This is a genomic window from Nocardia sp. bgisy134 (genome assembly GCF_965341865.1).
GTDB lineage: Bacteria > Actinomycetota > Actinomycetes > Mycobacteriales > Mycobacteriaceae > Nocardia.
Genome location: NZ_CBDQZP010000015.1, coordinates 113,897 through 169,300 on the forward strand (window position 1 = coordinate 113,897; position 55,404 = coordinate 169,300).

General features: G+C 68.0%; 60 protein-coding genes (2 of these 60 only partly in view). 33 read left to right on the top strand and 27 right to left on the bottom strand.

Annotated features, from left to right (window positions below):
• The 5 genes in view from ACRWNM_RS25075 to ACRWNM_RS25095 are tightly spaced (at most 31 nt apart) and all read right to left on the bottom strand, a layout consistent with a single transcriptional unit that may run on beyond the window.
• Positions 1–44, bottom strand: partial view of a phosphotransferase family protein gene (locus ACRWNM_RS25075; RefSeq protein WP_431970534.1) — the 5' portion only. Its footprint begins 994 nt before the window's first position; 44 of the gene's 1,038 nt are visible here — the first part of the coding sequence; its start codon is at positions 42–44; its stop codon lies beyond the left edge, outside the window.
• Positions 44–496: a MaoC family dehydratase gene (locus tag ACRWNM_RS25080; RefSeq protein ID WP_431970535.1), complete on the bottom strand. Its 453-nt coding sequence runs from the start codon at positions 494–496 to the stop codon at positions 44–46. The genes ACRWNM_RS25075 and ACRWNM_RS25080 overlap by 1 nt, the downstream gene beginning before the upstream one ends.
• A 19-nt stretch (positions 497–515) precedes the next feature.
• Positions 516–1,277: a 3-oxoacyl-ACP reductase FabG gene (gene fabG, locus ACRWNM_RS25085; protein ID WP_431970536.1), complete on the bottom strand. Its 762-nt coding sequence runs from the start codon at positions 1,275–1,277 to the stop codon at positions 516–518.
• 31 nt (positions 1,278–1,308) lie between these two features.
• Positions 1,309–2,292 carry an NADPH:quinone oxidoreductase family protein gene (locus tag ACRWNM_RS25090; RefSeq protein ID WP_431970631.1) on the bottom strand — a complete coding sequence of 328 codons (984 nt, stop codon included), beginning with the start codon at positions 2,290–2,292 and terminating at the stop codon, positions 1,309–1,311.
• Between the two features lie 10 nt (positions 2,293–2,302).
• Positions 2,303–3,055, bottom strand: a complete 753-nt coding sequence (locus ACRWNM_RS25095) for an SDR family oxidoreductase (RefSeq protein ID WP_431970537.1) — start codon at positions 3,053–3,055, stop codon at positions 2,303–2,305.
• A 408-nt stretch (positions 3,056–3,463) separates the two neighbouring features.
• On the opposite strand from ACRWNM_RS25095, the gene ACRWNM_RS25100 reads away from it, so the two are divergent.
• Entirely contained in the window at positions 3,464–4,225 is a 762-nt protein-coding gene (locus tag ACRWNM_RS25100) for a crotonase/enoyl-CoA hydratase family protein (protein WP_431970538.1), read from the top strand.
• A gap of 7 nt (positions 4,226–4,232) precedes the next feature.
• Here ACRWNM_RS25100 and ACRWNM_RS25105 read toward each other — a convergent pair whose 3' ends face one another.
• The 8 genes from ACRWNM_RS25105 to ACRWNM_RS25140 form a co-directional block, all read right to left on the bottom strand.
• On the bottom strand, positions 4,233–4,913 hold the full coding sequence (locus ACRWNM_RS25105; protein ID WP_431970539.1) for a TetR/AcrR family transcriptional regulator: 681 nt from the start codon (positions 4,911–4,913) through the stop codon (positions 4,233–4,235).
• A 150-nt stretch (positions 4,914–5,063) separates the two neighbouring features.
• On the bottom strand, positions 5,064–5,882 hold the full coding sequence (locus ACRWNM_RS25110; RefSeq protein ID WP_431970540.1) for an SDR family oxidoreductase: 819 nt from the start codon (positions 5,880–5,882) through the stop codon (positions 5,064–5,066).
• A 182-nt stretch (positions 5,883–6,064) separates the two neighbouring features.
• Positions 6,065–6,703, bottom strand: a complete 639-nt coding sequence (locus tag ACRWNM_RS25115; RefSeq protein WP_431970541.1) for a TetR/AcrR family transcriptional regulator — start codon at positions 6,701–6,703, stop codon at positions 6,065–6,067.
• Positions 6,704–6,817: 114 nt separating this feature from the next.
• Entirely contained in the window at positions 6,818–7,711 is an 894-nt protein-coding gene (locus ACRWNM_RS25120; protein WP_431970542.1) for an ABC transporter permease, read from the bottom strand.
• Complete coding sequence (locus ACRWNM_RS25125) at positions 7,708–8,634, bottom strand: ABC transporter permease (RefSeq protein WP_431970543.1); 927 nt, start codon at positions 8,632–8,634, stop codon at positions 7,708–7,710. The genes ACRWNM_RS25120 and ACRWNM_RS25125 overlap by 4 nt, the downstream gene beginning before the upstream one ends.
• Positions 8,635–8,681: 47 nt before the next feature.
• On the bottom strand, positions 8,682–10,214 hold the full coding sequence (locus tag ACRWNM_RS25130; protein ID WP_431970544.1) for an ABC transporter substrate-binding protein: 1,533 nt from the start codon (positions 10,212–10,214) through the stop codon (positions 8,682–8,684).
• Positions 10,211–11,200, bottom strand: a complete 990-nt coding sequence (locus ACRWNM_RS25135; protein ID WP_431970545.1) for an oligopeptide/dipeptide ABC transporter ATP-binding protein — start codon at positions 11,198–11,200, stop codon at positions 10,211–10,213. The genes ACRWNM_RS25130 and ACRWNM_RS25135 overlap by 4 nt, the downstream gene beginning before the upstream one ends.
• Positions 11,200–12,159 (bottom strand): ABC transporter ATP-binding protein, encoded by a 960-nt coding sequence (locus tag ACRWNM_RS25140; protein ID WP_431970546.1) that lies wholly within the window; start codon positions 12,157–12,159, stop codon positions 11,200–11,202. Before ACRWNM_RS25140 ends, ACRWNM_RS25135 begins: the two co-directional genes overlap by 1 nt.
• 312 nt (positions 12,160–12,471) lie before the next feature.
• Here ACRWNM_RS25140 and ACRWNM_RS25145 point away from each other — a divergent pair, with 312 nt between their 5' ends.
• Positions 12,472–13,983, top strand: a complete 1,512-nt coding sequence (locus ACRWNM_RS25145) for an AMP-binding protein (protein WP_431970547.1) — start codon at positions 12,472–12,474, stop codon at positions 13,981–13,983.
• Complete coding sequence (locus ACRWNM_RS25150; protein ID WP_431970548.1) at positions 13,980–14,939, top strand: phosphotriesterase family protein; 960 nt, start codon at positions 13,980–13,982, stop codon at positions 14,937–14,939. Before ACRWNM_RS25145 ends, ACRWNM_RS25150 begins: the two co-directional genes overlap by 4 nt.
• A 24-nt stretch (positions 14,940–14,963) precedes the next feature.
• Here ACRWNM_RS25150 and ACRWNM_RS25155 read toward each other — a convergent pair whose 3' ends face one another.
• Positions 14,964–16,196 (bottom strand): NAD(P)/FAD-dependent oxidoreductase, encoded by a 1,233-nt coding sequence (locus ACRWNM_RS25155; protein ID WP_431970549.1) that lies wholly within the window; start codon positions 16,194–16,196, stop codon positions 14,964–14,966.
• Positions 16,197–16,450: 254 nt separating this feature from the next.
• On the bottom strand, positions 16,451–16,984 hold the full coding sequence (locus tag ACRWNM_RS25160; protein ID WP_431970550.1) for a DUF4334 domain-containing protein: 534 nt from the start codon (positions 16,982–16,984) through the stop codon (positions 16,451–16,453).
• Positions 16,985–17,075: 91 nt separating this feature from the next.
• On the opposite strand from ACRWNM_RS25160, the gene ACRWNM_RS25165 reads away from it, so the two are divergent.
• Entirely contained in the window at positions 17,076–18,086 is a 1,011-nt protein-coding gene (locus ACRWNM_RS25165; RefSeq protein ID WP_431970551.1) for an AraC family transcriptional regulator, read from the top strand.
• A 212-nt stretch (positions 18,087–18,298) separates the two neighbouring features.
• On the opposite strand, the gene ACRWNM_RS25170 is transcribed toward ACRWNM_RS25165, so the two are convergent.
• From ACRWNM_RS25170 to ACRWNM_RS25180, 3 genes are all read right to left on the bottom strand, one after another.
• Entirely contained in the window at positions 18,299–18,550 is a 252-nt protein-coding gene (locus ACRWNM_RS25170; RefSeq protein ID WP_431970552.1) for a hypothetical protein, read from the bottom strand.
• A 548-nt stretch (positions 18,551–19,098) separates the two neighbouring features.
• On the bottom strand, positions 19,099–19,575 hold the full coding sequence (locus ACRWNM_RS25175; protein WP_431970553.1) for a nuclear transport factor 2 family protein: 477 nt from the start codon (positions 19,573–19,575) through the stop codon (positions 19,099–19,101).
• Entirely contained in the window at positions 19,575–20,408 is an 834-nt protein-coding gene (locus ACRWNM_RS25180) for a TIGR03619 family F420-dependent LLM class oxidoreductase (protein ID WP_431970554.1), read from the bottom strand. Before ACRWNM_RS25180 ends, ACRWNM_RS25175 begins: the two co-directional genes overlap by 1 nt.
• Before the next feature lie 66 nt (positions 20,409–20,474).
• Here ACRWNM_RS25180 and ACRWNM_RS25185 point away from each other — a divergent pair, with 66 nt between their 5' ends.
• Both ACRWNM_RS25185 and ACRWNM_RS25190 read left to right on the top strand, forming a co-directional pair.
• Positions 20,475–21,284, top strand: a complete 810-nt coding sequence (locus tag ACRWNM_RS25185; RefSeq protein ID WP_431970555.1) for an SDR family NAD(P)-dependent oxidoreductase — start codon at positions 20,475–20,477, stop codon at positions 21,282–21,284.
• A 7-nt stretch (positions 21,285–21,291) separates the two neighbouring features.
• Complete coding sequence (locus tag ACRWNM_RS25190) at positions 21,292–21,918, top strand: TetR family transcriptional regulator (protein ID WP_431970556.1); 627 nt, start codon at positions 21,292–21,294, stop codon at positions 21,916–21,918.
• A gap of 41 nt (positions 21,919–21,959) precedes the next feature.
• Here the strand turns inward: ACRWNM_RS25190 and ACRWNM_RS25195 are convergent, their stop codons facing one another.
• From ACRWNM_RS25195 to ACRWNM_RS25205, 3 genes are all read right to left on the bottom strand, one after another.
• Positions 21,960–22,541: a YdcF family protein gene (locus ACRWNM_RS25195; protein WP_431970557.1), complete on the bottom strand. Its 582-nt coding sequence runs from the start codon at positions 22,539–22,541 to the stop codon at positions 21,960–21,962.
• Positions 22,542–22,789: 248 nt separating this feature from the next.
• Positions 22,790–23,128 (bottom strand): histone-like nucleoid-structuring protein Lsr2, encoded by a 339-nt coding sequence (locus ACRWNM_RS25200; protein ID WP_431970558.1) that lies wholly within the window; start codon positions 23,126–23,128, stop codon positions 22,790–22,792.
• 258 nt (positions 23,129–23,386) lie between these two features.
• Positions 23,387–24,190: an IclR family transcriptional regulator gene (locus ACRWNM_RS25205; RefSeq protein WP_431970559.1), complete on the bottom strand. Its 804-nt coding sequence runs from the start codon at positions 24,188–24,190 to the stop codon at positions 23,387–23,389.
• 207 nt (positions 24,191–24,397) lie between these two features.
• Between ACRWNM_RS25205 and ACRWNM_RS25210 the strand changes: the two genes are divergently transcribed.
• From ACRWNM_RS25210 to ACRWNM_RS25250, 9 genes are all read left to right on the top strand, one after another.
• Positions 24,398–24,868, top strand: a complete 471-nt coding sequence (locus tag ACRWNM_RS25210) for a hypothetical protein (protein ID WP_431970560.1) — start codon at positions 24,398–24,400, stop codon at positions 24,866–24,868.
• 7 nt (positions 24,869–24,875) lie between these two features.
• Positions 24,876–25,379 (top strand): hypothetical protein, encoded by a 504-nt coding sequence (locus ACRWNM_RS25215; protein WP_431970561.1) that lies wholly within the window; start codon positions 24,876–24,878, stop codon positions 25,377–25,379.
• A gap of 32 nt (positions 25,380–25,411) precedes the next feature.
• Positions 25,412–26,293 (top strand): alpha/beta fold hydrolase, encoded by an 882-nt coding sequence (locus ACRWNM_RS25220; protein WP_431970562.1) that lies wholly within the window; start codon positions 25,412–25,414, stop codon positions 26,291–26,293.
• Positions 26,280–27,164, top strand: a complete 885-nt coding sequence (locus ACRWNM_RS25225; protein ID WP_431970563.1) for an acetoacetate decarboxylase — start codon at positions 26,280–26,282, stop codon at positions 27,162–27,164. Before ACRWNM_RS25220 ends, ACRWNM_RS25225 begins: the two co-directional genes overlap by 14 nt.
• Before the next feature lie 94 nt (positions 27,165–27,258).
• On the top strand, positions 27,259–27,774 hold the full coding sequence (locus ACRWNM_RS25230) for an SRPBCC family protein (RefSeq protein ID WP_431970564.1): 516 nt from the start codon (positions 27,259–27,261) through the stop codon (positions 27,772–27,774).
• The gene (locus ACRWNM_RS25235; RefSeq protein WP_431970565.1) at positions 27,774–28,808 is read left to right on the top strand and encodes an LLM class flavin-dependent oxidoreductase; all 1,035 of its coding nucleotides are present in this window, start codon (positions 27,774–27,776) and stop codon (positions 28,806–28,808) included. The genes ACRWNM_RS25230 and ACRWNM_RS25235 overlap by 1 nt, the downstream gene beginning before the upstream one ends.
• Before the next feature lie 118 nt (positions 28,809–28,926).
• Positions 28,927–29,910 carry a GlxA family transcriptional regulator gene (locus ACRWNM_RS25240; RefSeq protein WP_431970566.1) on the top strand — a complete coding sequence of 328 codons (984 nt, stop codon included), beginning with the start codon at positions 28,927–28,929 and terminating at the stop codon, positions 29,908–29,910.
• 56 nt (positions 29,911–29,966) lie between these two features.
• Positions 29,967–30,578, top strand: a complete 612-nt coding sequence (locus tag ACRWNM_RS25245) for an isochorismatase family protein (RefSeq protein WP_431970567.1) — start codon at positions 29,967–29,969, stop codon at positions 30,576–30,578.
• A gap of 53 nt (positions 30,579–30,631) precedes the next feature.
• Positions 30,632–31,276: a hypothetical protein gene (locus ACRWNM_RS25250; protein WP_431970568.1), complete on the top strand. Its 645-nt coding sequence runs from the start codon at positions 30,632–30,634 to the stop codon at positions 31,274–31,276.
• Between the two features lie 108 nt (positions 31,277–31,384).
• On the opposite strand, the gene ACRWNM_RS25255 is transcribed toward ACRWNM_RS25250, so the two are convergent.
• Positions 31,385–31,951, bottom strand: coding sequence for a TetR/AcrR family transcriptional regulator (locus ACRWNM_RS25255; RefSeq protein WP_431970569.1), 567 nt, complete (start codon positions 31,949–31,951; stop codon positions 31,385–31,387).
• Between the two features lie 81 nt (positions 31,952–32,032).
• Between ACRWNM_RS25255 and ACRWNM_RS25260 the strand changes: the two genes are divergently transcribed.
• Positions 32,033–32,491, top strand: a complete 459-nt coding sequence (locus ACRWNM_RS25260) for a DUF6463 family protein (RefSeq protein WP_431970570.1) — start codon at positions 32,033–32,035, stop codon at positions 32,489–32,491.
• Positions 32,488–32,895, top strand: coding sequence for a hypothetical protein (locus tag ACRWNM_RS25265; protein ID WP_431970571.1), 408 nt, complete (start codon positions 32,488–32,490; stop codon positions 32,893–32,895). The genes ACRWNM_RS25260 and ACRWNM_RS25265 overlap by 4 nt, the downstream gene beginning before the upstream one ends.
• On the opposite strand, the gene ACRWNM_RS25270 is transcribed toward ACRWNM_RS25265, so the two are convergent.
• Positions 32,847–34,223 (bottom strand): PLP-dependent aminotransferase family protein, encoded by a 1,377-nt coding sequence (locus ACRWNM_RS25270; RefSeq protein WP_431970572.1) that lies wholly within the window; start codon positions 34,221–34,223, stop codon positions 32,847–32,849. The genes ACRWNM_RS25265 and ACRWNM_RS25270 overlap by 49 nt on opposite strands.
• Before the next feature lie 105 nt (positions 34,224–34,328).
• Between ACRWNM_RS25270 and ACRWNM_RS25275 the strand changes: the two genes are divergently transcribed.
• The 14 genes from ACRWNM_RS25275 to ACRWNM_RS25340 all read left to right on the top strand — a co-directional run bounded on the left by ACRWNM_RS25275 (position 34,329) and on the right by ACRWNM_RS25340 (position 49,452).
• Positions 34,329–35,177 carry a nitrilase-related carbon-nitrogen hydrolase gene (locus tag ACRWNM_RS25275; protein WP_431970573.1) on the top strand — a complete coding sequence of 283 codons (849 nt, stop codon included), beginning with the start codon at positions 34,329–34,331 and terminating at the stop codon, positions 35,175–35,177.
• A gap of 13 nt (positions 35,178–35,190) precedes the next feature.
• Positions 35,191–36,612, top strand: a complete 1,422-nt coding sequence (hydA, locus tag ACRWNM_RS25280; RefSeq protein ID WP_431970574.1) for a dihydropyrimidinase — start codon at positions 35,191–35,193, stop codon at positions 36,610–36,612.
• Positions 36,613–36,621: 9 nt separating this feature from the next.
• A complete protein-coding gene (locus ACRWNM_RS25285; RefSeq protein WP_431970575.1) occupies positions 36,622–37,647 on the top strand; it encodes a TIGR03842 family LLM class F420-dependent oxidoreductase in 1,026 nt (341 codons plus the stop codon).
• Positions 37,644–38,972 carry an aspartate aminotransferase family protein gene (locus ACRWNM_RS25290; protein WP_431970576.1) on the top strand — a complete coding sequence of 443 codons (1,329 nt, stop codon included), beginning with the start codon at positions 37,644–37,646 and terminating at the stop codon, positions 38,970–38,972. The genes ACRWNM_RS25285 and ACRWNM_RS25290 overlap by 4 nt, the downstream gene beginning before the upstream one ends.
• On the top strand, positions 38,969–40,477 hold the full coding sequence (locus tag ACRWNM_RS25295; RefSeq protein WP_431970577.1) for a CoA-acylating methylmalonate-semialdehyde dehydrogenase: 1,509 nt from the start codon (positions 38,969–38,971) through the stop codon (positions 40,475–40,477). The genes ACRWNM_RS25290 and ACRWNM_RS25295 overlap by 4 nt, the downstream gene beginning before the upstream one ends.
• 27 nt (positions 40,478–40,504) lie before the next feature.
• Positions 40,505–41,968 (top strand): NCS1 family nucleobase:cation symporter-1, encoded by a 1,464-nt coding sequence (locus ACRWNM_RS25300; RefSeq protein ID WP_431970578.1) that lies wholly within the window; start codon positions 40,505–40,507, stop codon positions 41,966–41,968.
• 352 nt (positions 41,969–42,320) lie between these two features.
• On the top strand, positions 42,321–42,833 hold the full coding sequence (locus ACRWNM_RS25305; RefSeq protein ID WP_431970579.1) for a GNAT family N-acetyltransferase: 513 nt from the start codon (positions 42,321–42,323) through the stop codon (positions 42,831–42,833).
• Between the two features lie 156 nt (positions 42,834–42,989).
• Positions 42,990–43,952 carry an alpha/beta hydrolase gene (locus ACRWNM_RS25310; RefSeq protein WP_431970580.1) on the top strand — a complete coding sequence of 321 codons (963 nt, stop codon included), beginning with the start codon at positions 42,990–42,992 and terminating at the stop codon, positions 43,950–43,952.
• Positions 43,953–44,100: 148 nt separating this feature from the next.
• Positions 44,101–45,192, top strand: coding sequence for an alpha/beta hydrolase (locus tag ACRWNM_RS25315; protein ID WP_431970581.1), 1,092 nt, complete (start codon positions 44,101–44,103; stop codon positions 45,190–45,192).
• A gap of 164 nt (positions 45,193–45,356) precedes the next feature.
• Entirely contained in the window at positions 45,357–46,007 is a 651-nt protein-coding gene (locus ACRWNM_RS25320; RefSeq protein ID WP_431970632.1) for an ABC transporter permease, read from the top strand.
• A complete protein-coding gene (locus tag ACRWNM_RS25325; RefSeq protein ID WP_431970582.1) occupies positions 46,000–47,184 on the top strand; it encodes an ABC transporter ATP-binding protein in 1,185 nt (394 codons plus the stop codon). The genes ACRWNM_RS25320 and ACRWNM_RS25325 overlap by 8 nt, the downstream gene beginning before the upstream one ends.
• Positions 47,181–47,963: an ABC transporter permease gene (locus ACRWNM_RS25330; protein WP_431970583.1), complete on the top strand. Its 783-nt coding sequence runs from the start codon at positions 47,181–47,183 to the stop codon at positions 47,961–47,963. The genes ACRWNM_RS25325 and ACRWNM_RS25330 overlap by 4 nt, the downstream gene beginning before the upstream one ends.
• Positions 47,960–48,937 (top strand): glycine betaine ABC transporter substrate-binding protein, encoded by a 978-nt coding sequence (locus tag ACRWNM_RS25335; RefSeq protein ID WP_431970584.1) that lies wholly within the window; start codon positions 47,960–47,962, stop codon positions 48,935–48,937. The genes ACRWNM_RS25330 and ACRWNM_RS25335 overlap by 4 nt, the downstream gene beginning before the upstream one ends.
• Before the next feature lie 119 nt (positions 48,938–49,056).
• Positions 49,057–49,452: an antibiotic biosynthesis monooxygenase family protein gene (locus ACRWNM_RS25340; protein ID WP_431970585.1), complete on the top strand. Its 396-nt coding sequence runs from the start codon at positions 49,057–49,059 to the stop codon at positions 49,450–49,452.
• Positions 49,453–49,510: 58 nt separating this feature from the next.
• On the opposite strand, the gene ACRWNM_RS25345 is transcribed toward ACRWNM_RS25340, so the two are convergent.
• Together ACRWNM_RS25345 and ACRWNM_RS25350 are read right to left on the bottom strand one after the other, a co-directional pair.
• Entirely contained in the window at positions 49,511–50,065 is a 555-nt protein-coding gene (locus tag ACRWNM_RS25345; protein WP_431970633.1) for a cytochrome b, read from the bottom strand.
• Positions 50,066–50,070: 5 nt separating this feature from the next.
• Positions 50,071–51,375: a catalase family peroxidase gene (locus ACRWNM_RS25350; RefSeq protein ID WP_431970586.1), complete on the bottom strand. Its 1,305-nt coding sequence runs from the start codon at positions 51,373–51,375 to the stop codon at positions 50,071–50,073.
• Between the two features lie 121 nt (positions 51,376–51,496).
• Here ACRWNM_RS25350 and ACRWNM_RS25355 point away from each other — a divergent pair, with 121 nt between their 5' ends.
• The gene (locus tag ACRWNM_RS25355) at positions 51,497–51,988 is read left to right on the top strand and encodes a MarR family winged helix-turn-helix transcriptional regulator (RefSeq protein WP_431970587.1); all 492 of its coding nucleotides are present in this window, start codon (positions 51,497–51,499) and stop codon (positions 51,986–51,988) included.
• A gap of 95 nt (positions 51,989–52,083) precedes the next feature.
• Here ACRWNM_RS25355 and ACRWNM_RS25360 read toward each other — a convergent pair whose 3' ends face one another.
• Positions 52,084–52,650: a DUF6968 family protein gene (locus ACRWNM_RS25360; RefSeq protein ID WP_431970588.1), complete on the bottom strand. Its 567-nt coding sequence runs from the start codon at positions 52,648–52,650 to the stop codon at positions 52,084–52,086.
• A 146-nt stretch (positions 52,651–52,796) separates the two neighbouring features.
• On the opposite strand from ACRWNM_RS25360, the gene ACRWNM_RS25365 reads away from it, so the two are divergent.
• Complete coding sequence (locus ACRWNM_RS25365; protein WP_431970589.1) at positions 52,797–53,057, top strand: hypothetical protein; 261 nt, start codon at positions 52,797–52,799, stop codon at positions 53,055–53,057.
• 1,311 nt (positions 53,058–54,368) lie between these two features.
• Here the strand turns inward: ACRWNM_RS25365 and ACRWNM_RS25370 are convergent.
• Positions 54,369–55,404 carry the 3' portion of an alkane 1-monooxygenase gene (locus ACRWNM_RS25370; protein ID WP_431970590.1) on the bottom strand. Its footprint extends 176 nt past the window's final position, so the window shows 1,036 of its 1,212 coding nt (coding positions 177–1,212); its start codon lies off the right edge, out of view — the gene reads right to left on this strand; it ends in the stop codon at positions 54,369–54,371.

Consider the following 55,404-nt stretch of genomic DNA (forward strand, 5'->3'; position numbering starts at 1 on the left):
TCCATGTCCAAGCCGGGCAGATCCTTGCCGTGACCATCGCTCATCAAGGCACCAGCACCGAGACGGTCTCGGCGACACACGCGGGCTTGGCGGCGCCTTCGATGTCGACGGTGACGCGGCTGACAGCCTGGAATCCCAGGGTGGCCTGCGTGAGCGAGAGCAACTCGACGCCCGCGCGCAGCCGGGATCCCACCGGCACCGGGGCCGGGAACCTGACCTTGTTGGCGCCGTAATTGACGCCCATCGACAAGCCGTCCACGCGATAGATCCGCTGGGTCAGCATCGGAATCAGTGAGAGCGTGAGGAATCCGTGGGCGATGGTCGTCCCGAACGGTCCCGTCGCCGCCTTCACCGGATCCACGTGAATCCACTGGTGATCACCCGTCGCCTCGGCGAAAAGGTTGATCTGCTCCTGGGTCACGGTGTGCCAGTCGCTGTATCCGAGGTGAGTTCCGATGGCCTTCTCCAGCTCGGCCAAGCCCTGGAATACCTTCATCGGTCGATGTCCTTCCGTCCTAGTCCCGAGGTCCGCCGGCCACGTAAATGACCTGGCCGGACACGAATCCCGCGCCCTCGCTCACCAGGAACGACACGGTGTGCGCGATGTCATCGGGCGTTCCCGCGCGAGCGACGGGGATCTGTGCAATCACCACCTTCTTGAATTCCTCGAAGGACACGCCCATTCGTTCGGCCGTGGCCGCGGTCATGTCCGTCTCGATGAATCCTGGCGCAACGGCGTTGGCGGTGACGCCGAACTTGCCGAGTTCGAGTGCGAGCGTCTTGCTGAAGCCCTGGATACCGGCCTTGGCCGCGGCGTAGTTGGCCTGGCCGCGGTTGCCGAGCGCCGACGTGCTGGAGAGGCTGACGATGCGCCCCCAGCCCTGGTCGATCATGTAGCGCTGCACCGCGCGGGTGCACAGGAACGCGCCGCGCAGGTGCACGCCCATGACGGCGTCCCAATCGTCGACGGTCATCTTGAACAGCAGGTTGTCGCGAAGGATGCCCGCATTGTTGACGAGCACCGTCGGGGGACCGAGTTCGGCGACGACGCGGTCCACGGCCGCCGTCACCGCGGCTTCGTCGGCCACGTCCGCGCCGATGGCCAGTGCGCGGCCGCCCGCGGCTTCGATCTCGTCGGCCACGGGCTTGGCCGCAGCCTCGTCCAGATCGAGCACGGCTACGGCCATGCCGTCCGCGGCGAGCCGTCGTGCGACGCCCGCGCCGATGCCGCGCGCCGCGCCGGTGACGACCGCGATCCGCGGCGTCTGGTTGCTCATGGTGTTCTCCTCTGTGGTGTGTGTTCGGCGGTTACGGCGCGTAGACCACTCGACCGACGGTCTTGCCGTCGGCGAGGCGTTGCACGCCCTCGGCGATGCCGTCCAACGTCAGCCGTTCGCTGACCAGTGGCCTGATCGCGCCCTCCGCGGCGAGCCGGGTCAGCGTGCGATGGCATTCGGCGACCGCGGCCGGTTCGTAGGCGTTGTACAGACCCCAGTGCAGGCCGACGACCGAATAGTTCTTGACCAGCGCGTGATTCAGTGCGGCCGTTTGGATTTCCCCGCCGGCGAAGCCAACGACCAGAATCCGGCCTTCGAAGGCGATGCATTTCGTCGATCGCGCGTAGACATCGCCGCCGACCGGGTCGTAGACGACGTCGGCGCCCCGATTGTTCGTCACCTTCTTGACGACCTCGACGAAATCCTCCGTCCGGCGATCGATCACCACATCGGCGCCGAGCTTCGCGGCATATGCCGCCTTCTCGGGACCGCCGACGACTCCGATCACCTTGGCGCCCGCGGCCTTTCCGAGCTGGATGGCGGCACTGCCGACGCCACCGGCCGCGGCGTGCACGAGCAGGGTCTCCCCGGCCTTCAGACCGGCGCGGCGATGCAATCCGAACCATCCGGTCTGGTATCCGATGTACAGCGCGGCCGCCTCGGCGTCGTCGAGCGCGGGCGGCGCGGGGAACGTCTGCGCGGCGTCCATCAGGGCGAATTCCGCGAATCCGCCGTGCGGCAGGGCGGTTCCGCCGATCACGCGATCGCCGAGCGCGATCCCGGCGACGTCGGACCCCACGGCCACCACCAAGCCGCACACCTCCACGCCCGGCGTGAACGGCAGCGGCGGGCGCACCTGGTACAGGCCGCGACACATCAGCACGTCAGGGAAGTTCGCCGCGGCGCCGGTGACGCGGACAAGGACCTGACGTGGACCGGGCTCGGGGCGCTCCACGGTGTCGAGCCGCAGCACCGTGCCCGGCTCGCCGAGTTCGTGGACGCGCCACGCCTTCATCGCCGTCACGTCAGACACCGCCGGTGAGGGTGACGCCGCCGTCGACGACGAGCAGCTGTCCGGTGAGCCACGCGGCGTCCTCGGAGAGCAGGAAGGCGACGACGCTGCCGATGTCCTCGGGCACGCCGAGCCGCTTGAGCGGGTAGGCCGCGGCGACCTCGTCCTCGCGGCCCTCGTACAGGGCGCTGGCGAACTTGGTCTTCACGACGGCCGGGGCGACGGCGTTGACCCGCAGGTTCGGGCCGAGTTCGACGGCGAGTTCCTGGGTGATGTGGGTCAGCATCGCCTTGCTGGAGCCGTAGAAACCGATGCCCGGCGCGGGCTTCAGCCCGGCGACCGAGGAGACGTTCACGATCGCGCCGCCGTGCTCCTTCATCCACGCCTGGTACGCCTGCTGGACCCACGAGAGCGCGGCCAGGCAGTTGACCTCGACGATCTTGCGGGCAGCCTCCAGCGGCAGCTCCACCATCGGGCCGAAGACCGGGTTGATTCCGGTGTTGTTGACGAGCAGGTCCGCGCTGCCGAAGGCTTCGATCGCCCGCTCGATGGTCTCGGCCTGGTGGGCGACGTCGTCGGAGCGCCCGGCGACGGCCAGCGCCCGATCCGGACCGCCCAGCGTCTCGACGGCCTCGTCGAGCGACTTCTCGTTGCGGGCGGTGATGACGACCTTCGCGCCCTCGTCGACCAGACGCTGGGCGATGCCGAGGCCGATGCCACGGCTGGCGCCGGTGACGATGGCGGTCTTTCCTTCGAACCTGTTCACGGGTCGGGTCGATCCTTTCGGTTGTTGCCTGCGGTCACGACAGTCGTTCGAGCACCATGGCCGTGCCCCCGGCCACCGCCGACGCACATCGTTTCCAGGCCGATCTGCTTGTCGTGGAATTGCAGTGAGGTGCCGAGCGTGCAGGAACTAACTAAGCGCTTACTTTCCTCCCGCCACCTTGCGGGACGGGTGCCGCCGCGTCAATACCGAGCACCCCGGAAATCGTCTGTGACTTGCCTCACGAAGAACTCGAAAGACCAGGTCATGCCATGGATACCGACACGATGTTGAACTCGAATTCAGATTTCGCTAGCGTCACGGCGACACGGCCGACCGCGCGGGCGCCGAGCATCACGCGGCCGAGCCGCACCCGCGGCGGCCACGAGAAGCCCCCGAGAGGAGTCCGCGGTGAGCGTCGTTCTGACCGAATTCGCCGACGGCATTGCCACCATCACGATCAACCGCCCCGAGGCGCGCAACGCGGTGAACCGCGCGGTCGCCCACGCGCTGGCGGACGCGATCGACGAATTCGAATCCCGGCCCGACCTCGCGGTCGGAATCCTCACCGGCGCCGGGGGCACGTTCAGCGCCGGAATGGACCTGAAGGCATTCGCCGACGGCGAGCATCCGGTCCTGCCCGAGCGCGGATTCGGCGGCCTCACCGAGCGACCGCCGACGAAACCGCTCATCGCCGCCGTGGAGGGCTGGGCCCTCGCGGGCGGCTTCGAGCTCGCGCTCGCGTGCGACCTCATCGTCGCCGCCACCGACGCGAAGTTCGGCCTGCCGGAAGTGAAACGCGGCCTGATCGCGGCGGGTGGCGGCGTCCTGCGGCTGCCGAAGACACTCCCCTACCAGCTGGCGATGGAGATCGCCCTGACCGGTGACACCCTCGGCGCGGTCCGCGCGCATCAGTTCGGTCTTGTCAACGCGATCACCGAACCCGGACAAGCCCTCCGGACGGCCGAGGCACTGGCCGCACGCATCGCCGAGAACGGACCCCTTGCCATTCGCGGAACGAAACAGGTTCTCTCCCAAGCCATTCGATACACCGATACGGACGCGTTCCACGCCCAGCTCGAGATCGTCCGCACCGTCAACACCTCGGCGGACGCGCTGGAAGGAGCACGCGCGTTCGCCGAGAAGCGCCCGCCCGTGTGGCGCGGCGCCTGATCCGCGCTCAGGCCGCCGCAGGCCCGATACGCACCGCGTTCACCCACAGTCGCGTGGCGGTGCGCACCAACTCGTCGATGCTTGCCTCTTCACCGAGGACGAACGCGTAGTACGCCATTCGCCCCACCATGCCCGACAGCGCTCGGGCCGCTTGGTGCGGATCGAGCTCGGGATCGGCCAGCCCGCGCTCCTGCAGCTCCGCGATCGAGCGAGCGTTGCGCTCCCAGAAGGCGCGACTGCGCCGCCGACGGGCCTCGCGGAACTTCGGATCGATGGAGGCCACCTGATCGAGGATGGCCATCAGCTTCGCGTTGCGTTTGTACGTCTCGAAGTAGGCCCGATTGCTCGCCTCGATGACCGCCGCGGGTGACGCCTCGTCCGGATCGAGCCGGGGCATGCCAGGGTGCAGCATCTCGCCCTGGGCGAGGTCGAGCACCGCTTGCAGGACCTCCTCCTTGCCCGCGAAATAGGTGTAGAAGGAGCCCGTCGAGCACTTCGCTTCCGCGGCGATATCGGACAACCTGGCCTCGAGATAGCCGTCGCGTTCGAATACCGTCCGAGCCGCGGCGACCAGCGCCGCGCGCGTTCGCGCACCCCGCGCCGTGATCGGCAGCTCGCGCAGGACCGATGTGTCGGCAAGCGATGGGATGCCCTCCGCCGCGATGTCACCCCGCGTCGTTTTCGGCATCACTACCCCTCGCTCTCGCCTCTCGATTCGCCCTGCATCCAGGTCGAACGCTAATCGAACATGAGTTCATCATCAAGTTTCCCCGCGCACGCGGCCCGAACCCCCGCTCGCACCGAGGTTCAGGCCACGTTCACCGTTCGACGACGCGATTCACTCCGCCGTCTGCAACAGCGCGGCCTGGTAGCGGCGCATGCCACCCAGCCACCTGTCGTAGTCCGCCCCTTTGCCGCGGTACATCTGGAGCACCTCGGGATGCGGCAAGATCAGGAAACGCTCCTCGTCGACGGCGTCCAGTACCACCGTCGCGACCGCCTCCGGGCTCAACACCGCCCCGGCGGTGGTGACCGCCCTGGTCGCCGCCGCACCGAGCACGTCTCCCGACTCGGCTCCCGCGCGCAGCAGCTTCGTCTCGACGCCCATCGGGCACAGGCAGCTCACCCGAATTCCGTTGTCGCCGTAGGTGACCGACAACCACTCGGCGAACCCGACGGCCGCGTGCTTGGTGACCGCGTACGAGGCCGAACCGATCTGGGTCAGCAATCCCGCCGCGGAGGCGGTGCTGACGAAGTATCCCTCGCCCCGTTCGAGCCAGCCGGGGACCAGCAGCCGGGCGGCCCGCACGTGGGCGTTGACATTCACATCGATCGCGGTGTCCCAGCCCGCGTCGTCGCCGAGACCGACCGGTCCGCTGACGCCCGCGTTCGCGAAGTACAGGTCGACCGGACCGAACTCGTCCTCCGCGCGCGCGATCAACCCGCTGATCTGCGCCGCGTCGGACACGTCCGCCCCGACAGCCACCGCCGAGCCGGGGGCGTCTTCCGGAATGGACCGAACGAGAGACTCGGCCGCGTCGGCGTCCAGATCGGCGACCACCACTCGCGCACCCTCGTGCACCAAGAGCCGCGCGATCGCGCCGCCGATCCCGCCGCCGCCTCCAGTGACAATCGCGGTTCTTCCAGCGACCTTCACGAACATCTCCTTCCGAGATTCCCCTGGCGCGAGCGATCCCCCGGTCGGCCACGCCGGGCCGAGCATCCAACAAACTTGAATCCTACGTCAATTTCAAGTTTGGACAAGGGGGGCCGCCGATTGGGAAAAGAGCAGGCACACGGCCCGGCTATCCCAGGGAAACAGGGTTCGGAGAGTGCGAATCAGTCCGATTCGAGCTGCAGAGCGTTCACCCACAGCTGTGTGAGGGTGGTGACGAGTTTCTCGAACGGGATGCGATGACCCTGGACGAAGACCGTATAGGCCATCCGGCTGACCATCACCGACAAAGCGTGCGCGGTGATCATGGGATCGAGGTCCGCGCTGGCCCGGCCGGATTCCTGCAGCTCGCTGATCATCTTCGCGTTGCGTGCCGCGAAAGCCTTCCCTCGTTCGATGCGCAGCCTGCGGAAGTCCTCGTTGATCAAGGAGACCTCTTCGAACACGGCCATCAGGCGCGCGTTGCGCTTGTAGGAGCGCAGGTACTCCCGGTTGGCCGCCTCGATGAGGTCGCGCGGGTCGGTGACGCCGGTGCGCTCGCGAACGTGCGGGTGCAGCATCTCTTCCTGCACCTGCTCGACGACCGCCGCGAAGATCTCTTCCTTGCTGTCGAAATAGGTGTAGAACGACCCCGAGGCCGTCCCGGCGGCTTTCGAGATCTCGGAGATCTTGGCGTCGAGGTACCCGTCGCGCTCGAATACCTCCCGTGCCGCGGTGATCAACGCGGTGCGCGTCCGTTCGCCGCGCTTGGTGCGCGGGACGCCTTTCCGAGGCTCGGCCTCGCTCACAACGGGCTCGGACACCAACGCTGGCCACTCACTGTCGGTCGATGGGACGGTTGACGTGTTCACCGTATCACCGCCCCGGCAGCGTCGGACGCACCTCCGTCCTGCGCGCGAAGTGCGCCCGTACCAGGGCTATTCGGCTTCTCGCCGGGACTGTTCGGCCGCACGGGCCGAGCCGAGCTCGGAAAAGCGATCTCGAACTTCGTCGCCGATCCGATACGTGGCCATGACCGCGACCGCGATCAGCGCGCCCGGTGCGAGCACCTGATTCGGGGCGCCGAGTATGTGCTGGTAGGCGTTGTTCAAATCGCCGCCCCAGCTCGGCGTCGGCGGCTGGATGCCGAGGCCGATGAACGACAACGCGGCTTCGATGGCGAAGGCGAGTCCGGAGAACAGCGTGGCCTGCACTATCACCGGTCCCGCCGCGTTGGGCAGGACGTGCCGCAGCAGCGTGACGTGCGTCGGACAGCCGGCCAGCTGCGCGCCGAGCACGTACTCCGAACGCCTGATCTGCGCCACTCCCCCTGCGGTAAGCCGTGCGATGACGGGAGCGAACACGACGCCGACCGAGCACATGGCCGTCACCAGATCCGGTCCCAGCACACCGGTGATGGCCACAGCCAGCACCAGCGCCGGGAACGCCAGGAATGCATCCGCCGCGCGCAGCAACAACATTCGCAACCAGGCCGGACCGTATCCGGCGCCGAGCCCCCATGGCAGCCCGACCGCGAGCCCGACGCCGACCGCGATGGCCACCGCGACGAAGGAGGACCGTCCGCCCCAGATCAACCTGCTCAGCACATCCCGGCCGTAGCTGTCCGTCCCGAGCAGATGCGCACCGCTCGGGCCTGCGAACCTGTTCGTCAGATCTTGGTCGGTCGGGCTGTACGGCGTCACCAGCGGCGCCAGCACCGCGAGCACGATCAGGATGCCGAGAATCGCGAGGGCGAGCCAGAACCCGGTGCGGGACCGCCGCCGGGCGTCACCGGTCGAGCGAGTTCCGCCGGCCAGTGTCACGGTGCTCATGCGTTCGCCTCCGCTCGGAGCCGGGGATCGAGGAATCCGGTGGCCGCGTCGACCACCACGTTGATGCCGAGCACGATCACGACGTAGGTCAGCACGATGCCTTGCAGCATCGGATAGTCGCGGGTGTCGATGGCGGTGACCAGTGCGCCGCTCATGCCGGGCAGCACGAAGATCTGCTCGAGCACAACGGTGGCGCCGAGCAAGCCGATCGCGAGCAGCCCGTACACCGTCACGACGGTCGTCGACACGTTACGTAGCGCGTAACGCCACACGATCGTGCGCTCACGCAGTCCCATGGCCCGCGCGGCGCGCACGTATTCGCTGGACAGCGCGTCGATCATCGCGGCACGCACCTGACGCACCACGATCGCGCTCGCGCCCGCCGCCAGTGCCGCCGCGGGGAGGACCAGGTGGCGCAGATTCGCCACCGGGTCCTTGCCGAAAGGTACATAACCCAAGGCGGGAAACAACCCGAGGCCGACGGCGAACACGTCGATCAAGACGATGGCCAGGAAGAATTCCGGTATCGCGAGCCCGATTCCGGACGCCGCGCGAACGACCCCGTCGGACCGGCGGCCTGCCCGATACGCGGTCCAGACACCGAGCGGCACCGCGACCACGGCCGACAGCGCCAACGCGAGCCCGACGAGTTCCGCGCTGACCGGCAAGCGGTGCAGCACCTGATCGGTGACGGGCGCGTTGTTGACCAGGGAGGTCCCGAGGTCGCCTCGGATCACCCCGCTCAACCACCGGAGGTACTGCTCGGGCAGCGGTTTGTCGAGACCGAGCCGCTGCTCGATGACCGCGGGATCGACATCGGTGCTGCTCACTCCGATCAGCGCCTCGGCGGGCCCGCCCGGCACGAGATGGATCAGGCCGAAGGTCATCACCGTCGTCAGAAACGCGGTGAGCAGGATCGACACCGATCGCCCGAGTATCGGCCCGACCGGCCGACGAGGACGGATCCGCTTCATGACACGGCCAGGTACGCGAGTTCGGGCGATCCGCTGAGCGAGGGAACCACTCCCTGCACGCGCTGCGTGTAGGCGATCACCGCGGGACCGTGGTAGAGCGGGATGAATTCGGCTTGTTCGACGATGATCCGGTTGATCTTCTTGACGACCTCGAGCTGTTCGCCGTCGGTGTAGGTGTTGTTGAGCTGTGCGATGAGCTGGTCGAGTTGCGGATTCGGCGCGGCGTTCTGCCGGTAGTAGGAGGTCGGACCCAGCAGGGCGCTGTAGTTGAGCGGCGCCGACGCCTGCGAAGGCCATCCGACACTGAAGACGTCCGCGCCGTTGTGCGCTACGAACTGCGAAATAGCCTGCGGACCGGGAACGTTGGTGAATTCGACGTCGATGCCGACCGCTTTCCACTGCTCCGCGACCAGCAGTGCGTTGGTGGAGAACGGCGGCGCGGCGGCGGCGATGCCTCGCACGTGCACGCCGTTCGGGTAGCCGGCCTCGGCGAGCAACCGCCGCGCCTTGTCCGGATCGTAGGGCCAGGCGTTGTCGCTGGCGGAATCATGGAAGGTCGCCCCCGGCGGGTAGACCGACCAGGCGGGAGTGCCCGCGTCGCTGTTCAGCGCGGCCGTGGCGATGGCCTTGCGGTCCAACGCGTACTCCATCGCCAACCGTACCTTCGGGTTGTCGACCGGGTGGTTCTTGGTGTTGATCACCACCGCGGTGAAGCCGAGTTGCCGATGCCGTTCCACAGTGATGCCCGGCAGGCGCTCGAGCGCGGGCGCCGCGGATTCGCCGATCCCGAAGGCGAAATCCGCTGTCCCTGAGGTCAAGGCGTTCGTCAGTGCCGTGTCGCTGGTGATGATCGCGATATCAATGCCCGCCGCTCGCGGTGCGGGGTCGCTCACCGGCTGGTATCCGGCGAACCTCGTGAAGGAGTATTCGCTGTTGGGCACCGCGCGCGCGAGCTGGTAGGGCCCGGCGCCGACCGGATGGTTACCGAATTCGTCACCGTACTGTCGCAGCGCGGCGGGCGAGACGACGAAACCCAGACGGGTGCTGAGGTAGCCGGGCAGCCCAGAAGTCGGGCTGCTCAACTTGATCGATACGGTGTCCGCGCCCTGGACGTCGATGCTCTTGATCGACGGAACGGACACCAGACCGGTGCCGAGACAATGCTGCATGCTGGCCTTCACCGCTTCCGCGTCCACGGGTGTGCCGTCGTGGAAAGTCAGGCCCGATCGGAGTTTCATCGTGAAGGTGAGTTTGTCGGCTCCGGCGAACTCCCACGAGGTGGCGATCCCCGGTTGCGGTGCGAGAGTTTGCGGGTCGGTATCGATGAGCGGGGCGTACAGCAGCTTGAGATAGGTCAGGTCGTACCCCGAATTGCCCCGGCAGGGGTCGAACGAACTGGGCGTCTGCCGCGTGGCGACCTTGATGGTCGCGTTCGGGTCCGGCGCGGACGCGGAGGGGTCGGCGCCGCAGGCGCCGAGCACGAGAGTGAGTGCGGCCGCCGCCCCGGCGGCGATCAGTTTCCGGTTCATCGCGATTCTTCTTTCCGGTCCGCGGCGGGACCAAGCGCGGATTGCCACGCCTCGATGGCTTGCTGGCGAAAATGGCATGCTGCCGAATGGTTTTCGGTGTCGTCGGTCAGTGCGGGGGTGGTCGCGGCGCAGCGATCGGTGGCCAGTTGGCACCGCGTACGGAATCGGCAGCCCGACGGTGGGTTACGCCGATCGGGAATCTCGCCGCGCAGCAGCAGCCCGCGCCTGTCCTTGCGCACACGAGTCGGATGGGGCACGGCCGCGAGTAGTGCCTGGGTGTAGGGATGCCGTGGCGATTCGAGCACGGACGCGGTCGGTCCCAGCTCCACCAGCTTGCCCATGTACATGACGCCGACTCGATCGGCGATGCGCGCCACCGAACCCAGGTCGTGTGAGATGAACACGTAGGTCAGCCCGTGCTCGTCGCGCAGTTCGGCCAGCAGCGCGAGCACTTCGGACTGCAGGGACACGTCCAACGACGCGACCGGTTCGTCGCACAGGATCAACTCCGCGCGCGACGCCACCGCCCGGGCGATGGTCACGCGCTGCCGTTGACCGCCGGACAGCTGCGCGGGCTTGCGGTCGGCCAGCTCGTCGCCGAGGCCGACCCGGCGCAGCAGCTCGACCGCGGCCGGGCGCGCCGATCGCGGTATCCGCAACCGGCGCGGCGCCATCGGCTCGGCGACACACTGCCAGACCGCCATCCGGGGGTCGAGCGCCGACCGCGGATCTTGAAAGATCACATGGGATGTCCCCGCGGTGCGGTCGTGCGCGCCCGGGACGCGGTCGATCGATCCCGCGGCCGGCGTGACGAGTCCGGCGAGAGCGTGGGCCAGGGAGGTCTTTCCCGAGCCGGATTCGCCGATGACGGCGAACGTTTCGCCGCGGTACAGAGAAAAGCTCACGGTGTCGACCGCGCGCAACCGGTCGGCGCCGCCGCCGTAGTCGACGACCAGATCGCGGACGTTCATCAGGATCTCGGTCATCAGGCCGCCAACCCGGCCAGTTCGAGGTCGCCGGCGCGCAGGCAGCGCGTCGCCGACCGAGCGTCGCCGATCAGATCCGGATGTGTCGTCCGGCAGGCATCGATGGCGTACTGGCACCGGGTTCGATAGAAGCACCCGTTCCCGTCGCGCGTGGACTCGTGTGCCGGCCGCACGACCGTCGGCGCGGTCTCGCGACTCGATGCCTGGAGCAACGCCTGTGCGTAAGGGTGGGCCGGACGACGCAGCAACTCGTCGCGGACGGCGATATCGACGACTTCTCCCGAGTACATGGTCACGACGCGATCGCAGAGCTCGGTGATCACGCCGATGTCGTGGCTGATCAGCAGCACGGCCAAGTCCTCGTCCACGGTGAGCCCCCGGAGCAGCTCGAGGATCTGCGCCTGGATGGTGACGTCGAGTGCGGTCGTCGGTTCATCGGCGATCAGTAGTTTCGGTCTGCACGCCAATGCCATCGCGATCATGACCCGCTGGCACATGCCACCCGACAGTTCGTGGGGATAGGAGCGAATCAGGCGCCCCGAGTCGGCCAAGCCGACCTTTTCGAGCAGCTCCGCGGTCCGTGCGCCGATCTGGGCCGATGTCATCTTCTCGTGCGCCCGAAGCACATTCGCGATCTGACGTCCGACCGTCATGACCGGATTGAGCGACGACCGCGGCTCCTGGAAGATCATGCTGACTTCGCGTCCGCGCAGGGCGCGCAACCTGTCGGGCGTCGCCGTCAGGAGATCCTCGCCGCAGAAGTCGATGCGGCCCGTCACCCGGGCATCGGGCGGGTGTAGCCCGAGGACGCCGAGTCCCGTCAGCGTCTTCCCGCTGCCGCTCTCCCCCACGAGCCCGACGACTTCGCCAACGGCCACTTCGAACCCGACGTCGCGAAGCAGGCCGCCCACCGCGGGCAACGACAGCGACAGTTCTTCCACCCTCAGCAAGGCGGCCATATTCTTCTCCCGATCTTCCTGTCGGCCAGGATGTTCCGGCGGCGATCGATGTGCCGATCGTCACCGGGTCCGCGGGGCGGGATCAGCCGAGAGGACGGTTCGGTGTGACGATCAACACATCCGCTGGGCGGACTCTAATTGAATCTGGCGTCAAGTTCAATAGCGGTTTCACCGAAGTTTGGCGGGCGCGACAACCCACGCTTCGCCGAATCGACACGATTGAAGTTGACGCCGGATTCATATATCGTGCGACCGTACGTGACCCCCGTCACACGCCTGTCCCTGTCCGGTCTCAACCTGTCTGGATGTGCCATGACCAATGTCGCCGACCGTTTCTGGCAGCACGCCTCCGAGCGCCCCGACGCCATCGCGCTGCGCATCGGGGACGAGCGCATCACCTATCTCGACCTCGCACATCGCAGCGCCGCCTTCGGTGGCCTTCTCACCGATTCCGGTGTGGCAGCGGGCGACCGCGTGCTGCTCGTCGCGCCGACCGTCCCGGAGTTCGTCGTCGCCTACCTCGGGGCCCATCTCGTGGGGGCCGTCGCCATTCCGGTGAACACCATGGCCACCGCGCCCGAAATCGGCTATGTGCTGGACGATTCCGGCGCCCGCCTCGCCATCGCCTGGCACGCGGCGCAGGCCGCAGCGCGGCAGGCGGCGGCCGAGCGCGACATTCCGCTGCTCGTGCTCGAACCCGGCGCGTACACCGAGCCGACGCGGGTGGTCGCCGAACCGGTCCGGCGCAACCCCGACGACACCGCGATCCTGCTGTACACCTCGGGCACCACGGGCAAGCCGAAAGGCGTCGAGCTCACCGTCTCGAATCTGATCGAGACCGCGCGGATCTTCATCGGCCAGCTGCAGCTCACACCGGAGGAACGGTTCGGCACCGGATTGCCGCTGTTCCACGTATACGGCCAAGCGGTGTGCCTGATCACGGCGCTGCACGCGGGATGCTCGTTCTCGATGGTGTCACCGTTCCAGCCGCAGGCGATGATCGAGATGATCAGAGACCACCGCCTCACCGTGGTCTCCGGCGTGCCGACGATGTGGAACGCCATGCTGCACACCGCCGGTGACTACGGCCCGGACGACTTCGCCAGCCTGCGACTGGCCGCCTCCGGCGGGGCGTCGCTTCCCGCCGAGGTCATCCGCGCCTTCTCGGATCGGTTCGGCTGCACCATTCTGGAGGGTTACGGACTCACCGAATCCAGTGGCGCCGCGACCTACAACGCGCTGGATCGTGAGCGGCGGGTCGGATCGGTGGGGGTCGCGTTGCCGGGGACCTCGATCGAAGTTCGCGATCCGGAGGGCGACGTCCTGCCCGCGGACGCCGTCGGCGAGCTCTTCCTCCGCGGACCCAGCGTCATGAAGGGGTATTGGAACCGCCCCGATGCCACCGCCGCCGAACTGTCCGGAGGATGGCTGAAGACCGGCGACCTGGGACGCGTCGATGCCGACGGTTACGTCTATATCGTCGACCGCGCCAAGGACCTCATCATTCGCGGTGGATACAACGTCTATCCGCGGGAAGTCGAAGAGGTGCTCTACGAGCATCCGGACATCGTGGAAGTGGCGGTCATCGGCATTCCGGACGACCACTACGGCGAGGAGGTGGGTGCTGTCGTGGCCGCCGCGCCCGGGGCGCGTCTCGATCCGCAAGAGCTGCGGGCCTGGGCGAAGGAACGCCTGTCCGCCTACAAGGTCCCGCACCGCTTCGCCTTCGTCGACCAGCTGCCCAAGGGCGCCACCGGCAAGATCCTCAAACGCGCGCTCGACCCCACCGTGTTCACCGCCGCGACGGACAAGGTCGCCGGATGACACAAGTACCCACCGTGACCGGAACGATCGACTCGAGCGAGCTCGGCCGCGTGCTCGTCCACGAGCACGTCTTCGTGCTCGGCACGGAGTTCCAGCAGAACTACGGCGACTGGGACGAGGACGCGCGCATCGACGACGCCGTCCGCCAGTTGGAGGAGCTCCATTCGCTCGGCATCGACACCATCCTCGACCCGACGGTGCTCGGGCTCGGCCGCTACATTCCGCGCATCCAGCGGATCGCGGCCCGGACGCGATTGCAGATCGTCGTCGCCACGGGCGTGTACACGTACAACGACGTACCCTTCCAATTCCATTACAGCGGACCGGGTTTGACATTCGACCAACCGGAGCCGATGGTCGACCTGTTCGTCCGGGATCTGACGGAAGGCATCGCGGACACCGGCGTCCGCGCCGGATTCCTCAAGTGCGCCATCGAAGAACCCGGTCTGACTCCCGGCGTGGAACGGGTGATGCGCGCGGTAGGGCAGGCCGCGGTGCGCACCGGGGCTCCCGTGACCGTGCATACCAACCCGCACACCCGATCCGGTCTCGTTGCGCAACAGGTGCTCGCCGAGGAGGGCGTGGATCTGAGCCGCGTGGTGATCGGGCACTCCGGTGACTCCACCGATCTCGAGTACCTGTCCGAATTGGCCGACGCCGGTTCGTTGCTCGGCATGGACCGCTTCGGCGTCGATGTCCTGCTCCCCTTCGAGGACCGGGTGAACACGATCGCGGCGCTGGTGCGCCGCGGCTACCGCGACAAGATCGCCATCGCGCACGACGCGGCCTGCTTCATCGACTGGTTCCCGCACGAGGCCAAGACCCAGATGGCACCCAAGTGGAACTACCGCCACATCAGCGAGGACGTCATCCCCGCGCTGCTGGCGAAGGGACTCACCGACGACGACATCGACGCGATCCTGGTCCGCAATCCGCGTCGCTACTTCGAGAAATGAGTCCTCGGGTACCGGATGCCTGCGTCAGCGGAACCGGTCGGCGCGAAACGGTGTGAGCACCGGCGGACAGGCGCCGTCGAGGATGTAGCCGGTCAGCGCTTCGGCGGCGGGCGAGGCCAGGGTCATGCCGAGCATGGACAGTCCCGTGAGGAGGTAGGTGTCGGGGTGGCCGGGCAGGCGGTCGATGATCGGCAGCCCGTCGGGTGTCAACGGTCGCCGCCCGCTCCAAAGGCGCTGCCGATCGGTCCAATCGATGCCGTCGAGCATGACCGCCGCGTTGCGCGCGATCGGCGCCAGACGCTCGGCGCTCAGCCGCGCCGAAGCGCCGAAGTCCATGCCCGATGCGATGCGCAGGCGGCCACCGATCGGCGAACACGCGATGTGCGCGTCGAGCAGCAGGATGGACCGCCGCACCGCGGTGGCGACGGGAACATCGAAGCTGTAGCCGCGCCCGCCGATCAGCGGGAATCGCTTGCCGATCAGCGCGGTGCTCGCACCGGTCGCGACGATCACCACATCGGCGTAGCGGCGGCCGTCGCGCATCTCGACTCCGGCCCGTGGGCCGGGCTCGGCCAACCCGGCGACGAGGCTGTCTTCCTCGATGCGCACTCCCTGTGTTCGCAGGTAGGCGGCCAGCGCGGTGAGGAAGGCGCCCGGGTCGATCTGCACGTGATCGCGCAGTTCCACGCCGGAGCGCACCTGCGCCGACAGCGCGGGTTCCAGCGCGCGCAGCGCGTGGGCGTCCAATACGGTCCGGGATATCGCGAATCCGGCGGTGCGGAACGGTTCGAGGGTGTGGGTGAACGCCTCGACGGTGCGGATATCGCGCGCCACGGCCAGCAAACCGGCGTCGCTGCGGGTGAATTCGACGCCGTCGGCGGCGAGCTGATCCAGCAGCGGGAAACAGCGGGTGCCGAGCTCGGCCAACGCCAGGGTGCCGTCACGGTAGCGGCGGGCGGTGGAGTGCCGCGCGAAAGACACCAGCCATGGCATGAGGCGCGGGTAGTCCCGCAACGCGACATGAGTGGCCGAATCGGCAGAGCGTATGTGCCGCAACCCATCCCGCAGCAGTCCTGGTTCGGGCAGCGGTCCGGTCTGGACGGGGTCGACCCAACCGGCGTTGCCGTGTGAAGCACCGGCGCCGACGTGCTCGGCTTCCACGACGGTGACGTCGACGCCGCGCCGCGCCAGGTGATAGGCGGCGCTGAGCCCGGCGATCCCGGCGCCAACGACCAGTGCGGTGCGCGGCGTGTTCACGCGCGCTCCGGTTCCCCGGCGGCGCGCCCGCCACGCGATCGGTGGCCGTCCGGCGAGAGGTCGAGAGGCAAGGGCTTTCCTTCCAATAGACCGGACAGCAGGGTGCGATCAGCGGTACAGCGGTCGGCTTCCAGCATCATCGCACCGGCGCGGACCGGACCTGGTCGAACATGCCGGGCAGATCGCGATCGCCGAAGCCCGCATCCATCGCCGGCCGAACGTTGCGATGGTGATTTCTCGAGCCGAACGCCCGGTCAGTCTCGGGACAGGATGAAGAAGTACGGCTCCGGGCGGTCGCGGAAGTCCATGAGGCCCAGTACGGTGTCGTCGTCGACGCGCCGGAAGACGTCGATGATCGGGAGATGGTCGTAGATCATTGCCGCCGTCACGACGCCTCGATGCTCGATTTCACGCAAGCGCGCCCGGTACTTCCTGGTGCGCACCGCGGGCTTCACGGCGCCGAGCAGCCTCCGGCCTCGGCCGACGACCGAAGCGGACACCCGGTGGGCGACGCCGAGCGGCACCAGCTTCGGGTCGACGGCGAAGATCTCGCCGGAAGCATCGACGAACAGGAGCGGGTGGACGCGCTCGACGCCGTCGAATTGCTTGCCGTACCACCCCGACGCTTCCAGGAGGCCGTCCATGCGGTGGCCCGTCGCCAGTTCCCTGCCGTGCCATCGGCCGGTGAGGTCGGTGGCACGCACCGGGGGAAGTCCGTCGAACAGCGCCAATGCCGCCTCTCGGGTGCACGCGGGTTCGAAGGCGGCGAGTTGGTCGGTGGTTGTCATGTGCTCTCACGCTAGAAGGCCGGACGTGTCCATGCCATGAGGTCGACGGCCAGAACTTGACTTTTCCGGCCACGCTCTCGACAGTTGGCAGATGACCACCCGGCTCAACATGCCGCGCTCGATCGCCAGCGCGGCGATTCTGGTCGAACTCGCCATGGAGCACGGCATGCCCGTCGAGCAGTGCCTGGACGGCACGGGCATCGCCCCGGCCGCGCTGCCCGATCCGGAATCGGAAATCCTTGCGCGCCAAGAGCTTCGACTGGTTCACAACCTGGTCACCGCGATCGGGCACGTTCCCGCGCTCGGTTTGGAGGCGGGCCGCCGCTACCCCCTGTTCGTCCACGGCATCTGGGCCTTCGCGGTGATCAGCAGCCCCACGGTGCGGCATGCCTGGCGGATCGGCGTCGACCACATCGATATCGGCTATTCCTTCGCCCGCTGGCGCTTCGAGGTGCACGCTGGCGACGGGGTCGCCACCATCGACGACTCCGCCGTCCCCGCCGGGGTGCGCACATTCCTGCTCGAACGCGACATCGCCGAGATGGCCGCGATCGCCAAGGAGGTGTTCGGCGGTACCGTGACGCCCACCCGCGTCGAGCTGGCCTGTCCCCCACCGCCGTACGCCGACCAGTTCGGCGCACTGCTCGGCATGGAGCCGGAATTCGACGCTCCGGTGACGAAGGTCGTCATGGCCCAGGATCTACTCGATCTGCCCCTCCCTCAGGCGAACCCGTACACCGCCGCCTTCGCCGAGCGGCAAGCCGCCGAGATCATGCAGCAGCGCCGCAAGCGGCAGGGACTCGCGGCCCAGGTCCGGGAGGCCTTGCTCACCCTCGGTGTCGCCTCGGGCCTGGACGAGGTCGCCGCCGAACTGCGCATGAGCACCCGCACGCTGCGGCGCCGACTCACCGACGAAGGCACCTCCTACCGTGAACTCGTCGCCGAGACCCGCCAGATGCTGGCCGAGGAGCTGTTGTCCATCGGCGCCACCGTCGAAGACGTCGCCGGCCGCCTCGGCTACTCCGACGCCTCCAGCTTCACCCACGCCTTCACCCGTTGGACGGGCGTCACACCCGGTCGCTTCGCCCGCGCAGCCCGCTGACGCCCTGACGATTACGCTGCGTCCCGTGGTGTTGCCCGCCGCCCATACGTCAGCGGCCCAATTGATTCTCGATGACGGGGGTTCGGGCGGTAGCTCCCGCCGCGATCATCACGGCGGGAGCGTAACGGCTGACCACGCAGGTCAACGCGCTCAACGGGCGCGGCTGTTTTCGATGATCATGGACAGCAACCAGCGTCCGGGCCGGAGAACGCTCACGCGAGGGCCTTCTCCGGCAAGCCCCAGCAGGGGTAGTCGCGGGCGGCGTCGACGAGGCCGACGCTTTGCGGTGTGCGGCAGACGACGTGTGGTTTGTGTCGGTAGTCCACGACCAGATGTAGATTCGCCGCTTTTTCGCCCGTGAATGTCTGATGGCATTGGGAGCAGTGGCACACGTTGTGCGCGCTCAAGGGCCACCAGCACTCGCACCCTCGGCATTTCACCGTCTCCGCCGATTTCGTCTTCATGATCACTCACCCACTCGCGCTGCCGCGCCGCGGTCCGCCATCACCTTGGCCGTACCCGCGTCGTGCTGCGTCACACCCTTCGTCTTCGATCGCCGAGCGGGGTCTCCGGCAGCGCTGTCGACCACGGGAGTCGATCCTGTCCTGACGTCGTCATTCCATGCCCGGCTCGGCGACCCCGACGGTAGCGTACGCGTCGAACTCGGTGTTCGCCGGATTGTGTTGCCCGGTCCCCGATCTGATGGGCCGACCTGCGAACCGATGCGTCCGACAGCGATTCGCCGCGTCAGCGAATATCGGACGGATGCTCGCACGTGACAGAACTGCGCCCATCGGCGCCGGGGAGTTGTGCAGATTCCGTTGTGCGCGGCCTTCGCCACGTTCGTGCTCTACGCGCAGGTTCGCCTTGGATTGGGAGACACCGGATTCGGGACCGTCCTCTCCGCCCACGCCGGGTCCATGGTCAGCGCGACGTCGGCGGCTCCTTGTCGCCCGCTACGGGTTCGGCGGTGCGAGTGGAACTGCCGCATCGCCGAATCGACCTGGGCCGCTCATCGGTTCAACGCGAGCAGCTCACGGCTCTCGGGAGTGCCGTCGAGGGCACGCGTGACGCGACGCAGGATCTTCCATCCGTCGGCGGTGCGGGTCAGCTCGAATCGGTTGGCTCCGGCGCGGGCGACGACGAAGCGGCCGTCGCGGTGCACGACCAGTAGCGACTCGCACACCGCCGTGGCGCGGTCGCCCTCGATGACGGTCGCCACCGGGCCGAGGAAATGGGTGCAGCCCCGCTCGACGAGTCCGCGGTGTTCGGCGGAGCAGACCATCGCGTGCACCTCGTCGCGGCCGTTCATGGACCAGCTTTCGACGTCGTAGGTTCCGTCTTCGGTCCACAACTCCGCCGCCGCGTCGGCGTCGGCGGCGTCGACCGCGGGACCGTAGCGGGCGACGAGTTTGCCGATCGCCAGTTCGTCTTCGACTCGTCGGAGGCGTCGCTCCCATTCCGCCGGGACAGTGGGCACGGGTGTCATCAGTGGTCGATCCTTTCGGTGAGGGCGCGCAACGCTTCCAGTTGCTCGCAGTAGTTCGCGGCGGACGTCGCCTGGACGGTGCAGGTCACGGCGGTCGCTCCGGCGTCGCGAAGGCGCTGGAGCGTCCGCCCGGCAGCGCGGGGATCGCTCAGCGGGTCGAGCGGGCGGCCGGTGCCGAGCACGACGTCGAATCCCGCGGGTAACTCGACGCGACCGAGCATGGTCTCGATGCGCTCGGAGCTCAGGCCGAACGGCATCCAGCCGTCGCCCAGTTCGACCGCGCGGCGCAACGACCGCGGCGTCCGGCCGCCGACCCAGAGCGGTACGTGATCCCTTGTCGCCGACGGCGACACGACCATGCCCGACACCTCGGGACGGCCCCAGACCGAACGCAATTCGCGCATCCGCGCGTCGGTGACCGCGCCTCGGTCCTCCCACGGCGCTCCCAGGAGTTCGAACTCTTCACGCAACGAACCGACACCCACGCCGAGCACGACGCGCCCGCCGCTGAGCCGGTCGAGGGTGCCGTACCGCTTCGCGATCTCCAGCGGGCGGTGATACGGCAGGACGAGGACCGAGGTGACCAGGCGGATCCTGCGTGAGCGTGCGGCCAGAAACGACAACGTGGCCAACGGATCCCAGTAGGTGCCGCCGCGCGTCGCCGCGGCGTCGATCGGCACGGCCACGTGCTCGGAGCAGGTGATGTAGTCGAAACCGAGCTCGTCCGCGCAGGACGCCACCCGACCGAGTTCGTCCGGACCCGCCACGGCCTCCCAGGCCGCGGCCGTTCCCGGGACCGCGGTGACCACTGGAGCCGACAAGCCGATGCGCATGGCAGCAGTTATACGCTACAGTCCACTCCGATTACTAGAATGAATTCTAATTGTGGAGGTCATTCCGTGGACGACTCGCTCGCTCGATACGGGCCGTGGGCCCTGATCGCCGGGGGTTCCGAGGGTGTCGGCGCCTCGTTCGCGCACCACCTCGCCGCCGCGGGCATCAACCTCGTTCTCGTCGCCCGGCGCGCCGATCCGCTGCGCGAGACGGCCGAGGCCTGCCGGGCTTCGGGTGTCGAAGTTCGGACACTCGCCGTCGACCTCGCGGACCGTGGTGCGGCCGCACTCGTCGCGGGCGCGGTCGACGACCTCGACATCGGCTTGCTCGTGTACAACGCGGGCGCCAACACCCACAGCGCGCGGTTCCTCGACGGCGACCTGGCCGCATTCGACCGGGTCATCGACCTGAACGTGACCACCCCGCTCGGGCTGGTGCACCGCTTGACGCCCGGCATGGTGGCGCGGGGGCGTGGCGGAGTGATCCTGGTCGGCTCGATGGCAGGCTATCTCGGCTCGAGTCAGCACACCGTGTACGGCGGCGTCAAAGCATTCGGCCGCATCTTCGCCGAGGGCTTGTGGCTGGAACTTCGCGAGCACGGCGTCGACGTCCTCGAGCTCGTCCTCGGCGTCACCCGCACACCGGCGATGCGGCGAGCCGGGCTGAATTTCGACGTGCCCGGACTGCCGGTCGCCGAGCCCGATCAGGTCGCCGTCGAGGGCTTGCGGGCGCTGCCGCACGGACCGGTGCACATCGTCAGCGGCAACGAGCGCCTGGTCACCGCGCGCAACGACGCCGACCGCGCGCGGGCCGTGCTCGGCGCTCACCGGGCCATGCAACGGCTCATCGGCGCCACGGCCGACGATGGATCATGATCGTCCGGTGCCCCGTACCCACGACATGCGCAAGCTCGCCGAGCCACGCACCCCGAGCCAGCGTGAGCGGTGCCACCGAATGCTGCGCGCCGCAGCCGAACTCGGCGCCCGCCACGGGCTGGAGCAGGTCCAGATCAGCGATATCGCCGCCCGCGCAGGCGTCGCCGTAGGGACGCTGTACCGCTACTTCCCCTCCAAGCACCACCTCTACGCCGCGCTACTCGCCGACCGAGTCGAGCGAATGCCGATCCCCGGGAGCTCGGCCACCACCGCGACCACCGCCGTGGCCGAGGCCATGGGAACCGCCGTGCGGCGCATGCTCACCAGCGTCCCGCTGGCCCGCGCCATGATCGTCTCGATCAACGTGGTGCGCAACGAATACGGGCTCAACCCGCCGTTCGCGATCGACCAGCGCATCCTCGACATCGCCGCCCTGCAACGCGCCACGGCCGAGGACCGGCGGCTGGCCCGACTCGTCGAACAGGCCGTCTACGGAGTTCTCACCTGGGCCACCGCCGGGGAGATCACCCCGGAGCAGGCCGTCGACGACGTCCAACGCGCCTGCGAACTCCTGCTCGCGCCGTGGCAACGGCGGGCCCGCACAATCGACGGCGTCGGAGGCGGTGACCAGTAGCTCAGCGTGACAGTCGGCGGCGGGCCGGACGACGCCGCGCGTCACGGACGGTCGCGAACGGCTTTCAGCAGACCGTAGAGGGCGAAGAGAGGTTTCAGCGGCATCCAGTCGCCGAACCGGTACTCCGCTCCCCTGACCAGGCGGGACGCCAGGTGGGGCGACTGCTGCGCGAGATAGTGCCGAGCCTTCGCGGCATGGGACGGCAACGAGACGATCTTGATCCGATCGACGTCGTTCAGGTACGGAATCGCGAAAGCGACATTCTCCCAAGTGGTCCGGCTCAGATCCTCCAGGACGAGCTCACCGCGGTACCCACGGGTCCGCGTGGCGTACTCGGCCATCAGCGACGCCTCGGTGCGTGGCCCCGCGCACGCGCCCCCGCACAGCACGAGCCGACTCTCGACCGCCGCCGGGTCGATGGATCGCAGGCCCGCACGAACGCGCCACCGGTTCATGGCGTTGGCGCGCGCGCCCGGGTTGCGATACCCGAGGACCACGACGGCTTCGGAGGTGCCGGGCACGGACCCGACGAGCCTGCGGGAAGCACGCCAGTTCGCCCACTCGCCCCACAGCATCAGCAGCGCGAGACCGGCGGTGGTCGTCAGCCAGGTCCGTTTCCCCACGACTTCCAGCCAAGCACACGCGTCAAGAGAGATCAGCGCTCTCGCTCAGGATGCGCCAACCAGCGCCATCCGCGCCCGCGTGGTTCAGGTTGCGAATTCCCAGTTCAGAGCCTTGTGCGTCCGGAATGACGCGCTGACCGCGTCTCGGAAGGCCACCGAGGTGGCTGGAGCACCGTGCTGGAACCTGAGCCAAGGGCCGACCGGACCGCCGGCCCCCGCCCGACCGCACACCCTTCGGGACTCGCCGGTTACGAAGCGGCCTTCTCGTACGCCGCAACGAGATCGGACGGCACCCGTCCGCGACTGGGCACCGCGAGACCGTTCGCCCGCGCCCACTGACGAACCACGCCCGCCTCGGGTCCGCGCGTATTCGTCGGCACGATGGTGGCGCTGCGCCGACGTCCCACTTTGCCGACTTGACGACCGAACGGAATCCACTCGCCGAACACTTCCCGCAAGCGAGCCGCGTTCTCCTCGGACAAGTCGATCTCGTAGCCGACTCCATCGACAGCGAACGTCACCGTTTCCACCGCGGGTGAACGTCCGTCGAAATCATCGATCACTGTGACAACCACTCTGCGTGCCATCGACATCCACTCCCAACTCATCGAATCGACCGACCGACCCCTGCAGAACCGGAGAGCGACGCGATCCAGACAGCTCGAAACCATCTCTGTTCTGGGACTCTCCGTCCAGACGCAGGATGGTACGCGCGTTCGGTCCGAACGCGGAATCGATGTCCGCTCCGGAACTTCCGAGGTCCTCTGCCGGACACAGCAGTCGGCACACTCCGTTCGACGCGGGGGCGAGCGACGTTCCCGGAAACAGGCGGCGCCGCAGGCGATCTACGCGATGAAGCCGGTCATCTCCCGCGCCGCGGCGAGCAACGGTCCTCGTAGTGCGCGGACTCGGTCGGGAGGGAGCCGGTCGTTCACGGCGGAGATGGTGACCGCCATGTAGGGCTGGCGCGTCCGGGACGGTACCGGCGCCGCCATCCCCGTCACTCCGGGTAGCACGGTGTCGGTGTCGAAGCACCACCCGTGTTCCCGGACGCCGGCGATCTGCCTCCGCACCGAGGAGAGGCGCGCGGAGAAGTTCGACACGTCGAATCCCAGTCTCTCGCGGCGGGGTTCGTTGGCGCGCAACTGCGCTTCGACCTCGTCGGGGGCGTGCCAGGCCAGCAGCGCGATCCCGGCATAGGTGACGCCGAGCGGCACCGTCTCGCCCACTTCGACGACTCGGGCGCGAATCGGGTACGAACCTTCGGCGCGAATCAGGTAGTGCAGTCCACCCAGCTGGCGAATGGCGATGTAGACCGTGTCGCCGGTGCTGTCGGCTAGTCGCTGCGCGCATCGTTCGATGCCGCCGTAGTCGCCGATGGGCGACGGGGCGCTCAGCCCGAGCGCGTAGAGGGCGGGGCCCAGGCTGTATTTCTTCGCACGCTGCTCGACGTATCCGATCTCGATCAGTTCCTGCAGAAGCCTGTGCACGGTGGGTCGCGACAGGCCGGTCGCCTGGGTCACGTCGATCAAACGGGCTCCCCACGATCCGTGGAGTGCGACCGCCTCCAGGATCGTCGCGACCCGGTTCAGCACGCTCGTCCGCGACGTGTCGCCGCCGGACTCCTCCGATTCCTCGCTCTGCACCACGCTATGACCTTAGCAAAAGTCCATTCAACGGACTATTTTCACAAATATGCCCTATGCCATAAACCAGTGGTTGACAGATTGGTCAATTCCGTTTGATGATGTCTTCGGCGCGAATACGGGCCGCCGTCACCGGTCTGACCGCGCACAAACTGGACTTCAGAAAGTCCATTCAATGAACTTTTCGCCCAATACCGAGGAGGAACGCCGGTGGGCACACCCGTATCCGACGGCTCGTACGACGACCGCGCCACCCGCACGATCAAGGTGTTCATCGCGCTGAGCTTCTTCGGAGAATTCAACTTCCTCCTCCTCGGCCTGATCCTGTTTCCCGATCACGGCACGCTGGTGTGGCGGGTGGTCTGGACGCTCGGCCTGTGCGGCATCGGCATGGGGGCGGCGGTCGGCGGACTCACCTACCTCGTCACCGCCGGGCGACGCCCCGGCAGTCCCGCGGGGTTCGCGCTCACCGCGGCATGCGGCGCGCTGGCATTGAGCGTGTGTCAGACCCTGTGCTGGTCGCTGGATCACAATGTCGGACTGAACTATTGGGGATCGATCGACATGCCCGAACTGTTCCTGGTGAAGGGCTACGCCTCGGCGCTGGCGGGTGGATTGCTCGGCGGCTACCTGCTCAATTCCCGGCGCGGCGCGCGGCTGCTCGACTTCGCGAGAGTCTGAGTCCGCGATGACGGGCGCCGCCACCGGCGATTTCCGAATCACGGTCTCCGCGGCCGTCATTGCCGCCGCACTGACGCTGATCGCTTGGCACGGTGCGCTTCTGGGAATGGCCCAGGGCGCCGCGGTGAAAGCGTTGGCGGCGGTGTGGTTCATGCTCGGGTGGGGTTTCGCACCCGGAGCGCTCACCGCGGTGATCGCGAGATCGGCGCTCGGACGCCTCCCCCGGGTGTGGGCCATTTCGGCGATCACCGCCGTGAGCCTGCTGCTCACGACCGGCGTGTGCTACGTCGTCTACGCCTACCTCACCGATCCCGCGTTCATGGACGCCGCCATGGGCGCACCGGCGAACAACGGGTCGGGCGCGGACCACGCGGCTCACCACTCGGGTCCCGTGGCCACGTCCTATCCCCCTCCTCGGTTCGAGGTCGTGTCGACCCCGACCTTGTGCGCCGTCGCTCTGTCTCTCGCGGGGCTCTTCACCTCGGGGCAACGTCAGACCCCGGTCCCCTAGACCGAAATCTCCAGTTCGAAAGGAAGCTGTCCATGCCGCTGCTGCACGCCAATGGCGTATCGCTGGCCTATATCGATACCGGAACTCCACCGGGCCTGCCCGATGCCCCGACGATCCTGTTCGGTCACGGATTGTTGTTCGGGGGCTGGATGTTTCGGCCGCAGATCGATGTCCTGCGGCACCGATACCGGTGCGTCACCGTGGATTGGCGCGGCCAAGGCGAAACCCCCGCCACGGCGGGCGGGTACGACATGGACACGCTCTGCGACGATGTCGAAGCGTTGATTCGGGAACTGGATCTCGCGCCGGTGCACTTCGTCGGTCTGTCGATGGGCGGGTTCGTCGGTCTGCGGCTCGCCGCACGCCGGGGTGAGCTCTTGCGATCGCTGACGGTTCTGGACACCACCGCGGACGGTGAGCCGCGTGATGTCGCACGGAAGTACACGCTGTTCGCGTGGATCTACCAGCTCCTCGGCGCCGCACCGTTGAAGCAGCAGGTGCTGCCGACCTTGTTCGGTCCGGATTTCCTCAACTCCCGGCGCAGCGAACCCGTTGTCTACGAATGGAATGCCCGCCTGTCCTGTTCCGGCAGAACCGGAATAAGGAAAGCCATTCTGGCGGTCGCCGACCACGCCCCGATGGGGGACGAACTCGCCGAGATCGTGGCGCCGACCCTGGTGATCGTCGGCGCCGACGACACCGCCACCCCCCGCCTCGACGCCGAGCGCCTCGTCGCTCGGATCGATGGATCCGCTTTGCAGGTCGTTCCCGCCGCCGGGCACACCAGCAACCTCGAGCAACCGCACATCGTCACCGCGTGCTTGGCGTCGTTCCTCCACTCGGTCGACAACGCACCCGGCGACAGCCCGGAAGCCACCAGCTCACTCGACGGAATCGGTCATGGAATTCACTGAGATCACGATCGGGGACCGCAAGGTTCCCGTCGTCAAGAACGGCTATTACGACCGCTACCGGATGAATCCGGATCTCGACGAGATCCAGCGAGATCCGGCCGTCGGAGACATCACCTTCTTCCGTCGGATACCGAAGCGAATCGCGGATTCGGCGCTGGGTCCGATGTGGACGCCGAATTTCTACTACCGCACGAGTTCGGCGCAATTGCTTTTCACGGCGCCGCTGTCGCGGCTGCGAGCTCACCTTCCGGCACCGCTCGAACCCGTCCGCATCCTGCCGGGCGTCGGACTGATCGCGCTGGCGCTCTATCGCTACGAAGTCTGTGACAACGACCCGTACAACGAAGTGGGAGTCGCCGCGGTCGTGCACGATCCGCGCCGCCGGGCCGGGGCCCTCGGCGTGATCGGCGATGCCCGGCGCCGGGTCAACCATGCCCACGTGCTCGCGCTGCCCGTGAACACCGAGATCGCGCGCCTGCGCGGGGTCGACGGCTACAACCTGCCCAAGTGGCGAACCGACATCGACGTGAACGTCGCCGGCGAGGTGTACGCGCGAGTCGCCGGGCCCGGGGGCCGGACCGATATCGAGGTCCGCGCGAAGCTCCCCGCCATCCGAGATCTTCGTCCGGAATCCCGTGTCTCGACCACGAAACTCGTCCACACCCTGAACGGAACGTGGTACGAGACGACCACCCAGGCCAACCCTCTCACGATCGGCACGCGGATCCTTCCCTCGAACGTTCGGCTCCACCGCGGCACAGGACCGCTCAGCGACCTGCTCACCGGGCTCGGCCTCAGCAGACCGCTGCGATTGGAAGTCACCACCGAAGCGCAACTCGTGCTGCATCTTCCGCGTCCGCTCGCACTGTGACACACACCGCCGCACCCGCACCGCGACCCGGTACTGCCACGCGACGGCACCGGGTGCGGACCTCGTACCACCGAACCGAAGGAGTACCGACACGATGGAGTGGACCGGCGCGATCTATGCCGACACCCCGACCGCCGAGAGCGTCATCCACATCGATGCGCCCCTCGCGAAGGTCTGGAGCGTTGTCACCGATATCGAACTGATGCCGCTGTTCAGCGACGAACTGAAGTCCGCCGAATGGGTCGATCCCATTCACGGCGCGCGGCTGGGCGGCGCCTTCGTCGGTACGAGCCGGCATCCGAAACTCGGCGAGTGGTCGACCACGTCCTACATCGTCGAATTCGACGCGTCCCGGACCTTCTCCTGGGTCGTCGGAAGCGTCGAAAATCCCGGTGCGACTTGGCGGTTCACCCTCGAGGCGGACAACGACGGCACCCGCTTGCGTCAATGGGTTCGGATGGGGCCGGGGCCGTCCGGCCTGAGCTTCGCCATCGCCGCCATGCCGGAGAAGGAACAGAAGATCGTCTTCGTCCGGATGCGCGAGCTCGAACGAGCCATCGAGCACACCCTCGCGGCGATCAAGACATTCCTCGAGGGTGAGGAGCACTGATGCGCACCGCCACCACCATCGAAGCCTCCTACCCGGGAGCACTCGAATTCGCCCTGGAGGCAGAGAAACTCGGTCTCGATATCTGCTGGGTCGCCGAGGCGTGGGGCTCGGACGCCCCGACCGCCTTGGGCTACCTCGCCGCCCGAACCGACCGAATGTTGCTGGGCTCCGGCGTCATCCAGATCGGGACCCGCACACCCGTGGCGATCGCCCAATCGGCATTGACCTTGGCGGACTTGTCGCAGGGACGGTTCCTGCTCGGCCTCGGCGCCTCGGGACCGCAGGTCATCGAAGGGCTGCACGGCGTTTCGTTCGCCGAGCCGCTCGTCCGTATGCGCGAGACCGTGGAGATCATCCGCCAGGCATTCGCCGGAGAAAAGATCAGCTACTCCGGTCACAGGCATGGGATCCCGATGGCAGGCGGCGAAGGCAGGCCGATGCGATTGTCGCTGCCTGCGAACACCGACATCCCGATCTACCTCGCGACCCTGTCGCCCCGCATGCTCGAACTGACCGGACGGATGGCCGACGGCTGGCTCGGCACGAGTTTCATTCCCGAACGCGCCGCCGCGTATCTCGATCGCCTCGACACCGGGCTGGCCGCCGCGGGCCGGTCACGCGACGAGCTCGACATCTGCCAAGGCGCGGAGGTGGCCTTCGCCGACGACGAGGACACCCTGCGGACGATGCTCGCGGCCCGCAAGAAGGAACTGGCCTTCAGCCTCGGCGGAATGGGATCGGGCGCCACCAACTTCTACAACAACGCCTACAGCCGTCAAGGGTGGGCCGACGTCGCCGAAGCGGTACGTCAGCGCTGGCAGGCAGGAGACCGGCAAGCAGCCGCGGCGCTCGTCACCGACGAGATGGTTCTGGCGACCACGTTGATCGGCACCGAGGCGATGGTCCGCGCCCGGCTGCGCGTCTGGCGCGACGCGGGTGTCGACACGATTCGCCTCTATCCGGCGGGTGACACCATCGATGCCCGGGTGACAACCCTGGGCCGTGCACTCGACATCATCCGCGACCTGAACTGAGTCCGCGCGTGGAGCGGGAGACGACGGTGCGCCGCTGAGCTCGGGCGTGGGATCCGGTGGCCGGATCTGACAGAGATCCGTCGTTGCGGCCATCGGCGCGCGCCTCGACGATGGACTCATGATTTCGAGCCACCGCGTGGTCATCGCGACCTTCCCCGATGTCGACCTGCTCGATGTCACCGGGCCCGCCGAAGTGTTCGCGCTGGCCAACCGCGAGGGTGGCGGGCGAGTGCGCTACGACGTGCGGCTGGCGAGCCCGGTCCGCGGTGAAGTGCGCACCTCCGCCGGGGTGCGCGTCGTCACCGACCTCGGCTTCGACGAGGTGGAGCCGACGATCGACACGTTGATCGTCCCCGGCGCGGTCGACACTCCGCCCAGCGGGCCGGTCGCGCGGATCGATCGCGAGGTCGTGGCGTGGATCGAGTCCGTTGCGCCACATGCGAGGCGAATAGCCTCGGTGTGCGTGGGCGCGCATCTGCTCGCCGCCGCGGGTCTGCTGGACGGGAGAACGGCCACCACACACTGGTCGACGGCCGACCAGCTCGCGGCCGAACACCCCCACATCGTCGTGGACCCCGACCCGATCTTCATCCGCTCGGGCCGGATCTGGACCGGCGCGGGGATCAGCGCCTGCCTGGACCTCTCCCTGGCTCTGGTGGCCGAGGATCACGGCGAGGACTTGGCGTTGCAGGTGGCACGGCAGTTGGTGGTGTATCTCAAACGGCAAGGCGGGCAGAGCCAATTCAGCGTGCCGCTGAGCCGTCCCGCGACCGCCCGCCGCGACATCGATGACCTGCGGCTCTTCATCACCGAGAATCTGGACGGCGATCTGTCCGCCGCAGCGCTCGCGGCCAGGATGTGCCTGAGCGAACGCCATTTCACGCGGGTCTTCCAGCAGGAGACCGGCGCCAGCGCCGCGGTCTATGTCGAGGCGTGCCGGGTCGAGGCGGCGCGCCGCCTGCTCGAAACCACCGACCAGCCCGTCGAACGGATCGCCGCGACGGTCGGGCTCGGATCGGTCGAGACCTTGCACCGCGCCTTCCGCAGGCAACTCTCCGCCACACCCGGCGACTACCGGAAGCGATTCCGCATCACTACCTGAATGTCGAGCGGTGATCCCGCACGTATTTCCCTCTCCCACACAGAAAGTAGCGACACATGTCGATGAATGCCGTCTCCAGCACCCTGCGCGACGTGATCGGTCTCGATGATCGGCTACCGCGATTGGCAGATGCCACGGTGATCATGATCGATTTCCAGAACACGTACCTCCGCGGTGTCATGGCGGTGGACGGGCCCGAGGAGGCGCTGGCCGCCGGTGCCCGATTGCTCACGGCCGCAAGAGAATTGCGGCGACCGGTGGTGCACATCGTCAACGACGGCGGGCCGGACACCCCCTACGATATTCGCGCCGATATCGGTGCGATCAGCGATCCCGTCGCCCCGCGGACGGGAGAACCGGTGGTGGTCAAGCAATTCCCGAATGCGTTCCACGCCACCGATCTCGAGCAGACCCTGAAGGAGCTGGGTGCGGGGCAGGAATTGGTGCTCGCCGGATTCATGACCCACATGTGCGTGAGCTACACCGCCCAGGGCGCGTTCAATCTCGGCTACCGCCCCACCGTCGTCGCCGAAGCCACCGCCACCCGACCACTGCCCAGCCCCTTGGGAGACACCGTGCCCTCCGCCGCACTGCAGAGCGCCGCCCTCACCACCATCGCCGACCTGTTCGGCGTCGTCGCCCCGACCGTGGACGACATCCTGCACTAGCCCGGGGCCATACACACGCGTCGGTGTCGGTCGGGGCTGTTACTTTGCGCGGCATGGTGATCGACCGGGGCGCGAGCTCCGCACACGGAGTGGCCTTGACGGAGCGCGTGATCGAGGCGGTGCGGCGGGCGCCCGAAGCGTCCGCACTGGAATACCAGCACGTCCCATGGGTGGAGGGCAGCCCGCGGCCGATGGCGGCGGATGTACTGGCGGACATGGTTTTTCCGTCGGGACGACCGCTGCCGCCCAGCCTGCGGGCGTGGTTGGCGTTCGATGTGAGCCTGCTGGAGCGCTACGGTTGGTTCGGCCAGGACGGTGCGTTCGCGCCCCGACCGCTCGACCAGCTCGTGGACGACGAACTGGGCGGGCCGTGGGCGGAGTTCTTCACCCCGCTGGCCGAGCGTTTCGGCGAATGCTTCCTGCTCCCCGGCGGTTCGGACTCGCGGCGGGTGCTCGCCGTCGGCGAGCCGGACGCCGAGGGCGAATACCCGGTGATCGCCCTCGATGTGGACGACCTGCCGTTCGCCGGTCTGATGTACCCCGGCTTCGATGTGTACCTGGCGCACACCGCGGGTCTGGTCCGTATGGAATTCCCCACCTACACGGCGCTTTTCGAGCACGCGATCTATGGTTCGCGGATGCGCACGCACGCCGTCCACCGGTTCGCGGGAGAGGCTTACGCCGAGTTTCCGTTCTGAATCCACATCCTTGGAGGCCGTCGGCTCGGACATGCTCGAGCGAGGGCTGGGCTCGACGCAGCGCAAGCCCAGCCCTCGTCGCAACGGATACGCAAGTCGGCTACGCCGTCACGGGCGCAAGAGATGTTCTCCGGCGAGCTGGATGGCTTCGAGTTTGGTGTAGCCGGGGTGGTCGGCGACGATGAAGTGGCGGCCGATGGCGAGCGCGAACGTCAGCATGCAGCGCGCCTCGATCTCGTCGGGATCCGTGAGGAAGGCGCCGAACATCTTGCGCAGGAACGCCATTCGCTCGTTGTCGATGCGCCGCAGGCGCGCCGCGACGGCCTCGTCGTGGTTGGCCCACGCACGAATCGCCAGATCGATACGATGCAGGTCCTCCGAGAACGTCATCCGGCCGACGCGCCGGATCCGGTCAGCGGCCTCGCCGCCTTCGGCGTTCGCCTGGGCGATGACCTCCGTGGTGCAGCGACTTTCCCACTCGTCGAGCATCTCGGCGAGGAACGCGGCACGCCCGTCGAAGTGCCCGTAGAACCCGCCCTTCGTCACGCCGAGTGCGGCGGCGAGCGTCTCGACCCGGACCGCGTCGGGCCCTCCTTCGGCGAGGGCGTCGAGACCCGCCGCTATCCAGCGGGCTCGTGTCGTTCGGGCCACTGCGGGAATTCCGGTCACCTCCATTGTTCGCCTCTCGTTTATACGGTACCGTACAAACGATCTGTACGGTACCGTATAAACGAGAGGCGAACCGTGCCACAACTCATGAACTCCCCCAAGCGATTGCTGCGCTGGGCCGCCGGAATCATGGTCGTCCTCGGAACAGGGCACCTCGCCTTGCTCGCGCTGTTCGCTGGGGACGACATCGCAGGCTGGGTGGATCGCGGGATATGGGGAGCGGTCCCCCTCGCCGTCACGAGCGACGGCCCGACGGTGGAGTCGCTGCAGAACGAGGTCACCTTCTGGGCCGGTCCGGGCAGTTTCGCCGTACCGTTCATCCTTTTGGGTTGCCTGACATGGCATCTCGCCGAGCGCGGGATCGCCGTGCCCGCCGGAATCGGCTGGGGCCTCGCGGCCTATTGCGTGTTCAGCGGCGTCCTGCTCGTACCGTCCCCGTACTTCGCCGGGGCCGTCGCAGGCGTACTTGTCGTCTTAGCCGCGCGGAAAGGCGTTCGGGCCCAAGCAGACCGAGATGCGGCCGGTAGCGTCGTCGCCGGAGGATGAGAGGCGGGCCTGACGCCGAACCGCTGCGCGGCACACCCCTGGCCGAGGTCGTCCATGAAGTGGCCCTCGCCGCGGAGGACGCGGGTGACATCGAGCTGATCGCGCTGTGGCACGCACCGGGAGTCGACGTTCTGCTCGGCGTCGCGGGCACCGAGGATCCGCGGCGGATGCGCGCCACCCGCGCCGTCCGCGCCATCGCACTGCGCACCGACGCGATCGCCTTCGATCTCCCCGACGGCTATCGGCCGCCGCCGGAATTTACGAAGACGACCCACTCGAATCCTGGTGGGCGGGAGCCGATTCGGCGGGATTCGACGACGATTTCGGGTAGTGATCGGAGACGGGCCGCTCCCCTTCACCGACCATCCCACGATTCCTGGTCCAGGGAGAAGTATTCCGATTGACGGGGCCGCGCGGCCAAGGCGAGGACGGCGGCGACCTCATCGATGCCGTCCGCGAGGGGGGCGACGGTCACGCGCACCGCTTCGGGATGACCGCGGTCGGCCACGAAGAACGGGCCGCCGGGGGCGACCCGGATTCCATTGGCGGCCAAGTGGATCAGCGCGGTGCGCTCGTCGGCGACGGGCAGCCAGGCGTTGAGGCCCTGGCCCTCGGCGAGGTGCAGACCGTGGCGGCGCAGCGCGTCGGCGAGGGCGCGGCGGCGGATCTGGTACTGCGCACGGGCGTGTTCGACGGTGCGGGTGACGGTTTCGTCGCGCAGCATCTCGTGCAGCAGGCGCTGCAGGATGCGCGGCGTCCAGCCGGGACCGAGGACGCGGGTGGCCACGATGCGGTCGATGATCTCCTCCGGGCCGGACAGTGCCGCGATCCGCAGGTCGGGGCCGTGCGATTTGGAGTAGCTGCGCACGTGCAGCACCCGGTCGGGCAGCCATCGGCCGAGGCTGATGTCCTCGACGGGGACGACCGCGCCGGAGTGATCGTCCTCGATGACCATGCACCGGCGCTCGCTGTGCCGCAGGATCGCGACCAACTCCTCGGCGCGCTCGACACTCATCGACGCCCCGGTGGGGTTCTGCGCGCGCGGTTGCAGGACCGCCGCGCTCGCCCCGGTGGCGATCGCACGCGCGAAATCGTCCGGCAGCACGCCCTCTTCGTCCATGCGCACCGGAATTATCTGCGCGCCAATGGATTCCAGGTAGTCGAGGATGTACGGGAAGGTGGGGTCCTCGACGATCACCCGGTCGCCGAAGCGGACGACGGCCTGCAGGCTGCGGACGATGGCGTCCATCGCGCCGTCGACGACGGTCAGTGCGCCCGACCGGGTCGGCCAGTCCGCTTGCAGCAGCCGCCCGAGTTCGGGCACCACCGGCGCCTGGTGGTAATCGGTGGTCTCGGCATCGAGGGCGAGCCGGGACAGGATCGACCCGATCTCGGGCAGCAGCGCCGGGTCGGGGGTGCCGAGCGAGAGGTCGAGCCGGGCATCGGTCGCACCGCGGGTCATGCTGTCGGTCCGCGACGACGCGGGCCTGGCTCCGCTCTCGGCGACGAAGGTCCCGCTGCGCCCGCGTGACACCACCAGCCCGGCCTGCGCCAACGCCCGCCAGCCGTGGCTCACGGTCGCGGGGCTGACCCCGAGGCGGCGCGAGAGCTCCCGCACCGTGGGCAGCCGGTCCCCGGCGCGCAGCTCGCCGCTGGTGATGAGGCGGGCGATGGCGCCCGCGATGCCCGCGGGAGTCGGGTCATCGATCTGGATCCGGTCGTTCATTTCCATGCCTCGAACACCTCGCGAGATTTACACTTTCGGCACCGACTGAAATATTCAGGAAATGTTTACCTTCGAAGATAACATAACCAACTTCGGTAGGGAGATCGACAGGTGACGACAATCAGGGCCGCCATCACCCAGGCGACGTGGACCGGTGACAAGAAGTCGATGCTGGCCAAGCACGAGGGATTCGTCGAGCAGGCCGCCGCCGCGGGCGTGCAGGTCATCTGCTTCCAGGAACTGTTCTACGGACCGTATTTCGGCAACGTGCAGGACAGGAAGTATTACGAGTACGCCGAATCCGTCCCGGGGCCGACGACCGAACGGTTCGCCGAGCTGGCCAAGGAGCACCGGATGGTGATCGTGCTCCCGGTGTACGAGGAAGACCAGCCCGGCGTGCTCTACAACACCGCGGCGGTGATCGACGCCGACGGCAGCTATCTCGGTAAATACCGCAAGCACCACATTCCACAGCTGTCCGGCTTCTGGGAGAAGTTCTATTTCCGGCCGGGCAACCTGGGCTATCCCGTGTTCGACACCGCCGTGGGCAAGGTCGGTGTCTACATCTGCTACGACCGCCACTTCCCGGAGGGCTGGCGCGCCTACGGATTGGCAGGGGCCGAGCTCATCTTCAACCCGTCGGCGACCAAACCCGGCTTGTCCGAGCGGCTTTGGGAGCTGGAGCAGCCCGCCGCAGCGGCCGCCAACCAGTACTTCATCGGCGCGAACAACCGCATCGGTACGGAGACGGAGGAGTTCGGCGACGATGCCGTGACCTTCTACGGCAGTTCGTATTTCGTCGATCCGCGCGGCTGCTACGTCGGCGAGCGCGCTTCCGCCGACACCGACGAACTGCTGATCCGTGACCTCGATCTGGATCTGGTGCGCGAGGTCCGCAGCGATTGGCAGTTCTATCGCGACCGCAGGCCGGATTCCTACGACGCCATCGTGGCGCCCTGAACCGGGAGGAAACGTGGCCACCACACTGATCACCGGAGGAACGGTCGTCTCGGCGACCGGCCGCGGCCCCGCCGACATCCTCGTCGACGGTGAACGCATTGTCGCACTGCTGCATCCGGGCACGACCGCGCTGGGCGCGAATCTGGCCGAGACCGTGGACACCGTCATCGACGCGTCCGGCAAGTACGTCATCCCCGGCGGCATCGACGCGCACACGCACATGTCGATGCCGTTCGGCGGAACGACGGCGTCCGACGATTTCGAGACCGGGACGAGGGCCGCCGCATGGGGCGGCACCACCATGATCATCGACTTCGCGGTGCAGAAGTTCGGTGAGCGCGTGCAGGATTCCCTGCAAACCTGGCACAAGATGGCGTCGGGCCAGTGCGCCATCGACTACTCGTTCCACCAGATCGTCGGCGACGTGAACGACGCGTCGCTGGCCGCGCTGCGCGGACTGCCGGACGAGGGCATCACCAGTTACAAGCTCTTCATGGCCTATCCCGGCGTCTTCTACAGCGACGACGCGCAGATCCTGCGCGCCATGCAGATCGGCGCGAACACCGGGCTGCTCACCATGATGCACGCCGAGAACGGCCCCGCCATCGACGTTCTCGTCGCGCAGCTGCTGGCCGAGGGCAAGACCGATCCGTACTACCACGGCATCGCACGCGCCTGGCAGCTCGAGGAGGAGGCGACCCATCGGGCGATCATGCTGGCCGATCTGACCGGTGCGCCGCTGTACGTGGTGCACGTGTCGGCGAAGCAGGCCGTCGCCCAGCTGGCCGCGGCGCGGGACCGGGGCCGCAACGTCTTCGGCGAGACCTGCCCGCAGTACCTGTATCTCTCCCTGGAGGACAACCTCGGCGCAGCGGGTTTCGAGGGCGCGAAGTGGGTGTGCTCCACACCGCTGCGCTCCCGGCAGGAAGAACATCAGGACCAGGTGTGGCAGGCGTTGCGCACCAACGACCTCCAGATGGTGTCCACCGACCACTGTCCCTTCTGCATGAAGGGACAGAAGGACATGGGGATCGGCGATTTCTCCAAGATCCCCAATGGAATCGGCACCATCGAGCACCGGATGGACCTCATGTACCAGGGCGTCGTGGACGGCCGGATCACCCTGGAGCGCTGGGTGGAGATCACCTCGACCACCCCGGCCCGCATGTTCGGCCTCTACGGACGCAAGGGCGTGCTCGCTCCCGGCGCGGACGCCGACATCGTGGTGTACGACCCCAACGGCCACACCTCCATCGGTCTCGGCAAGACCCATCACATGAACATGGACCACTCGGCCTGGGAGGGCTACGAGATCGACGGCCACGTCGACACCGTGCTCTCCCGCGGCAAGGTCGTGGTCGCGGACGGTGAGTACCGCGGCCGCAAAGGCGACGGGCAGTTCGTGCGCCGCGACCCGTGTCAGTACTTGATCTGAGGAGACGCCATGCAATTCGGAGCGGTACTACAGTGCGATCCCCCGGCGGCGCGCACCGTCCAATTGGCGAAACTGGCCGAGGCGCACGGGTTCAGCCACCTGTGGACCTTCGATTCGCATCTGCTCTGGCAGGAGCCGTACGTGCTGTACAGCCAGATTCTGCACGAGACGAAGCGAATCACGGTCGGGCCCATGGTGACCAATCCGGCGACCAGGGACTGGACCGTCACCGCGTCGCTGTTCGCCACGCTCAACGAGGCCTACGGCAATCGCACCATCTGCGGGATCGGGCGCGGCGATTCCGCGGTGCGCGTCGGCGGCGGCAAACCCACCACGCTGAAGACGCTGCGCGACTCGATCCACGTGATCCGGGAGCTGGCCAATTCGCGGCCGGTCGAATACGGCGGCGGCACCGTGCAGTTCCCGTGGAGCGTCGGCTCGACGCTGGACGTCTGGGTGGCCGCCTACGGACCGAAGGCGCTGGCGTTGACCGGCGAGGTGGCCGACGGCTACATCCTGCAACTGGCCGACCTCGACATCGCCGAATGGATGATCGCCACGGTGCGCGAGGCGGCGGTGGCGGCGGGCCGCGACCCGGATTCGATCACGATATGCGTGGCGGCGCCGATGTACATCGGCACCGATCGCAAGCACATGCGCGATCAGTGCCGCTGGTTCGGCGGGATGGTCGGCAACCACGTCGCCGACATCGTCGCGCGCTACGGCGGCAGCGGGGCCGTGCCGCAAGCGCTCACCGAATACATCGAGGGCCGCGCGGGTTACGACTACAACCTGCACGGCCGCGCCGGAAACGTGCACGCCGACTTCGTCTCCGACGACATCGTCGAACGGTTCTGTGTGCTCGGCACCGCCGACGAGCACATCGCCAAACTCCGGCGACTCGCCGACCTCGGCGTCGATCAGTTCGCGGGCTACCTGCAACACGACAACAAAGAGGAAACCATGCGCGTCTACGGCGAGACGATCATTCCGCAACTGCGGCAATCCATCACGGCGACGAAGGTGACGGCATGACCGCCGTGCGCGTCGATCTGGACGCGCGCGCCTACGAGCTCGACCGCGACCACGTGTTCCACTCCTGGTCGGCGCAGGCCGCGCTGAATCCGGTGGTGCTCGCGGGCGGTCGCGGCTGCCGGGTCTGGGATCACGGGGGCCGCGAATACCTGGATTTCGCCAGTCAGATGGTCAACGTGAACATCGGCCATCAGCATCCGGTGGTCACGGCCGCGATCGCCGATCAGGCCGCGCGCCTGGCCACCATCGGCCCGGCCGCCGCGAATCTGCAACGCGGCGAGGCGGCGCAGCGGATCGCCGCGCTCGCGCCGGACGGGCTCGAGAAGGTGTTCTTCACCAACGGCGGCGCGGACGCCAACGAGAACGCCATCCGGATGGCGCGGCTGCACACCGGCCGCGACAAGGTGCTCTCGACCTACCGCTCCTACCACGGGAACACGGGCGCGGCGGTGGTCGCGACCGGCGACTGGCGGCGGATACCGAACGAGTACGCCCGCGGCCACGTCCATTTCTTCGGTCCCTACCTGTATCGCAGCGAGTTCTGGGCGAGCACCGCCGAGGAGGAGAGCGAGCGCGCGCTGCGGCACCTCGAGCGGGTCGTGCAGTGCGAGGGGCCGTCCAGTATCGCCGCGGTCCTGCTGGAGACGGTGCCCGGCACCGCGGGCATCCTGGTGCCACCGCCCGGCTATCTCGCCGGTGTCCGCGCCATCGCCGACCGATACGGGATCGTGCTGATCCTCGACGAGGTGATGTGCGGATTCGGCCGTACCGGACGGTGGTTCGCGTTCGACGGCTACGACGTGACGCCCGACCTGATCACCTTCGCCAAGGGCGTCAACTCCGGATACGTTCCCGTGGGCGGCGTCGTCATCTCCGAGCAGATCGCCCACACCTTCGACCACACCGTCTTCCCCGGCGGCCTCACCTACAGCGGGCATCCGCTGGCCGCGGCGTCGATCGTCGCCGCCCTCGATGTGATGGCCGACGAGGGCATCGTGGCCAATGCCGAACGTATCGGCCGCACCGTGCTCGGACCGGCGCTCACGCGTGTGGCCGAGGAGTGCCCGGTGATCGGCGACGTGCGCGGCGAGGGCGTGTTCTGGGCACTGGAGCTGGTCGCCGATCGCGCCACCCGGGAACCCGTGTCGGCCGCGACCATGGCTCGGGTCAAGACCGAGCTCGTCGCCCGCGGGCTGCTTCCGTTCCTGGCCGACAACCGCATTCACGTGACGCCGCCGTGCGTGGTCACCGAGGCCGAGGTCGCGGAGGCGACCGCCATCCTGCGTGACGTATTGACCGCCCTGCCCGCCGAGGAGATCCGATGACGCATCCCGAGACCATCGACATCGTCGACCACTGGGTCGACGGCAAGCCGTGGACGGGCGAATCCACCCGCACCGCACCGGTTTTCGATCCCGCACTGGGCGTCGCGCAGCGCAGCGTCCGGATGGCCACCGGCGAGGACGTCGGCGTGGCCGTCGCCGCCGCGGCGGCGGCGCTGCCCGGCTGGGCCGATTCCTCCGTCGCCACCCGCCACCGGTTCCTGCTGAACTTCCGCGAGCTGCTCAACGCCCGCAAGGACGAGCTGGCGAGCATCCTCACCGCCGAGCACGGCAAGGTGCTCGCCGACGCGGCGGGTGAGATCGCCCGCGGGCTCGAGGTCGTCGAGTTCGCGCTGTCCATGCCGCACCTGCTCAAGGGCGAGTTCAGCCAGAACGCCTCGACCGGGATCGACGTGTACTCGGTGCGCGAACCGGTCGGCGTCGTCGGCGTGATCAGCCCGTTCAATTTCCCGGCCATGGTGCCGCTGTGGTTCTTCCCGATCGCGATCGCCGCCGGGAACACGGTGGTGCTCAAACCGAGCGAGAAGGATCCGTCGGCGGCGAACTGGCTGGCCGGGCTCGCGGCCGACGCCGGACTGCCCGCGGGTGTGCTCAATGTCGTGCACGGCGACAAGGAGGCGGTGGACGCGCTGCTGACGCACCCGCAGGTCGCGGCGATCTCCTTCGTCGGCTCCACGCCGATCGCCGACTACGTGTATCGGACCGCCACCGCGCACGGCAAACGGGTGCAGGCGCTCGGCGGCGCCAAGAACCACATGCTCGTCCTGCCGGACGCCGATCTGGACCTGGCCGCGGACGCCGCCGTCAACGCCGGCTTCGGCTCGGCCGGTGAACGCTGCATGGCGGTGAGCGTGGTGCTCGCGGTCGACTCCATCGCCGACGAGCTGGTGGAGCGCGTCGCCGCGCGGATGACCGGGCTGCGCACCGGGGACGGCCGCCGCGGCTGCGACATGGGACCGCTGATCACCCGGGAACACCGGGACCGCGTGGCCGGGTACCTCGACACCGCCGTCGCCGATCGGGCCCGTCTCGTGGTCGACGGCCGCGACACCGCCGTCGACGGCGACCCCAACGGGTTCTGGCTCGGCCCCTCCCTGATCGATCGGGTGCCGGTCACCTCGGCGGTCTATCGCGACGAGATCTTCGGGCCCGTGCTCTCGGTGGTGCGGGTCGAGGGCTTCGAGCATGCCGTCGACCTCGTCAACGCCTCCCCCTACGGCAACGGCGTCGCCATCTTCACCAACGACGGCGGCGCGGCGCGGCGTTTCCAGCGGCAGGTGCACGTCGGCATGATCGGCGTGAACGTGCCGATCCCGGTACCGGTGGCCTACCACAGCTTCGGCGGCTGGAAAGCGTCGCTGTTCGGCGACGCGAAAGCCTACGGACCCAACGGTTTCGCGTTCTTCACCCGGGAGAAGGCGATCACCTCGCGCTGGCTCGACCCCAGCCACGGCGGCATAGACCTCGGTTTTCCGCGCAACAGTTAGCACTCACCGATGCACGAAGGACATCCGATGACCGAAACTCGGGTACGGCCGCTGGACGGCGCGCCGAGCAGTTCCTCGCTGGTCAACGACGACTTGGCGCCAACGACCAAGGAGACCGCGACCTGGCGTACCTGGGACATCTTCTGTCTCTGGATGACCTCGGCGCACAGCATCGCCAGCTACGGCTTCGCGGTCGGCATGCTCGCGCTCGGCATGACCGGGTGGCAGACGATGCTCGCCCTGTTCACCGGCGTGCTCGTGCTCTGGCTCGGCAGCAATCTCGTCGGCGTCGCGGGCCAGAAGGTCGGGGTGCCGTTCCCGGTCTTCGCTCGCGCCGCCTTCGGCGTCTTCGGCGCCAATATCCCCGCGCTGCTGCGGGCCATCGTCGCGGTGTTCTGGTACGGGATCCAGACCTACCTGGCTTCCACCGCGCTGATGGTGTTGCTGCTGCGTGTGTCGCCGGGTTTGGCGTCGTGGACCGAATCCAGTTTCCTCGGCTTGTCGACCTTGGGCTGGATCGCGTTCCTCGTGCTGTGGACCGTGCAGTTGGCGATCATCAACTACGGCATGGAAGTCGTGCGCAAGGCCTCGGACTTCGCGGGCCCCGCGGTCTGGCTCGGCATGATCGCGCTGGCGATCTGGATTCTGGGCAAGGCCGAGTGGAGCATCGACTTCAACGCGCGAGCCGGTGCGCCGCTGTCGGGCGGCGCGACCGTCGCCGCGTTCGTCGGCGTCGCCTTCCTGATGGTGTCGTTCATGGCCGGTCCGCTCGTCAACTACGCCGACTTCGCGCGCTTCTCCCCCAGCAAGCGGGCGGTGCTGCGCGGCAACGCGTGGGGCATCCCGTTCAACGAGACGGCGTTCGTGGTCCTGTCGATCGTCATCTCGCTGGCCACGCTGAAGGTGTACGGGAAGGTGCTGAGCGACCCCGTGCAGCTGGTCGCCGATATCGACAGCGATGTGGTGGTGGTCGTCGCCGCGGTGTTGTTCGCGACGGCGACCGTGGGCATCAACGTGGTCCTCAACTTCGTGTCCCCGTCCTACGACATCTCCAATGCCGCACCGAGATTCATCTCGTTCCGCACCGGCGGCATCATCACCGCCGTCCTGTCCATCCTGGTGATGCCGTGGAAGCTCTGGGAGAACCAGGATTTCATCATCTACTTCCTCGGCGGTGTCGGCGCGCTGATGGGTCCGGTGTTCGGCATCCTGATCGTCGACTACTACCTGCTGCGGCGACAGCGCACCGCGGTCGCCGAGCTGTACGACGACACCGCGGAGGGGCGCTACTACTTCTCTCGCGGGTTCAACCCGAAAGCGCTTGCGGCGCTTGCACTTTCGGGTACGATCGCGGTGATCGTCGCGCTCGCTCCCGATTCCCAGGAGGTGACGGCGCTGTCCTGGCCGGTCGGCGCGGCGCTGGGAGCGCTGCTCATGTACGCGTTCGAAGTCGTCCGGCCGTCCGGATCGAGGAGTGCGAGCGCTTCCTGATCCGACCCGCGACCGGTTGTCCGACGGCGGCGACGGTGTCGGATAGCCGGTCGAGGGCCTGGCAGGCCTCGGACGGTGGTGCGGGTACCCGCGCGATCGATGTCGGCCACCACGGCGTTCGCGACGCCGATCAGTCGGTGAGCCGGAAGCCGGCCCGCTCGACCGCGTCCGCCACCGCATCGCGGTCGACCGGGCCGCCTCCTTCGACAGTCACCGTGCCGCCGTCGAGCAATGCCGCTTTCGGCCACGTGCCTCGGCCGACTGTCGCGAGGCGCCACTCCCGGCCGATGTTGCTCGGGCGTGCGGCGGATATCGACGTGACAAACACCGTGCCGTCGATGATGCTGGCGCCATGCTGATTCGGACCGGCGGCGCGGCGGACGCGCAGGCGATCGCGGCGCTGCACACCGCGAGCTGGCGCACGGCCTACGCGGGCATGATGCCGGACGACTATCTCGCCGGGCCGCTCGACGCCGACCGGTCAGCGTTGTGGGGAAAGCGGCTGACCACCGCGGTCACGCCAGGACTGTTCGTGGCGGAGGACGCCGCGACACTGCTGGGCTTCGTCTACCTCGTACCGACGGACGACGGCCGGGTGCTGCTGGACAATCTGCACGCCCGGCCCGGCAACCTCGGGCGCGGGATCGGCAGCCGCCTGTTCGAGCGCGGCCTCGGGTGGGCGGCGAGCGAATTTCCCGGCCGTCCGGTGTATCTGGAGGTGCTGCGCGACAACGCCGCGGCCATCGCCTTCTACGAGCGGCGCGGCGGGCGGCGCACCGACGCGCGGATCGGGCGATTCGACGCGGGCTTCGAACTTCCGGAGTACGAATACACCTGGGAGCCTGCCGATTTCGATCGTTCCTAGCTCGCCACCGAGGGGCGGCGTACCGTCCCTGGCGCCGGAGAGCCGCGGGCCGTCCCGCCGAGGAGAAGGCTTCCCATCGCGGGCCTGCCGCCCCCGCTGGAATACACTCCACCTCGACGGTTAACCGGAGCATAGCTGGAGCGAGAGGAGTTGGCCGTGAGCGAGCGTCCTCGGTGGTATCGCGATCAGCAGGCGTGGCGGGACCTGCAGCGGTTCCTGCCCGAGCGCCTGCGGCTGACCGACGAGACCGCGCCCGCCGAGGAGTACTGGAACTGGCGGGGCAATCACGTGCACCTGGACAGGTATCCCCTGCCCGACGCTCCCGCCAAGATCGTGCTGCACCACGGGGTCGGCACCAACGGCAGGCAGATGAGCCTCGTTGCCGGGGCGACGCTGGCCCAGCGCGGCTTCGAGACCGTCGCCCTGGACAACCTCGGCTACGGCCTGACCCAGGTCGCCGACGGCGCCGCGCCCGGCTACCGCGACTGGATCCAGCTCACCACCGATTTCCTCGCCTACGAAAACACCCGCGACGACCGGCCGATCGTGCTCTACGGGCTCAGCGCCGGCGGCATGCTGACCTACCACGTCGCGGCGCACGCACCGCGCGGCACGCTGCGCGGCATCATCGGCACGACCTTCCTCGACCCGCGCGACAGGAAGGTCTGGCGCGCGGTCTCCCACGACGCCTTCCACGCCACCTTCGGTACCGCGGTGTTCGAACTGCTGGCACGCACCCCGCTGCGCGGTGTGCGCTATCCGATGTCACTGGCGTCGAAGATGAGCGCACTGTGCAACAACCCGGATGCCATGAAAGTCTTTCTGCGCGACAAGACCTCGGCGGGCAGCTGGGTCTCGGCGAAATTCTTCAGCGAATTCGGCTCCTACGCCCCCGATCTCGAACCCGCCGACTTCGACGTCTGCCCCGTCCTGCACACCCAACCGGCCGAAGATCACTGGACCCCGCTCGAACTCAGCGAGCCGGTCACCAGGGCGATCACCAAGGTCCCGGTCACCACGGTTGTGCTCGACAATGCCGGGCACTATCCGCTCGAAGAGCCAGGCCTGACCCAGATGCACGACGCCATCACCCAATTCGTCACCGAGCACACACGATGACAGTCGACGTGTTCGCGTGGCCTGCGAATCACGCCCGATCGGCCGCATTCCAGGACCCAGGTGGCAGCATCGGTGCTGCGTCGTGACGTGCTCCGAGCCTGAACCGCACAAGAGAGGTGTTCCCGTGCCGGTCGATCCCATCCCCCCGATGCCCTCCGTGCCAGCCACCGCGCGGACGGCCGCGGCGGCAGTCCGCGGACTGCTCCGGTTGCCACCGCGCGTCAAACGCGCGCTCGCCGGTCCCGCGGTGTACCGCGACGGCAACGAGCTCGACCTCGATGCCCAGTTGCTCCTGCGCATCACCCGGGCGCTGCCGAAGTCGGCGCCGGATCCGGTGCGGCTGCGTCACCAGGCGCGGCGGATGGCGGCGATCGGCGCGGGGCGGCGCGCACCCGTGCGCGTCGAGGACATCACCGTCGCGGGCGCCACCGGACCGCTGCGGGCGCGGCTGTACGACCCCGGCGCGGCCGATACGCTGCTGGTCTATTTCCACGGTGGCGGCTGGGTCATCGGCGATCTCGACACCCACGACGCGTTCTGCCGGACCGTGGCGCACACCGCGCGGATCCGGATGGTCGCGGTCGACTATCGGCTCGCACCCGAGCACCCTTATCCAGCAGCCGTCGACGACGCGGTGGCGGCCTTCTGTGATATCGCCGCTCGCGCAGGCGAATTCGGTGTCACGGCCGAACGTGTCGCGGTGGGAGGTGACAGCGCGGGCGGGCATCTGGCGGCGGTGCTGTGCCAGAGGATGCGCCACGAGGGCGGCCCCGCGCCCCTGCTCCAGCTGCTGATCTACCCACCCACGGATCTGACCGGGAAAGCTCAGTCCCGCACGACGTTCGCCGAGGGATTCGCCCTCACCCGCACCGACATCGACTTCTTCGACCGCTGCTTCCTACCACCCGACCTCGACCGCACCCGACCGGACGTGTCGCCGCTCTACGCCGAGACCACCGCCGGGCTCCCCCGCGCCGTCGTGATCACCGCGGGCTTCGACCCCCTGCGCGACGAGGGCGAAGCCTACGCGACCCGCCTGCGCGCCGACGGCGTGCCCGTGACGGCGCGGCGATTCGACGGTTACATGCACGGCTTCGTCAACAACGCGCTCGCCTTCGGTCCCGCGGTCGGCGAGATCGCCGCGATGCTCGCCGACGCATTGGCGGCGCCCGGCTCCTCGGCCGACCCGGATCCGGACGGCGGACGAAACCCGATCGCCACTCGCCCATCCGGTTTCTGAACCCTGGACCACCGGCGTACCGTCCGAGCCTGCCGCGCCGGACGGCAGTTCGCGTGAACCACGCAGTTCGCATCCACCACAGCGCGTTTCGGTCCCGCCGACTCGCTGCGGCGAGTTAAGGTGCGAGATAGACTCCGGCGCAACGTGGTACGGGAGGTTCGGCCCTGGACACACTGTGGACGTTCGTGGTGACCCGACGGCACCAGCTGCTCGTCGACTCGTATTTGCATGTCTCGGCGGTGATCCAGTCGCTGCTGGTCGCCGCGCTGATCGCGGTGGTCGTCGGCGTGCTCGTCTACCGCAGCCCGTTCGGTTCGGCGGCGGCCACGGCCGCGGCGAGCGCGATCCTCACGGTGCCCTCGTTCGCGCTGCTCGGTCTGCTGATCCCGATCCTCGGACTCGGTGTCGGGCCGACCGTCACGGCGCTCGTGCTCTACGCCCTGCTGCCCATCCTGCGTAACACCATCGTCGGGCTGGCCGCGGTCGATCCGTCGGTGGTCGACGCCGCCCGCGGTGTCGGCATGAACCGGATGCGGGTGCTCGCCGCCGTCGAACTGCCGCTGGCCTGGCCCGCGATCCTGACCGGGATGCGGGTCAGCACCCAGATGATCATGGGCATCCTCGCGCTCGCCGCCTACGCCAAAGGGCCTGGGCTCGGCAATCTGATCTTCTCCGGGCTGTCCCGGCTCGGCAGCCCCAACGCCGTGCCGCAGGCGTTGACCGGCACGGTGCTGATCATCGTGCTCGCTCTGCTACTGGACGGCCTGTTCGTCCTCGTGGGGCGACTGACCACCTCGAGGGGGATTCGTGACTGACATCGAGACCGGCGCCGCGGTGTCCGGCGTCGACATCGTGCTCGACGCCGTCACCAAACGGTATCCGGGACAACATGATCCGGCCGTGGACGAGGTGTCGCTGACCATCCCCGCGGGCGAGATCGTCGTGCTCGTCGGGCCGTCGGGCTGCGGCAAGACCACGACCATGCGCATGATCAACCGGCTGATCGAACCGACCTCGGGCACCATCACCATCGGCGGCCGCGACGCCGCGGCGATGAATCCCGATCAGCTGCGCCGCGGCATCGGGTACTCGATCCAGCAGGCCGGCCTCTTCCCGCACATGACGGTGGCCAAGAACATCGCGACCGTGCCCGGGTTGCTCGGCTGGGACCGCGCGCGGATCGCCGCGCGGGTCGACGCGATGCTCGACCTCGTCGGCCTCGACCCGGACACCTTCCGCGGCCGCTACCCGCGTCAGCTCTCCGGCGGACAACAGCAGCGCGTCGGGGTGGCGCGCGCACTGGCCGCCGACCCGCCCGTGCTGCTGATGGACGAACCGTTCGGCGCAGTCGATCCGATCACCCGCGGCCTGTTGCAGGACGAATTGCTGCGGTTGCAGGCGGAACTCGGCAAGACCATCGTCTTCGTCACGCACGATTTCGCCGAGGCGGTGAAACTCGGTGACCGGATCGCCGTGCTCGGCGACCGGTCCAGAATCCTCCAGTACGACACCCCGGCCGCGATCCTCGCCGACCCCGCCGACGACACCGTGGCCGGATTCGTCGGCGCCGACGCCTCGCTCAAGCAGTTGACGCTGACCAGGGTCGGCGATGTGGAACTCGGCGACTGCCCGACCGCGGGGCAGGACGAACCGGCGGAGACCTTGCGCGCGGCACTGGCGGGCCGGGAATCGCTGTGGGCGCTGATCCTGGACGCGCGGCGGCGCCCGCTGCGGTGGGTGTCGGCCGAGCAGCTGACGAACGCCGGGACGCTGCGTGAGGTCGGCAGCCCGATCGGTCAGGCGCTGTCGCTGCGATCGACGCTGCAGGACGCGCTGGAGGCCCTGCTCGCCGAGCAGACCGCGACCGCGGTGGTCACCGACGCGCGCGGCGAATTCGCGGGACTGATCACCATCGACACGCTGGTCGGGCACCTGTCCGCGACGCGGGCTCGCCACGGCGGCGAGCAACCCGCCGCCGAGGCCACGTCGTGACCGCCGCCGTCGTCGCACCCAGCGCCGCGTCCGCACCGGTCGCCGCGCACCGAGCCGAGCGGCTGCGGTTGCTCGTCCAGCCCGCGCTGGTCCTGGTGCTGACCGTCGGCGTCCTGGTGTGGGCATTCCGCCGCGACCTCACCGCCACCCAGCGCGCGAGCATCAACGCGAGCACTATCGCCACCGTCACCTGGCAGCACGTGCTGCTCACCGCGACGGTGGTGCTGATCGTCGTCGCGGTGGCGGTGCCGCTCGGCACCCTGCTCACCAGGCCCGGATATCGCCGTCTCGCACCGGTTTTCGTCGGCATCGCCAACATCGGCGCGGCCGCGCCGGCCATCGGACTCATCGTGCTGTGCTATCTGGCGACCCGCACCACCGGTTTCTGGATCGGCGTCGCTCCGATCGCCTTCTACACACTGCTTCCGGTGCTGCGCAACACCATTCTCGGGTATCAGCAGGTGGATCGGACGTTAATGGACGCGGGCCGCGGCCAGGGCATGTCGGCGGCGACGGTGTTGCGGCGCATCGAGTTTCCGCTGGCGGTGCCCTACATTCTCGCGGGACTGCGCACCTCGCTGGTGCTGGCCGTCGGCACTGTGACGCTGTCGTTCCTGGTGAGCGCGGGCGGGTTGGGGATTCTCATCGACACCGGATACAAGCTGCGCGACAACGTCACCCTGGTGGTCGGCGCCGTGCTGGCCGTGGCGTTGGCGCTGCTCGTCGACTGGCTCGGCGCGCTGGCCGAACGCTTCCTCGGACCGAGGGGTTTGGCATGAGGCGCGGCGGACGGCTGTGGGCGCTGGTGGCGGCGGCGCTGCTGGTGCTGGGCGGCTGCGGTCTGGAGTCGGGCGGCGCCGTGCCGCTGCGCGTGGGGCCGGGCAGCATCCAGCCGTCGGCCGAACTCGACGGCGTCACGATCACGGTGGGCTCCAAGGACTTCACCGAACAGAACATCCTCGGTTACCTCATCGAATTCGCCATGACCGCGGCGGGCGCGAACGTTCGCGACCTGACCAACATCCAGGGTTCCAACAGCCTGCGCGACGCGCAGCTGCACGGCCAGATCGACGTCGCCTACGACTACACCGGCACCGGCTGGATCAACTACCTCGGCAACGAAACCCCGGTGCCGAGCGAGGTCGGCCAATTCGAGGCGGTGCGCGACGCCGACCGCGCCGCGCACGGGATGGTGTGGACGGCGATGGCGCCGATGAACAACACCTACGCCTTGGTGACCAGCAGCCGCACCGCTGAGGAGACCGGCGTCCGGACGCTGTCGGACTATGCCAGGCTCGTCGCGACCGACCCGGCCGCCGCGGCCACCTGCGTCGGCACCGAATTCAACGTCCGCCAGGACGGCTACCCGGGCCTGGCCCGGAAGTACGGCATCGACGTCGGCACGGTGCGCAAGCGGATCATGCAGGACCCCCTCGTCTACCAGGCCACCGCCGACGCGGGCCAGTGCCGCTTCGGCTCGGTCGCCGCCACCGACGGACGCATACCGGCGCTGAATCTCGTTCTGCTGCAAGACGATCTAGCGTTCTTCCCGAAGTACAACGCGGCACTCGTGCTGCGCGCCGACTTCCACGAAGCGCACCCGCGGATCGCCGAGATCATGGCTCCGATCTCCGCGCTGCTCACCAACGAGGTGATCACCGACCTGAACCGCCAGGTCGACGTGGACGGCCGCGAGCCCGCCGAAGTCGCCCGCGACTGGATGGTCGCCCAAGGTTTCGTCACCGCCGAATGACCGCGACGGGTTCGCGCACGCCTCGCACCGGGTGTGGCGGCTGCGAAGCGCGAGGACCGTGCACTAGGTAGCGTGAATGACCTTGACCTGTAGTGTGGTTGAGGTTTCACGATGGTGCGGTGACCGATGACGGAATCACTTTGATCGACGCGTGGGAACTGCCCGAGGACCGGATCGACGAGTCTGTCGCGCGCTGGCGGGAGCGCGTCGGGCTGATCCACACCGCCCCCGGTTTCCGGGATGCACGGATGCACCGCAGACGGATCGACGAATTCCTGCCGCACTGGCTCGGCCGCGCGGAGCTGATGAGCCAGGCGCCCGGCTTCCGGGACAACCGGCTGCACCGCGCGGTGAACCCGGACACTCGCTTCCAACTGGTCAACATCGCGCACTGGGACAGCGCCGAGGCCTGGCGCGCAGCGGGCGACGACCCCCGGTTCCAGCAGCGCCTGTCCGCCTCCCCCGACTTCGCCGCCGCCAACCCCGCGCTGTTTCAGGTGGTCGCCGAGTTCTGAGCGCGGGTCGGAGACGCCCAGGAGCCGTACGGGTCCGGCCGGAGGTGCGGGAGGACCGCTAGCGGCGTAGCGGGAAAGTCATGCGGTGGAGCAGGTTGTCGCGGAGGACCGCCGCGTGGAAGATCACCGCGCAGACGTGTGCGGTGAGGGCGAGCAGCAGGGCGTAGGCGAGCAGGCCGTGCACGGTGCGCAGCGCCGCGTACAGCTCCGGATCGGTGGGTGCGATCGCGGGAATCCGGAAGCCGCCGAGGATGTGGATCGGGATGCCGGACGCCGATACCACAGCCCAACCGACGATCGGCTGGAGGAGAAACAGCGCGTACATGAGGATTTCGGATCCGGCGGCAACGAGCCGCTCGGGGCGGGCCATCGTTTCGATCTGCGGCGGCGGCCGGTGCCGGATCCGGTAGGCGATGCGCACGACGGCGAGCGCCAGTATCGCGACCCCGAGGGTTTTGTGCCAGGTCAACAGGGTGCCATAGTGTCCGAGGTAGCCCACCATGGCCGCGCCGATACCGATCATCGTGATGATCAGGACGGCCATCGTCCAGTGCAGGATCCGCCCTGGGAGGCCGAATCGGGTTGCGCCGGTGTCGAGTTCACCGATGGACATGGTCGTCACGCCTCCTTCACCACGACGGCGCCCACGGGCTTCGTTTCGCCGGCGCGGCGGCGGAAGGACTCGCCGTAGACGGCCGAGCGGGCTTGCAGCAGCGGATCGTCGGAGGCTTCGATTCCGTTGGGCAGCACCAGCGGATCGAAGTTCACGTCGCGCACGTTGTCCGCCGATTCGGTCTCGATCCGGTCCAGCACGACCGTGCCGACGTGCACGGTGCGGCGATCGTTCGGCCACATCCTGGTGGCGTCGTCGGTGGGATCGACGCCGGCCTCGCCGACGACGACCATGAGCCGCCACCGCAGCGGCGTCGCCCGCAGGTCGGTGACGAGGCCGTCGAAGAGGGCGTTGTCGCCGTTCGCCGGTCCGGTCGCGGGCGGCGGGTTTTCCGGCTCGAGGCGCCAGCGCACCGGCACGGTGCGACCGTCACCGTCGGTGAATCGGAACGCGTTGAGCGAGAAGAAGGTCGAGGTCGCGAAGGTCGGCGCGGGAGCGCCCTGCCCGATGACGGCCAGCGCCGCGGCGGTCTTCGGGTGCGACGCGATGTAGTCCTTCATCACCGCGGGATCGGGTTTGCCGGTGGCCGGGTCCACAGCGAAGGCCAGGGTGCGGTCGTAGAAGTCCTGCGCGGTGGCGTCCAGGAAGACGGGGATGTTGAGCATCGCCATCCGCCACTGCTCTCCATCCGGCAGGAAAAGCTGCAGCCCGAGTCCGCGGGGCGCGGTCGGCGTATCGGGCACGTGCGGGTTGCCCCCGGCGAGGGAGAAGCGTCCGGCCAGCCGGTAGCGTCCGGATCGGAACGCCGACGCCTTCGACAGTTCGGCACCGTTGCCGTTGCTGTCGAAGTATCCGGCCACGGCCACTCCTTTGGCGTGGTTGCGGCGCCAGCCGGGGAACGAGCCGCCCGCGGTGTCCTGGAGCCGGTCGACGATGCCGCGCGCGGTCAGTCGCCACGGTCCGATTCTGTCCTCGGCGAACAAGAACCCACCGATTCCCGCGGCTCCGAGCGCGGCGACGGCGGCGCCGCCGAGCAGTGTGCGGCGATTCAGCGGAATAGGGCCGATATTCGGCCCGGTCGTGCTTTTGTGTGAATTTCGCTCGGCCATTCGCATACCCCCATATTTGAAATCCGACAATTCCAGACGAATCCCCACGGTGGCGAATTCATTGCATTTCCCGGTGATACTACGCCACATTCGTATGGTTCCGAACCGTACACCAGTGCGGTCAGCGGCGACAACATCAAAGGTGGTCTCGACCGCCTCTTCCGTGTCGATGTTCCGTTCAAATATGTTGCGCAACAGCATCTTTAGCATGCTGGAGCAATAGCGGAAGATAGTACGTACACGTATGGATTTCGCGGGAATCGGTCGGTGACGGTGATGGATCGGGCCCTGTCGCCGACACCTGCCGTGATGTAATCGGTGGATGGAATCCCCCGTCCCGAAGCCGGTCCCTCACGTCTTCGCGAATACACCCGGCCATCTGATTCGCCTGCTCTACCAACGACACAACGCCATCTGGCACGCCACCGTCGGGGATTCGATCACGCCAACGCAGTTCGCCATTCTCAACGCCGTCTACGTGGAGGGCCCGCTGACCCAGCACGAGATCTCCGTCCGCATCCGTACGGACGCCTCGACGATGACGCAGTCCGCGAGCGCGCTCGAAAGGAAGAAACTCGTCGAACGCTCCGTCAACCCCGCGGACAAGCGCGAACGGCGGATCGCCTTGACGCGCACCGGCCGCCGGGAGTACGCGCAGCTCCTCCCGAAAGCTGATGAAGTGCAACGGATTCTGTTCTCCGCCCTGCACCCCGACGGGCATGAAGCCGCTCTCGTGGTGCTTCGCGACCTCGCCGGAGTGCACGCCGATCCGGCGGAGGGTGAGGTCACACCGCCGCCGGGTCCTTCGTCATGACGTATCCCGCCGACGTCGCCGTGACCGGCCGGTGTTCCCCGAATCCATTGCGCCGTCGTCGTTTCCCGGTGCTCGAAGCACTGCAAAAGGACGCTCTACGACAATCGGCTGACCGGCCAGTCGCCGGGTAACTCGAGCCAGGCGCCGATCATGCGGATCGCGGTGAGCAACGCCTGGATTTCGTCGAGGCCGGAGGCGACGGCGTGGCGGCTGCCGTCGATACGAAAGGGGCACACGTAGAACTGGCTGTCGGACGAGCAGACGGGGCGGCCGATCGTGACGGTGTGCGGGCCGTTGGCGGCGGTCACCGTGCGGATAGCGAGCAGATCGCCCAGCGCGTACTCCATTCCGGGGTCGTGGGAGATGTCCTCGCGGGTCGGCGGCGCCGGGAAACCGAGCTCGGCGGGGCCTGCGACGGTGAACTGCGCGCCCGCCTCGTTCGCCCGAGTCAGCTGCGTACCGATCTCCACCAAGGCGCGATACAACGCCGCCAACGCATCCACCCCGGTCGCCCTGGACTCGCCCCATCCCTCGATGCGGAAACCGCACACGTCACCACCCGCGCCCGCCGCGGGCCGCGGTCTGCCGACTTCGATGAGGACCGACCGATTCCCGTCCGCGACCATCCGTTTCGCAATCACCTCACCCAGGCGATCGATCACCGGTACACCTCCCGCCTTCCGGCCGATCCGCCGGACCGGTCTCACCTTTCCGCGCTGTAGCGACGTGTCCACGCGATACCCGGCCACCAGTGCGCCTAACGGCGACCCGACACTTCGATGCCGAACGAGGATGCGCCAGTCACGTTTTGATCACGCACGCGACGGGTAACACCATCGGCATGACTCCGATGAACGATCGACCTGAACAGATCGTCGGCATCGAGCGCGGTACCGCCATGCTCGGCGGCCTCATCGCGATGGCTCTGGGCTGCGGAGTAGCGATCCTGACCGGGTCGCTATCCGCGGCCCTCGGCTCCTTCGCGGCGGTGTGCTTCGGCATGATCGTGCTGGTGCCCTCCATCGGCCGCACCCCACGCCGGCCCACTAATTCCCCTCGCCTTCTCTGATTTTCACCCCCGACCCCCGGACCACCATTCGACTACGGTCGATAGGAAAATGGATTCGACGGTAGTCGAATGGTGGTCCCCAGTAGTCCGGAACGACCATTTCTCTCCCGCCGATTCCTGCCTCGGCCCGCTCAGCTCGGTGCCGATCGGCAGGTCCTGCTTCGACTGGCTCGCACGAAATGCGGCCTCAGCGCCGGTCCAAGCCGACGAGCCCAACCTGGCTAGGCCGCGAGAACACTGCCACAGCAGGCTGATTGGACTCGAAGCCGAGCTACGTTTATCTGGCGGGTGACTCGCTCCCGGCTGTGGGCGGTCGCGTAGCCCCACCTCCTGGCCGCGGCCAGACCTAATGTGTTGGCAGACAACAGACTTCCCACCGAACTCCTTCGGCCGCAAGTGGATTCGGTTCGCCGGTCCCTGAATCGCGAACGCTCCCGGGGGGCGGCGCTGGGATTGGACACGGCCAGGATCGTCGAGTGAGCGGCTGCCGATGGCTGCGGTCCTGCGGTGGGCACTTCTGTGGTCACGCAGGGTCCGATGCCGAGGCGCAGGCGAAGTTGCGGCAGTCGACACCGGACTGCTCGCGGTCGTCCAGACCGGTGCTGACCCCGCGCGGTGAGCACGCTCCCGGTCGCAGGAGCGCCTACGGGCACGACACCGGATCGGCGCGATATTGGGTCGTCGCGTACCGGTGCGACCCGGCGTCGGCCGCTATGCGATCCAGCTCGAGCGCATGGGCGGCGCGCACGTCATCGCGCCACTACCGGCGACCTGCCTGGCACGGAGCGGGACGGCGGGCACTGGGGCGGACGAGGCCTTCCGAGCCTGCCCTCTCAGCGATCGGCAAGAAGCACCGCCACGTTGTGCACTGGCGCCATCGCGACGTCTTTCGTTCCGATGAAAGGGTGGAAGAAGGTGCGCTCGAAGACCCCCCCGGGGCGACCGGTTGCGTCGGCCGCAATGCGATTCAGCTCGCGCTTGGGCGGCGCGCACGTCATCGCCATCACCGGCGACCCGCTCGGCAGGGGCGGCCTACCGCGTTCTGGCCGAGGGCGGAACGCCATCGGCCACGCAGCCGGGCAGGACGAGACATCCCTGTCCAGTGCGTGCTTCGGTGTTCAGGGTCGCCACGGCCGAACGATCGCGACGCCTTCCTGCTGTCGTGCACCGACATCGGCCCGGATCGATCTGGCTCGCCGACCGGGTTGCGGCCGGAGCCTCGATCCGGGCATCGCCTGGTGCGGGATTGGGACCAGGTCGGCGAGGGGGCGCGGGCGTTGTTGTCGCGCCGGTCGCACGGCAAGGCGGTGGTCAATGTGATCCCGCCTCACCGGCTCCCTCCGGCGTCCGCACCGGTGTTCGATCGACAGGTGGCGTAGACCCGGCATTCGAGAAGGGATTGCGCTTGAAGCGGGGCTTCCGGTTGACGAGCATGAGGTTGCCGCCGTAATGGTCGAGCACTCGGTGGTCCATGACCGCGCGCCACAGCGGCGGCACCGCGGCCAGCACGACCATGGAGGCGTAGCCCGCGGGCAGCTGCGGCGCCTGCATCGAGCTGCGCAAGGTCTGGTAGCGGCGGCCGGGGTTCGCGTGATGGTCGCTGTGCCGCTGGAGATGGAACAGGAAGATATTGGTAACCAGACGGTCGCTGTTCCAGCTGTCACGCGGCGTGCACCGCACGTAGTTGCCGTTGGGGCGGCGCGCGCGCAGCAGGCCGTAGTGCTCGACGTAGTTCACCGTCTCCAGCAGTCCGGCGCCGATCAACGCTTGCAGCGCCAGGAACGGGATCACCATCGGCCCGAAGACGAGGATCATCGTGCCGAACAGCGCGATGCTCATCGACCACGCCTGCAGCAGGTGGTTTTCCGGGCTGAAGAAGCCCTTTCCCCTGCGGGACAGGCGTTCTCGTTCCAGGGCGATCGCCGAGCGGAACCCGCCGAACATGCTGCGCGGCAGGAACTCCCACAGCGACTCGCCGAACCTCGCGCTGGCCGGGTCTTCCGGCGTGGCGACCCGCACGTGGTGGCCGCGGTTGTGCTCGACGAAGAAGTGTCCGTAACCCGACTGCGCCAGAGCGATTTTCGCGAACCACCGCTCCATGCGCTCGACGCGATGGCCCAGCTCGTGCGCGGCGTTGATACCGATACCGGACACGACGCCGAGCGTCACGGCGAGCCCGAGCTTGTCCGCGAGGCTCAGTTCCGTTCTGGACCACAGATAGCCTGCGATCAGCAGACCGATGAACTGCATCGGCAGGAAAAGGTAAGTGCACCAACGATAATAGCGATCGTTGGACAATGCCTCGTAGTCCTCGTCGCGTGGATTGCTTCCGTCGTCACCCACCGCC

Excerpts from the sequence above, each read along its gene's own strand:
- ACRWNM_RS25235 (WP_431970565.1), top strand. The coding sequence starts at position 27,774 with ATGCGCACCGCCACCACCATCGAAGCCTCCTACCCGGGAGCACTCGAA.
- ACRWNM_RS25170 (WP_431970552.1), bottom strand. The coding sequence starts at position 18,550 with ATGAAGACGAAATCGGCGGAGACGGTGAAATGCCGAGGGTGCGAGTGC.
- ACRWNM_RS25225 (WP_431970563.1), top strand. The coding sequence starts at position 26,280 with ATGGAATTCACTGAGATCACGATCGGGGACCGCAAGGTTCCCGTCGTC.
- ACRWNM_RS25350 (WP_431970586.1), bottom strand. The coding sequence starts at position 51,375 with ATGCTGTTGCGCAACATATTTGAACGGAACATCGACACGGAAGAGGCG.
- ACRWNM_RS25180 (WP_431970554.1), bottom strand. The coding sequence starts at position 20,408 with ATGCGCATCGGCTTGTCGGCTCCAGTGGTCACCGCGGTCCCGGGAACG.
- ACRWNM_RS25305 (WP_431970579.1), top strand. The coding sequence starts at position 42,321 with ATGCTGATTCGGACCGGCGGCGCGGCGGACGCGCAGGCGATCGCGGCG.
- ACRWNM_RS25160 (WP_431970550.1), bottom strand. The coding sequence starts at position 16,984 with ATGACAACCACCGACCAACTCGCCGCCTTCGAACCCGCGTGCACCCGA.
- ACRWNM_RS25355 (WP_431970587.1), top strand. The coding sequence starts at position 51,497 with ATGGAATCCCCCGTCCCGAAGCCGGTCCCTCACGTCTTCGCGAATACA.
- ACRWNM_RS25265 (WP_431970571.1), top strand. The coding sequence starts at position 32,488 with ATGAGAGGCGGGCCTGACGCCGAACCGCTGCGCGGCACACCCCTGGCC.
- ACRWNM_RS25150 (WP_431970548.1), top strand. The coding sequence starts at position 13,980 with ATGACACAAGTACCCACCGTGACCGGAACGATCGACTCGAGCGAGCTC.
- ACRWNM_RS25285 (WP_431970575.1), top strand. The coding sequence starts at position 36,622 with ATGCAATTCGGAGCGGTACTACAGTGCGATCCCCCGGCGGCGCGCACC.
- fabG (WP_431970536.1), bottom strand. The coding sequence starts at position 1,277 with ATGAGCAACCAGACGCCGCGGATCGCGGTCGTCACCGGCGCGGCGCGC.
- ACRWNM_RS25220 (WP_431970562.1), top strand. The coding sequence starts at position 25,412 with ATGCCGCTGCTGCACGCCAATGGCGTATCGCTGGCCTATATCGATACC.
- ACRWNM_RS25270 (WP_431970572.1), bottom strand. The coding sequence starts at position 34,223 with ATGGAAATGAACGACCGGATCCAGATCGATGACCCGACTCCCGCGGGC.
- ACRWNM_RS25130 (WP_431970544.1), bottom strand. The coding sequence starts at position 10,214 with ATGAACCGGAAACTGATCGCCGCCGGGGCGGCGGCCGCACTCACTCTC.
- ACRWNM_RS25300 (WP_431970578.1), top strand. The coding sequence starts at position 40,505 with ATGACCGAAACTCGGGTACGGCCGCTGGACGGCGCGCCGAGCAGTTCC.
- ACRWNM_RS25250 (WP_431970568.1), top strand. The coding sequence starts at position 30,632 with ATGGTGATCGACCGGGGCGCGAGCTCCGCACACGGAGTGGCCTTGACG.
- ACRWNM_RS25230 (WP_431970564.1), top strand. The coding sequence starts at position 27,259 with ATGGAGTGGACCGGCGCGATCTATGCCGACACCCCGACCGCCGAGAGC.
- ACRWNM_RS25315 (WP_431970581.1), top strand. The coding sequence starts at position 44,101 with ATGCCCTCCGTGCCAGCCACCGCGCGGACGGCCGCGGCGGCAGTCCGC.
- ACRWNM_RS25335 (WP_431970584.1), top strand. The coding sequence starts at position 47,960 with ATGAGGCGCGGCGGACGGCTGTGGGCGCTGGTGGCGGCGGCGCTGCTG.
- ACRWNM_RS25345 (WP_431970633.1), bottom strand. The coding sequence starts at position 50,065 with ATGTCCATCGGTGAACTCGACACCGGCGCAACCCGATTCGGCCTCCCA.
- ACRWNM_RS25240 (WP_431970566.1), top strand. The coding sequence starts at position 28,927 with ATGATTTCGAGCCACCGCGTGGTCATCGCGACCTTCCCCGATGTCGAC.
- ACRWNM_RS25200 (WP_431970558.1), bottom strand. The coding sequence starts at position 23,128 with ATGGCACGCAGAGTGGTTGTCACAGTGATCGATGATTTCGACGGACGT.
- ACRWNM_RS25090 (WP_431970631.1), bottom strand. The coding sequence starts at position 2,292 with ATGAAGGCGTGGCGCGTCCACGAACTCGGCGAGCCGGGCACGGTGCTG.
- ACRWNM_RS25255 (WP_431970569.1), bottom strand. The coding sequence starts at position 31,951 with ATGGAGGTGACCGGAATTCCCGCAGTGGCCCGAACGACACGAGCCCGC.
- ACRWNM_RS25175 (WP_431970553.1), bottom strand. The coding sequence starts at position 19,575 with ATGACACCCGTGCCCACTGTCCCGGCGGAATGGGAGCGACGCCTCCGA.
- ACRWNM_RS25135 (WP_431970545.1), bottom strand. The coding sequence starts at position 11,200 with ATGACCGAGATCCTGATGAACGTCCGCGATCTGGTCGTCGACTACGGC.
- ACRWNM_RS25290 (WP_431970576.1), top strand. The coding sequence starts at position 37,644 with ATGACCGCCGTGCGCGTCGATCTGGACGCGCGCGCCTACGAGCTCGAC.
- ACRWNM_RS25105 (WP_431970539.1), bottom strand. The coding sequence starts at position 4,913 with ATGCCGAAAACGACGCGGGGTGACATCGCGGCGGAGGGCATCCCATCG.
- ACRWNM_RS25260 (WP_431970570.1), top strand. The coding sequence starts at position 32,033 with ATGAACTCCCCCAAGCGATTGCTGCGCTGGGCCGCCGGAATCATGGTC.
- ACRWNM_RS25080 (WP_431970535.1), bottom strand. The coding sequence starts at position 496 with ATGAAGGTATTCCAGGGCTTGGCCGAGCTGGAGAAGGCCATCGGAACT.
- ACRWNM_RS25140 (WP_431970546.1), bottom strand. The coding sequence starts at position 12,159 with ATGGCCGCCTTGCTGAGGGTGGAAGAACTGTCGCTGTCGTTGCCCGCG.
- ACRWNM_RS25215 (WP_431970561.1), top strand. The coding sequence starts at position 24,876 with ATGACGGGCGCCGCCACCGGCGATTTCCGAATCACGGTCTCCGCGGCC.
- ACRWNM_RS25120 (WP_431970542.1), bottom strand. The coding sequence starts at position 7,711 with ATGAGCACCGTGACACTGGCCGGCGGAACTCGCTCGACCGGTGACGCC.
- ACRWNM_RS25295 (WP_431970577.1), top strand. The coding sequence starts at position 38,969 with ATGACGCATCCCGAGACCATCGACATCGTCGACCACTGGGTCGACGGC.
- ACRWNM_RS25245 (WP_431970567.1), top strand. The coding sequence starts at position 29,967 with ATGTCGATGAATGCCGTCTCCAGCACCCTGCGCGACGTGATCGGTCTC.
- ACRWNM_RS25145 (WP_431970547.1), top strand. The coding sequence starts at position 12,472 with ATGACCAATGTCGCCGACCGTTTCTGGCAGCACGCCTCCGAGCGCCCC.
- ACRWNM_RS25165 (WP_431970551.1), top strand. The coding sequence starts at position 17,076 with ATGACCACCCGGCTCAACATGCCGCGCTCGATCGCCAGCGCGGCGATT.